Source organism: Vibrio sp. Vb1554 (genome assembly GCF_033344235.1).
This window is the reverse complement of record NZ_JAWPOJ010000005.1, coordinates 115343-173013: the sequence shown is the minus strand read 5'-3', so window position 1 is coordinate 173013 and position 57671 is coordinate 115343. Positions and strand designations below refer to the sequence as shown.

Annotated in this window: 54 protein-coding genes (1 of these 54 cut by a window edge); 28 read left to right on the top strand and 26 right to left on the bottom strand. The window is 44.3% G+C overall.

The genetic code is table 11. From position 1 onward, the window contains the following. Window positions 1-20 precede the first annotated feature (20 nt). Window positions 21-251: a glutaredoxin family protein gene (locus R8N28_RS06750; RefSeq protein WP_005377871.1), complete on the top strand. Its 231-nt coding sequence runs from the start codon at window positions 21-23 to the stop codon at window positions 249-251. A gap of 27 nt (window positions 252-278) precedes the next feature. Here the strand turns inward: R8N28_RS06750 and R8N28_RS06745 are convergent, their stop codons facing one another. Continuing rightward, on the bottom strand, window positions 279-1148 hold the full coding sequence (locus tag R8N28_RS06745) for a LysR family transcriptional regulator (protein WP_017820887.1): 870 nt from the start codon (window positions 1146-1148) through the stop codon (window positions 279-281). A gap of 106 nt (window positions 1149-1254) precedes the next feature. Here R8N28_RS06745 and R8N28_RS06740 point away from each other — a divergent pair, with 106 nt between their 5' ends. The 3 genes from R8N28_RS06740 (at window position 1255) to R8N28_RS06730 (ending at window position 3826) form a co-directional block, all read left to right on the top strand. Then, entirely contained in the window at window positions 1255-2478 is a 1224-nt protein-coding gene (locus tag R8N28_RS06740) for an MFS transporter (protein WP_065274414.1), read from the top strand. Window positions 2479-2568: 90 nt separating this feature from the next. Then, window positions 2569-3141 carry a DUF1415 domain-containing protein gene (locus tag R8N28_RS06735; RefSeq protein WP_005377874.1) on the top strand — a complete coding sequence of 191 codons (573 nt, stop codon included), beginning with the start codon at window positions 2569-2571 and terminating at the stop codon, window positions 3139-3141. 109 nt (window positions 3142-3250) lie between these two features. Further along, entirely contained in the window at window positions 3251-3826 is a 576-nt protein-coding gene (locus R8N28_RS06730) for a nucleoside triphosphate pyrophosphohydrolase family protein (protein ID WP_005377875.1), read from the top strand. A gap of 69 nt (window positions 3827-3895) precedes the next feature. Here R8N28_RS06730 and btuD read toward each other — a convergent pair whose 3' ends face one another. The 8 genes from btuD to cobT all read right to left on the bottom strand — a co-directional run bounded on the left by btuD (window position 3896) and on the right by cobT (window position 11964). Next, entirely contained in the window at window positions 3896-4663 is a 768-nt protein-coding gene (gene btuD / locus R8N28_RS06725) for a vitamin B12 ABC transporter ATP-binding protein BtuD (RefSeq protein ID WP_082240145.1), read from the bottom strand. Further along, on the bottom strand, window positions 4650-5645 hold the full coding sequence (gene btuC, locus R8N28_RS06720) for a vitamin B12 ABC transporter permease BtuC (RefSeq protein ID WP_005377877.1): 996 nt from the start codon (window positions 5643-5645) through the stop codon (window positions 4650-4652). Before btuC ends, btuD begins: the two co-directional genes overlap by 14 nt. 82 nt (window positions 5646-5727) lie before the next feature. Continuing rightward, complete coding sequence (locus R8N28_RS06715) at window positions 5728-6759, bottom strand: succinylglutamate desuccinylase (protein ID WP_065274412.1); 1032 nt, start codon at window positions 6757-6759, stop codon at window positions 5728-5730. Between the two features lie 274 nt (window positions 6760-7033). Further along, window positions 7034-8830 (bottom strand): M3 family oligoendopeptidase, encoded by a 1797-nt coding sequence (locus R8N28_RS06710; RefSeq protein WP_054729866.1) that lies wholly within the window; start codon window positions 8828-8830, stop codon window positions 7034-7036. A gap of 128 nt (window positions 8831-8958) precedes the next feature. Further along, entirely contained in the window at window positions 8959-9573 is a 615-nt protein-coding gene (gene cobC / locus R8N28_RS06705; protein ID WP_005389801.1) for an alpha-ribazole phosphatase, read from the bottom strand. A gap of 11 nt (window positions 9574-9584) precedes the next feature. Further along, on the bottom strand, window positions 9585-10118 hold the full coding sequence (gene cobU, locus R8N28_RS06700) for a bifunctional adenosylcobinamide kinase/adenosylcobinamide-phosphate guanylyltransferase (RefSeq protein WP_065274411.1): 534 nt from the start codon (window positions 10116-10118) through the stop codon (window positions 9585-9587). Continuing rightward, on the bottom strand, window positions 10115-10921 hold the full coding sequence (locus R8N28_RS06695; protein WP_065274410.1) for an adenosylcobinamide-GDP ribazoletransferase: 807 nt from the start codon (window positions 10919-10921) through the stop codon (window positions 10115-10117). The genes cobU and R8N28_RS06695 overlap by 4 nt, the downstream gene beginning before the upstream one ends. Then, complete coding sequence (gene cobT / locus R8N28_RS06690) at window positions 10921-11964, bottom strand: nicotinate-nucleotide--dimethylbenzimidazole phosphoribosyltransferase (RefSeq protein WP_065274409.1); 1044 nt, start codon at window positions 11962-11964, stop codon at window positions 10921-10923. Before cobT ends, R8N28_RS06695 begins: the two co-directional genes overlap by 1 nt. Window positions 11965-12213: 249 nt before the next feature. Between cobT and R8N28_RS06685 the strand changes: the two genes are divergently transcribed. The 7 genes from R8N28_RS06685 (at window position 12214) to purT (ending at window position 19803) form a co-directional block, all read left to right on the top strand. After that, window positions 12214-12903, top strand: coding sequence for an NAD(P)H-binding protein (locus R8N28_RS06685; RefSeq protein WP_065274408.1), 690 nt, complete (start codon window positions 12214-12216; stop codon window positions 12901-12903). A 200-nt stretch (window positions 12904-13103) separates the two neighbouring features. Then, on the top strand, window positions 13104-14477 hold the full coding sequence (locus R8N28_RS06680; RefSeq protein WP_005377885.1) for an L-cystine transporter: 1374 nt from the start codon (window positions 13104-13106) through the stop codon (window positions 14475-14477). Window positions 14478-14634: 157 nt separating this feature from the next. Continuing rightward, window positions 14635-16056: an exodeoxyribonuclease I gene (gene sbcB / locus R8N28_RS06675; RefSeq protein ID WP_053306939.1), complete on the top strand. Its 1422-nt coding sequence runs from the start codon at window positions 14635-14637 to the stop codon at window positions 16054-16056. Between the two features lie 55 nt (window positions 16057-16111). Then, window positions 16112-16486: a CidA/LrgA family protein gene (locus tag R8N28_RS06670; RefSeq protein WP_005397786.1), complete on the top strand. Its 375-nt coding sequence runs from the start codon at window positions 16112-16114 to the stop codon at window positions 16484-16486. A gap of 1 nt (window position 16487) precedes the next feature. Next, the gene (locus tag R8N28_RS06665) at window positions 16488-17165 is read left to right on the top strand and encodes an LrgB family protein (protein WP_005377888.1); all 678 of its coding nucleotides are present in this window, start codon (window positions 16488-16490) and stop codon (window positions 17163-17165) included. Between the two features lie 431 nt (window positions 17166-17596). Further along, window positions 17597-18484, top strand: a complete 888-nt coding sequence (cdd, locus tag R8N28_RS06660) for a cytidine deaminase (RefSeq protein WP_005377892.1) — start codon at window positions 17597-17599, stop codon at window positions 18482-18484. A 143-nt stretch (window positions 18485-18627) separates the two neighbouring features. Further along, window positions 18628-19803, top strand: a complete 1176-nt coding sequence (purT, locus tag R8N28_RS06655; protein ID WP_033905149.1) for a formate-dependent phosphoribosylglycinamide formyltransferase — start codon at window positions 18628-18630, stop codon at window positions 19801-19803. 72 nt (window positions 19804-19875) lie between these two features. On the opposite strand, the gene R8N28_RS06650 is transcribed toward purT, so the two are convergent. After that, window positions 19876-20526 (bottom strand): thiopurine S-methyltransferase, encoded by a 651-nt coding sequence (locus tag R8N28_RS06650; protein ID WP_021707633.1) that lies wholly within the window; start codon window positions 20524-20526, stop codon window positions 19876-19878. Window positions 20527-20841: 315 nt separating this feature from the next. On the opposite strand from R8N28_RS06650, the gene R8N28_RS06645 reads away from it, so the two are divergent. After that, the gene (locus R8N28_RS06645; RefSeq protein WP_005377897.1) at window positions 20842-21621 is read left to right on the top strand and encodes a phosphoribosylglycinamide formyltransferase; all 780 of its coding nucleotides are present in this window, start codon (window positions 20842-20844) and stop codon (window positions 21619-21621) included. A 121-nt stretch (window positions 21622-21742) separates the two neighbouring features. Here the strand turns inward: R8N28_RS06645 and ihfA are convergent, their stop codons facing one another. Next, a complete protein-coding gene (ihfA, locus tag R8N28_RS06640) occupies window positions 21743-22039 on the bottom strand; it encodes an integration host factor subunit alpha (protein ID WP_005377899.1) in 297 nt (98 codons plus the stop codon). Window positions 22040-22573: 534 nt separating this feature from the next. On the opposite strand from ihfA, the gene R8N28_RS06635 reads away from it, so the two are divergent. Beyond that, window positions 22574-23455, top strand: coding sequence for an AEC family transporter (locus R8N28_RS06635; protein ID WP_005377901.1), 882 nt, complete (start codon window positions 22574-22576; stop codon window positions 23453-23455). 213 nt (window positions 23456-23668) lie between these two features. Here the strand turns inward: R8N28_RS06635 and pheT are convergent, their stop codons facing one another. From pheT to R8N28_RS06605, 6 genes are all read right to left on the bottom strand, one after another. After that, entirely contained in the window at window positions 23669-26074 is a 2406-nt protein-coding gene (pheT, locus tag R8N28_RS06630) for a phenylalanine--tRNA ligase subunit beta (RefSeq protein ID WP_318183337.1), read from the bottom strand. Between the two features lie 18 nt (window positions 26075-26092). Beyond that, entirely contained in the window at window positions 26093-27076 is a 984-nt protein-coding gene (gene pheS / locus R8N28_RS06625; protein ID WP_005385470.1) for a phenylalanine--tRNA ligase subunit alpha, read from the bottom strand. Window positions 27077-27267: 191 nt separating this feature from the next. Then, window positions 27268-28443, bottom strand: a complete 1176-nt coding sequence (locus R8N28_RS06620) for a hypothetical protein (RefSeq protein ID WP_054574059.1) — start codon at window positions 28441-28443, stop codon at window positions 27268-27270. A 10-nt stretch (window positions 28444-28453) separates the two neighbouring features. After that, window positions 28454-29245 (bottom strand): outer membrane lipoprotein-sorting protein, encoded by a 792-nt coding sequence (locus R8N28_RS06615; protein ID WP_025766823.1) that lies wholly within the window; start codon window positions 29243-29245, stop codon window positions 28454-28456. Between the two features lie 18 nt (window positions 29246-29263). Next, window positions 29264-31642 (bottom strand): efflux RND transporter permease subunit, encoded by a 2379-nt coding sequence (locus tag R8N28_RS06610; protein ID WP_054574058.1) that lies wholly within the window; start codon window positions 31640-31642, stop codon window positions 29264-29266. 249 nt (window positions 31643-31891) lie between these two features. Then, complete coding sequence (locus tag R8N28_RS06605) at window positions 31892-32680, bottom strand: TetR/AcrR family transcriptional regulator (RefSeq protein ID WP_005377913.1); 789 nt, start codon at window positions 32678-32680, stop codon at window positions 31892-31894. 270 nt (window positions 32681-32950) lie between these two features. Between R8N28_RS06605 and R8N28_RS06600 the strand changes: the two genes are divergently transcribed. Continuing rightward, window positions 32951-33136, top strand: coding sequence for a hypothetical protein (locus R8N28_RS06600; protein WP_005377915.1), 186 nt, complete (start codon window positions 32951-32953; stop codon window positions 33134-33136). On the opposite strand, the gene R8N28_RS06595 is transcribed toward R8N28_RS06600, so the two are convergent. The 6 genes from R8N28_RS06595 to thrS all read right to left on the bottom strand — a co-directional run bounded on the left by R8N28_RS06595 (window position 33129) and on the right by thrS (window position 38005). Further along, a complete protein-coding gene (locus tag R8N28_RS06595; protein ID WP_005377917.1) occupies window positions 33129-33938 on the bottom strand; it encodes a helix-turn-helix domain-containing protein in 810 nt (269 codons plus the stop codon). The two genes, R8N28_RS06600 and R8N28_RS06595, sit on opposite strands and share 8 nt — an antisense overlap. 366 nt (window positions 33939-34304) lie before the next feature. Continuing rightward, the gene (locus R8N28_RS06590; protein ID WP_033905144.1) at window positions 34305-34622 is read right to left on the bottom strand and encodes a heavy metal-binding domain-containing protein; all 318 of its coding nucleotides are present in this window, start codon (window positions 34620-34622) and stop codon (window positions 34305-34307) included. Window positions 34623-34811: 189 nt separating this feature from the next. Then, entirely contained in the window at window positions 34812-35165 is a 354-nt protein-coding gene (gene rplT / locus R8N28_RS06585) for a 50S ribosomal protein L20 (RefSeq protein ID WP_004727974.1), read from the bottom strand. Window positions 35166-35205: 40 nt separating this feature from the next. Further along, window positions 35206-35400 (bottom strand): 50S ribosomal protein L35, encoded by a 195-nt coding sequence (gene rpmI, locus R8N28_RS06580; RefSeq protein WP_005377932.1) that lies wholly within the window; start codon window positions 35398-35400, stop codon window positions 35206-35208. Between the two features lie 121 nt (window positions 35401-35521). Beyond that, on the bottom strand, window positions 35522-36073 hold the full coding sequence (gene infC / locus R8N28_RS06575; RefSeq protein WP_080276913.1) for a translation initiation factor IF-3: 552 nt from the start codon (window positions 36071-36073) through the stop codon (window positions 35522-35524). 3 nt (window positions 36074-36076) lie between these two features. Further along, the gene (thrS, locus tag R8N28_RS06570) at window positions 36077-38005 is read right to left on the bottom strand and encodes a threonine--tRNA ligase (protein ID WP_005395892.1); all 1929 of its coding nucleotides are present in this window, start codon (window positions 38003-38005) and stop codon (window positions 36077-36079) included. Between the two features lie 403 nt (window positions 38006-38408). Between thrS and R8N28_RS06565 the strand changes: the two genes are divergently transcribed. Beyond that, on the top strand, window positions 38409-39386 hold the full coding sequence (locus R8N28_RS06565; protein WP_054576442.1) for a DUF3187 family protein: 978 nt from the start codon (window positions 38409-38411) through the stop codon (window positions 39384-39386). 6 nt (window positions 39387-39392) lie between these two features. Here the strand turns inward: R8N28_RS06565 and R8N28_RS06560 are convergent, their stop codons facing one another. Continuing rightward, window positions 39393-40136, bottom strand: a complete 744-nt coding sequence (locus tag R8N28_RS06560; protein ID WP_065274406.1) for a sporulation protein — start codon at window positions 40134-40136, stop codon at window positions 39393-39395. 248 nt (window positions 40137-40384) lie between these two features. Here R8N28_RS06560 and hutC point away from each other — a divergent pair, with 248 nt between their 5' ends. From hutC to R8N28_RS06530, 6 genes are all read left to right on the top strand, one after another. Next, window positions 40385-41092 carry a histidine utilization repressor gene (gene hutC / locus R8N28_RS06555; RefSeq protein WP_005385493.1) on the top strand — a complete coding sequence of 236 codons (708 nt, stop codon included), beginning with the start codon at window positions 40385-40387 and terminating at the stop codon, window positions 41090-41092. A 129-nt stretch (window positions 41093-41221) separates the two neighbouring features. Further along, window positions 41222-42472 (top strand): imidazolonepropionase, encoded by a 1251-nt coding sequence (hutI, locus tag R8N28_RS06550; RefSeq protein ID WP_017634852.1) that lies wholly within the window; start codon window positions 41222-41224, stop codon window positions 42470-42472. A gap of 1 nt (window position 42473) precedes the next feature. After that, window positions 42474-43484: a formimidoylglutamase gene (gene hutG, locus R8N28_RS06545; protein ID WP_033905138.1), complete on the top strand. Its 1011-nt coding sequence runs from the start codon at window positions 42474-42476 to the stop codon at window positions 43482-43484. A gap of 73 nt (window positions 43485-43557) precedes the next feature. Then, window positions 43558-45255, top strand: a complete 1698-nt coding sequence (gene hutU, locus R8N28_RS06540; RefSeq protein ID WP_065275068.1) for a urocanate hydratase — start codon at window positions 43558-43560, stop codon at window positions 45253-45255. An 11-nt stretch (window positions 45256-45266) separates the two neighbouring features. Beyond that, entirely contained in the window at window positions 45267-46802 is a 1536-nt protein-coding gene (gene hutH, locus R8N28_RS06535; protein ID WP_065274405.1) for a histidine ammonia-lyase, read from the top strand. Between the two features lie 335 nt (window positions 46803-47137). After that, window positions 47138-47863: a DUF3581 domain-containing protein gene (locus tag R8N28_RS06530; protein ID WP_017821813.1), complete on the top strand. Its 726-nt coding sequence runs from the start codon at window positions 47138-47140 to the stop codon at window positions 47861-47863. A 110-nt stretch (window positions 47864-47973) separates the two neighbouring features. On the opposite strand, the gene R8N28_RS06525 is transcribed toward R8N28_RS06530, so the two are convergent. Together R8N28_RS06525 and R8N28_RS06520 are read right to left on the bottom strand one after the other, a co-directional pair. Beyond that, entirely contained in the window at window positions 47974-48435 is a 462-nt protein-coding gene (locus R8N28_RS06525; RefSeq protein ID WP_005377951.1) for a methyltransferase family protein, read from the bottom strand. Between the two features lie 73 nt (window positions 48436-48508). Next, window positions 48509-51544 (bottom strand): FAD-binding and (Fe-S)-binding domain-containing protein, encoded by a 3036-nt coding sequence (locus R8N28_RS06520; RefSeq protein ID WP_065274404.1) that lies wholly within the window; start codon window positions 51542-51544, stop codon window positions 48509-48511. Window positions 51545-51805: 261 nt separating this feature from the next. Between R8N28_RS06520 and R8N28_RS06515 the strand changes: the two genes are divergently transcribed. The 7 genes from R8N28_RS06515 to R8N28_RS06485 all read left to right on the top strand — a co-directional run. Beyond that, window positions 51806-52486 carry a DUF3334 family protein gene (locus tag R8N28_RS06515; RefSeq protein ID WP_005388843.1) on the top strand — a complete coding sequence of 227 codons (681 nt, stop codon included), beginning with the start codon at window positions 51806-51808 and terminating at the stop codon, window positions 52484-52486. Window positions 52487-52694: 208 nt separating this feature from the next. After that, window positions 52695-53390 carry a DUF2786 domain-containing protein gene (locus tag R8N28_RS06510; protein ID WP_005377954.1) on the top strand — a complete coding sequence of 232 codons (696 nt, stop codon included), beginning with the start codon at window positions 52695-52697 and terminating at the stop codon, window positions 53388-53390. Between the two features lie 217 nt (window positions 53391-53607). Continuing rightward, complete coding sequence (locus R8N28_RS06505; protein ID WP_005377956.1) at window positions 53608-54267, top strand: OmpA family protein; 660 nt, start codon at window positions 53608-53610, stop codon at window positions 54265-54267. 76 nt (window positions 54268-54343) lie between these two features. Beyond that, window positions 54344-55318, top strand: a complete 975-nt coding sequence (locus R8N28_RS06500; RefSeq protein ID WP_017634859.1) for a molecular chaperone DnaJ — start codon at window positions 54344-54346, stop codon at window positions 55316-55318. Between the two features lie 177 nt (window positions 55319-55495). Continuing rightward, window positions 55496-55678: a hypothetical protein gene (locus R8N28_RS06495; protein WP_005377960.1), complete on the top strand. Its 183-nt coding sequence runs from the start codon at window positions 55496-55498 to the stop codon at window positions 55676-55678. 411 nt (window positions 55679-56089) lie between these two features. After that, window positions 56090-56482 (top strand): SulA-like leucine-rich domain-containing protein, encoded by a 393-nt coding sequence (locus R8N28_RS06490; protein WP_017820828.1) that lies wholly within the window; start codon window positions 56090-56092, stop codon window positions 56480-56482. A 203-nt stretch (window positions 56483-56685) separates the two neighbouring features. After that, a protein-coding gene (locus tag R8N28_RS06485; protein WP_065274403.1) for a phosphoribosylaminoimidazolesuccinocarboxamide synthase crosses the window boundary here: on the top strand, window positions 56686-57671 show its 5' portion. The gene runs 118 nt beyond the window's last position; only the first 986 of its 1104 coding nucleotides appear in the window; it begins with the start codon at window positions 56686-56688; its stop codon lies beyond the right edge, outside the window.

The following is a 57671-nucleotide window of genomic DNA, read 5'->3' as shown; positions in this document are numbered from 1 at the left end:
TGATAATGGAGAGAAACTCAATGAAACGTGTCGTCCTTTACGTCAAAGACAAATGCCCTCACTGCAAAGATGCTCAACGTTATCTGGATTCGAAAAATATTAACTATCGTTTGTGCAATGCAAAGATGCAACGCGGTCGCAAAGAACTTGATGCGCTTGGTGCTCGTTCAGTGCCAGTTTTAAAAATTGGTGATCGGGTAATGATTGGCTGGAACCCAAAGAACTTCGAGAAGATGTACAAAGGCGACTAGTGCTCGGACGATGAATCTGCGCTGCGTTTAAACGTAGCGCTTGATAAAGTCGATAAACGTTCGATCTGCTATTGATAAGTACCCCTGCTTGCGCCAAGCAAGTGCCAGATCCAGCGTCACTGGTGGTTCAAACGGTAAGCCAACAACGCCCGACTCATGTTGAGTCACCAATTCCAGTAACGCGGTAATCGCAAACTCTTGTTTTACAATACTCAAAATCAAAGGCAGTAAGTTGGTCTCGAATGATGACTTCATGGTAAACCCATGCTCCTCACTCACCTGATCCAAAAATTCGCGGTGAAAATAGCCATGCTGAAACATAACCAAATCGTGTTCAAAGAACTCATCAAAAGTAAGAGCGTGTCGCTGGGCTAACTCATGCTCAGGTGAAACAACTGCGACCATTTGGCTAGTAAATAAATGATCAGTTTCTAGGTCATCAGGCACGTTATCACAACTGATCACACCGATATCGAGTTGACCATTAAGCAGCATACGACGAATCGATTGAGTCCCAGCTTCGACCAAGGTCAATTTTAATTCCGGGAACTGGCTTTTAAACGCCATCACAATTCGTGGAAAGAAATAACTGCCCATCATTGATGGCGTCCCGAGTCGTACTTCGCCTTTCGCTAAACCTTTCAACTCATCAATCGCGAGCTGCGCGTCGTGCAACTGTTGAATCACCCGCTTGGCATGTATAAGTAGCGTTTCGCCCTCTTTCGTTAAGCTGATTTTTTTATCATCACGGCGAAATAGGGTAACGCCCAAAGACTGCTCAAACTTTTTGATAGAAATGCTTAATGCGGGCTGGGCAATATGTAGGGCTTTCGCCGCATGGGTAATGTTTCCGTGTTCAGCGACCGCCAGAAAATGTTTAAGTTGTTTCGATTCCATTAGATCAAAAATATATGGTGTCCATATTTTTAATATATTTTTTTAATTTATAACGAACTGATAGATTGATCACAGTCTCTCCATTTGCTCACATTAGGCAGGATTCATGGTCAGTTTTGGCACACCGGAATACAAACGCATTACGCTCTCGCTAGCGCTTGGTTCCTTTTTGGTTTTTTCAAATTTATACCTACTACAGCCAATGCTGCCCACTTTTGCCCAAATTTTTACGATCTCAGAAACGCAAGTGAACTGGTTATTTGCGGCCTCAACACTCGCTCTCTCTTTTAGCCTCGTTCCAATGGCTGTGTTATCAGAATCAGTGGGACGAAAGCCAGTCATGATGGCTGGTCTGTTTTCGATTCCTACCCTTTCCGCTTTGATGCTGTTTGGTGACTCATTTCTGTTTTTGGTGGTATGTCGAGCACTGATCGGTGTCGCGCTCGCAGCTTTTGCTGCGGTCGCCGTGGCTTACATGGCAGAAGAGCTCGACAAGCACGCTTTCTCGATGGCAATTGGAACGTACATTGCGGCTAACTCATTAGGCGGTATTGCAGGGCGTATTAGCGGCGGCTTATTGGCGGACAATTTCAGTGTTGATGTCGCCATTGAAGTTATGATAGTGTTCACTCTTCTTGGTGTCATTGGCGTTCACTATTTATTACCAACACAGCGCAACTTCACCCCGTCATCAAGCAGCTTGCGCCATCAAAATCGTGCGCTTATTGGTCATTTTAAAAACCAACGCGTGTGGTTCGCGATGCTGATAGGAGGACTCAACTTTGCTTTGTTCGTCAACCTTTACTCCGTCATGGGTTTCCGTCTGGTGAGTGAACCTCACAATGTGCCCGTCGGGTTGGCCTCACTGATCTTTATTTGTTACTTGGGAGGGACTTTCTCCTCTCGTTGCGCAGGCCACTGGAGTAAACGTTATTCATCAATCCTCGGTATGTTCTTAGGCGCGATAGTAAGCATGACGGGGATGTGGATTGCGGCGGTTGAAAGCTTGACTGCAATGCTATTTGGGTTGTTGCTGATAAGTTTTGGTGCCTTCTTTACTCATACCCTCGCCTACGGTTGGGTCGGTCAGAACGCCACTCGCGCCAAAGCCACCGCGACAGCGCTCTACTTAGTACACTACTACGTAGGCGGTAGCTTAGGAGGATTCTTACTTCTTTATTGTTGGCAGCATGATGGTTGGTCGAGTGTTCTTATGGGGGGAAGCGCCGTCTACCTAGCGATGTTTGCTGCGATTGCGTATTTGAAACACATTGCCGAAAGAAAGCACACTGACCAAACACCTGACGCTGCGAGTTTAAAGAGTAGCTAAGGTACGCTCACTTGCGTAATACCTCTCTGGTTACTTGGATAACCAACTCTGCTATGCTTGCGCTACTTTAATAAAAAACCAGAAAGTCGTATGTCAACGCGTTCAACACAAAACACAGATATCGAAGCGATCACTCAACAGGTCGATCAATGGCTCAACGATGTAGTAATCGGTCTCAACCTTTGTCCGTTTGCTGCCAAGCCGCAACGTAATAAACAAATCAAAATCTTTGTTAGTGAAGCGACTCAAGAAGAAACGCTTCTTGAAGATATTTTATTGCAACTGATTGAGCTGAGTAACACAGAGCCCGAACAACTTGAGACCACGTTGGTTGTGGTTCCCAACATGCTACAAGATTTCTGGGACTACAACTTTTGCATAGATTGGGTTGAAGGATTAATTAAGCAGCAAAACTGGGAAGGTATTTTCCAAGTAGCGACTTTCCATCCTGATTACTGTTTTGGCGGCGCAAAGCCTGAAGACGACGAAAACCTGACCAATCGTTCTCCTTACCCGATCTTCCATTTGATTCGCGAAGAGAGTATGGAAAAGGTACTAAAACACTATCCTGATCCTGAATCCATTCCCGATACAAACATCGCTCGTGTTTCCTCCCTCTCAGAGGAAGAACGTAAAAAGCTGTTCCCTTACCTATTTCGTTAAGCACCACCATTCCCAAAGGCAGATTTATCACCAGTTAGATGCAATGCCCTTGGGGTTCAAAGTGCGGTTTGGTATCATTGCCGCTTCAATCGATTCAATGGAAATTAGAATGCAACTGTCAAAGCTAACCCAAGAGATTTTTGATCACTTATACCGTGATATCACCGAGTTCCGTAGTACGTTCGACTTACCAGTCGCAGACGCTGCAAGCCTTGATACGCAAGCAGACACACTACACACCTCTTTGGCGATCGAAGAGCTAACAGAGCTAGCAGAAGCAGATTGTAAAACTGAGCAAGCAGATGCCATCGTAGACAGCGTGTATGTATTAATGGGCCGTCTCGTTCATCTTGGCCACAGCAAAGTAGAAGACAACCTAGCGATCAGCTACTTAATTGATCTTCTATTAAACGTTGCAGTAAACCGTGGTATTGAATTTATTCCTTGCTGGGATGAAGTGCACTCAAGCAACATGAGCAAAGTATGCCGTAACGAGCAAGAGTACTCAGAAACAGAAGCATTCTACGCAGAACAAGGCATCAAGTTGATGGCGGTGCAGAAAGGTGAATACATCATCGCGAAATGCGCCGAAGATTTCGTATCGGAAGGTAAAACCATTCGTAAAGGCAAAGTACTCAAATCTGTTTACTACCGCCCAGCAGATCTAAAACCGCTAACTCAGTAAGCGTTGAGTTTGGCTTTCTCGATTAAAAAAACGACCTCAAGTAGGTCGTTTTTTTATTGTCCCTAAATACTAATCAAAGATTAAATAAGGTTGCTCATCTACGATGACCTTTTTGACTTGAGTATTGAACACTTCCCCGAGAGCTTCTTCCGTTAGCACAGTATCGGCACTTCCTGATGAGTGCAGCACACCGTTGTTAAGCAGCAATACTTTATCTGCGTGCTTTAATGTGCGATTGAGATCGTGATTAGCAACCAATACTCCAATTCCCTGCGCCGCCATAGCGTTAATCAATTGATAGAGCAGACCCTCTTGCGCAATATCTAACGGTGCTGCTGGCTCATCCAAAATTAAAAACTGCGAAAAAGGATTAATGGTACGCCACACCTGCAAACATACACCTGCTAATCGGACACGCTGCCACTCACCACCGGATAATGTTTGAATACTGCGATGAAGCTTATCTTGCAGTTGTACCAGCTCCACCACCATATTCACGGCATCACGCACTTTGATATCCGCAATCTCAGCACCACTTGGCAGAGATAAAGCGAGATACTGAAACACATCAACATTAAACGCTGGGCGCGATTGCTGACACAAATAACCTCGAACATGAGCTTGCTCTGACAACGGTAAAGTAAGCAAGTTTTTGTTGCCAACGTACACTTCACCACTCATACCCTCTCGGTGACTTAACGTACCAGAAATCGCAGCCAATAAAGTGCTCTTACCGGAACCATTAGGCCCAACTACATGTACGATTTCGCCAGCTTTGCATTCAAAAGAAAGAGGCAATAATCGACTACCAACCGACATATGTTTAACGTGCATCATGACTCTTCACCAGCATCCAGATGAAAATAGGTGCGCCAATCGATGTTGTCATGACACCTAAAGGTAACTCTGCGGAGTCCAATAACAGTCTTGCGCCGATGTCAGCAAATACAAGCAACGCAGCACCAGATATTGCAGAAAGTGGCAATAAATAACGGTTTTCCGTACCAAAAGCCAAACGCAACAAGTGCGGCACCACCAAACCAACAAAACTGATGATGCCACCCAAAGCGACTGAACTACCCACCAAAACAGAAATGGCGAGGATCAGTTTCCAACGCATTTGATGCACATCGACACCCAATTGGGTCGCATGAATCTCACCCAGCATCAATCTATCAAGCGATTTGCCTTTACAACATAACCAGATGAGCACCGGTAACATCACCAAGGTAACGGTATGTTGATACCAACTCGCACCGCCAATACTGCCCATTAACCAATACATCAGTTGGCGTAAGCTAAGATCATCACTAAAGTAAAAAGCCCACGTCACAATCGCGCTCGATAAAATACCCAATGCGACCCCAACCAAAAGCAATCGAGCCGTCGTCAGGTGCATTGCCCTTGCTATCGCCACCAAAACAAACGTGAAGACCATCGAGCCTGCAATCGCTGCCAACATAAAAACAATCGGGGTAGGAAGAACAGGTGACGCGAACATGATTAAGACCATTGCTAAGCTTGCACCACCAGATATACCGAGCACGCCAGGTTCAGCCAACACGTTCCCAAGCAACACTTGTAACGTCGCGCCAGATACCGCTAACGCAGCACCAATAATTGCCGCAGACACTAACCTCGGTAAACGCAAGTCCACCAATAACTTCTGTTCAAATGCAGATAAGGATTGAAAAGGAGAAAGGAAAATTTCTCCGACCATCAAGTGAATGGCAGAGAGTACAGCGAGCACGATCGACATAACCATCAGGTTACGTTGCCAGCGTCGTTCCTTGTTCAGGATAAGTTGTTGAAAATCCATAGCGGCCGATAAAAACAAACGAGGCTTAACCTTACAGTTAAGCCTCGGTAAATTGCAATTAACTTCTCAAAGCAATGTTGGATTAATCGTAAACCAACTCACCCTCTTCAAAACGGGTTTTCACTTCACAAACCATCAGAGCTGCACGTTGACCTATTGCGACGTGGCGGTTCGGGAAGACAATCGCTTCGTTTTCATTCTTCGCCATTAATGGTTTGTCGCCATCATGACCAAACACTTCGCCGTGAACAAATGAGGTGAAGTTTTCAACATTGTCGTCGAACATAAAGTCAAAGTCTTCGTTCAAACGAACGATTGTGCGACTTACGCGATACTTAATGCATGGTTTTGGTAAGTGTTCTGGCTTCGTTTCCGCAATCAAATTACGTAAAGACAAATCAAACGCGGTCAGTTTATCGAGGTCATTTTCACCGATACGAGCCACACGGCCAAGCTCCATTGTGAGAGCCTGCGCACCAAAGTTCTCGGCACTGTACCAGCTAAACGTGCTCGATGGTGAGTTTGACAGGAGCACTGCTTCAATGTGTGCACTGTCCAAGAAATCGATCAATGCTTTGCTGCGCACAGGATGACGAGTCTTAGGACTTACTGCAAACGTATAGTGCTTCGAGCCTCTAATCGCGCAGTGTAAATCAAGGTGCCAGCGTGTTGTCGGGTCGGTATCCTGATAAAAATCTCGAACAAGCAGCTTAAGCGTATCGGCGATAACAAGCTCTTTTGTCTGTTTGTGTTCTTTTTCGTCAAACAGACGGTTGAGGTTTTCTTCAAGGAATCGCGTGTGCGCCAGAGTGGACTCTGGGTGAGCGATAATGAACAGACAACGGGTATCGACCGTCTGGAACCCAGATTCTATGTCTTGAATAATGGAATCCACCAGCTCCATCGGTGCGGTTTCATCTCCGTGAACCCCACAAGATATGATGATGTTCTTCGTATCCTGAGTATAATAATTCGCAGGGATTACTTCTAATACACCACGCTGATAGAGTTTAAGTTTTACACCGTTAGAAAGCACCTGCTCCGCTGGTGCAACATCAATATGAACATCTAACGTGTCAGTTAAAAACGATTGGCGAAAGAGAGACTTCGTCATGCGTTACTCCTTAATAGCACGGCGGATATGTTAATAAATTGTACAAAGGATTTTTGTTGCTGCGATCTCACTTATGAGTAGAAATCACTATTTCCCTCGAAAATCCGATGCCTTTTCGCGCCAGGCACTCAAATCAAGCATTGAGGCGTTTAATTTTCAAACAATTACAAAGTGTTAGGGCTGTGAACTTTACCACAGCCCTGATTAAGATCATTATGATTTGATCAAATTTTTGTAGCTATAAAGCAGATTATGCATCAACACTGCGAAAAACTTAGCCGCGCTGTGCGAGCAAACGCTCAAACTCATCGACTTTTTCACGCACTAGCTCAACACTCTGCTGCCAAAACGTTGGCTGGGTTAAATCCATCGATAGGTGCTTTTCGACGACATCTTCCGCCATCATGCAGCCTGTATCGCGCAGCAAATTGATGTAATCGGTGTAAAACGCTTCGCCTTTGTTTTCTCGCTGTGCATAGATACCCTTGCTAAACAAGAAACCAAATAGGTATGGGTAGTTATAAAAGCTCACGCTATCAATAGAAAAGTGCAGCTTGCTTGCCCAGAAGTACGGATCCGGTTCGCTCATTACGTCGCCATACCATTCTTTCCAAGTTTCTGACATCAACTCACAGAATTCATCTGCGGTTAACTCTCCATCCTGGCGGCGTTCATAGAACGATTTTTCAAACTCGTAGCGAACCGGAATGTTGATCATTAAAGCTAGCGCAGATGACAACTCTTCCCACAACATCTCGAGCTTTTCATCAACGCTCTCCGCTTTCGAAATCAAATGATCACGAACGATGTTTTCTGCAAAGATAGAGGCGGTTTCTGCTAACGTCATTGGGTAGTAAGTTTGGCAAAGTGGCAAATCACGAATAACCCAGTTATGGAACGCATGGCCAAGTTCATGTGCCAGAGTCATAAGGTCTGACCGACTGCCACTCCAAGTCATAAACACAAGTGGTGTTCGCGTTGCTGGCAGTTTGGTGCAGTATGCGCCAAGACGCTTGTTAGCATTTGGCGCGGCATCAATCCAACCATTTTGTACCATCAAACGGACAAACTCCGACATCTCAGGGTTTACTGTTTCAAATGCTTCACAAATAACATCAATCGCTTCATCAAAGTCGTAAACCTTCGCTTCACCGCTCAAAGCAGGCATAGCCGCCAGATGATTCCAAGGTTTCATCTCATCCAGACCATGTACTTGCGCCATCAATAAACCCGCTTTCTGACCAATAGCTCGACTGTCTTTGGCTACGGTCATCATCGCATTTAAAGTTTCAGCTTGGATTCGGCTACCATGCAAACTCGGCTCTAGGAAGTGAACTTCACGCTTCGTAGAACGCTTTTTGTTTTCAGTTAAGCGCCATCCTGCTAACGCATTCAAAATCGCAGCGAATGATTCTTGGTGCGTTTGCATTGCATCTTGTACGCCTCGCCACGCGGCTTCTTGACGCTCGAATTCAGAACCATAAAGAATGCTTGCCGCTTGAGAAAACCCAAGCTCTTCACTATTACCATCTGTGTACTCAAGCTTCACTTTCAATGAGCCAGTCAGGTTATCGTATAGGTTACCCCAAGCCGATTTGCCATCCACACTCATCGCAGCCAGTAACTGTTCTTCTGCGTTGCTAAGACGAGTATCCGCCAACTTTCTAGAATTCAAGATAGAAAAAGCTTGCCCACTGATATCAGGATTCTCATGGTCTAACACGCGCAAGATAAACTCTTCGTCGGCATGCGTTAGTGTCAAATCAAAGGGACTGAACGCTTGGGAAAGCTCCGAAAAGATGCGGGTCATTTTACCAAGTAACGATTTCGCTTCGGCGTTTGTTGCATCAACAGAAGCATAACAACTCGCAAAATTTGCAACTGTACCCGCTAAACGACTCGCGGCTTCATTGGTCAAAATCGCATTTTGCATGATCTCTACGTTGCCACAATCTGCTGATTGTTTATTCAAAAGATCAATACATTGTTCCACAAGAGCAATATCGTCTTGAATTCGTGGGTCAGAAAGGTCGTTATAAACGATGGACAAATCCCAACTCGGCGTTGTCATTTCTATATTTCCTTTTTATGTAACTGAGTCAATTTTCGCTTCCTGCACCTAGCAGATGGGCTTCTACTGACATCTTCCGTGACTATGCCCGTAAGCAATATCGTTCTGGGCATTTTAATATTTATAAATTAACGAGTTAAAAGAGGTACGCCAATCGAACGCACCGAGGCGTAAATTTGCTCATCTATGGTAACTGTTACATGCGTGACAGAAGCGTTTCCTATCGACAACGTCGAATACCACTTTGGGTTACGCCAATCTAACTCCAATACATGAGCAAGAATCATACGAATGACGCCACCATGCGTGACGATAAGTAGATTGTCATTGATATCGTTGATGATTTGAGACCAAACGCGACATATGCGCTCAGAAAATGTGCTTAAGCTCTCAGCATTCGGCAACGTATGTTGTGCTGGCGATTGCCAAAAAGCATCTAGCTTTTTCCACTGCTCAGTGAGCATATCAAAAGGCATACCATCAAAATCACCAAATGCCATCTCTTGTAAAGACTCATCCGTCATTACTGGTAATAATTGCTGTTCAGCAATGATGTTTGCCAGTTCTTGACAGCGTGAAAGCGGAGAAGAAATTATTCCACCCACACCTCGTCCACTCTCGGCCCAAGCCCGAGCAATACTCTCTTGATCAGCAGGCGTAACTTTTACATCTGTTTGGCCATGGAGTCCTGGTGGAGCGTCTACTTTTCCATGACGCACAAGATAGATATTGAGTGTTTTCATTTTGTTCCATCCTACTCTTTAAGAACCAACGGCAAACCAGCAGCAACAAAGGTAACGCGATGGCAAACACTGGCTAGTTTTTGATTCATCCGTCCTGCATTATCCACAAAATAACGACTAACCGCCCCCAAAGGTACAATGCCCATTCCAACCTCGTTAGAGACGAATATTAACGTCGCATCTGAGCCACGTACCACCTGTATAAGCTTTTCAATTTCTGCTTCTAGCTTCTCATTGGAACATTCATCACCTAACTCAAATATCCAATTGTTGAGCCACAAGGTTAAACAGTCGATCAATACAACATCGGTGATAGCGAAATTTGTCAGTAACTCAGATAAATGAAGGGGGCATTCATGCTCTTGCCACTCGCCCCCGCGTTGCTTTTGATGATGCGCTATTCGCTCTCGCATTTCTTGGTCAAATGGCAGCGCGGTTGCAACATAGTGTAATGATCGATGAGAAGCGACCGATAATTGCTTAGCTGTTTTTTCTGCCAAATGCGACTTCCCAGAGCGCGCGCCACCGAGTATCAATTGCTTCATGAGGAGTGATACAACCCAATCATAGTGAGATAAATAAGCAGTTCCGACAACTGTTGCGCTGCGCCAAGGCAATCCCCCGTAAAGCCGCCAATTCTCTTGGTTAACCAACGTTTGAACATCAAACGAAATACCACGAGAACAAGCGATATCAAGATCGCATCCGCGATACCAAGCACAAGCAATGTTACGCCACCAGTAAACAACAAAATGGAGACTTCTAGAGAAGACTGGCGACTTGCTAGCGGTTTACTTTTCGACGTATCACTGTCACTGACATAAGGCATGTCATAAATAAGCGTCGCTGCTAGTGCTCGGCTTGCGGTGTAAGCGACGACAATGACCAACCAAAAGTGCGGCAAGTTAGCCAGTTCACTCCAAAAAACATACTTAGCCAATAACGCCATAATGAGAGTGGCGGCACCATAAGTGCCAATACGACTGTCTTTCATAATAGAGAGGCGTCGCTCTACGGTCATGCCACCGCCAATGCCATCCGCCATATCGGTCAAGCCGTCTTCGTGAAAAGCCCCAGTTAACAATAAGCTAAACACCATCGTTAATACTATGGCAACCGACTCTGGGAAAAAAATTGAGGTGAGCGAGAATACCAAAGCGCAAAGTGCTCCAAGCACGAGACCAACTAACGCGAAGTAACGGCCTGCCTGATTCATGCGTTCTTCACTGTAAGGCAACGCTTGGCGCACGGGTAAGCGGCTAAAAAAACTGGTAGCTAATAGAAATAACTCCCACTGGTATCTTAACGATGACGGCGTGACTTTCTCAGAATTATCAGGGACTGACACTATACTGTAACTCCTGCACTCTCGAAGCTCGCCATTTTGTTGTAAAACTGAGCGGCAGCTTTTAACAGAGGCAAGGCAAGAGCGGCTCCTGTTCCCTCCCCTAGCCGTAAACCAAGGTCGAGCAGAGGTTCTGCTTTAAGATGTTCCAATACAAATTTATGTCCATTTTCTTCAGAGCGATGGGCAAACAACATGTATTCACGCGTTTCTTCGTCTAACAACGTCGCAATATAAGCCGCTACCGATACGATAAACCCATCCACTAAAACTGGAGTTTTAAGCCGCTTGGCTTCTAAAAAAGCGCCCACCATTTGTACGATTTCAAAGCCCCCAACCTGTGCGAGAATCGCTTTGGTATCAAGACCTCGACATCGGTTTACCCCCTGTGCTACCAGTTTATATTTGCGGCTCAACTGCTGTTGATTGATTCCGGTGCCAACGCCAACACAATAATCAATATCTAATGAGCTCAGCGCCGATAACAGTGCTGAGGCCGAACTGGTATTACCGATGCCCATCTCGCCGAACATTAAGAGGTTTGAACCATGCAAAATGGTATGCTCAGCAATCTTCGCACCATATTCTAAACCTAACGCCACTTGTTCTGGGGACATCGCAGATTGTTTAGAAAAATTAGCCGTACCGTTACCCAACCGTTGTTCAACCAAGTTGGGATGGGATTTAAATTCTGGAACCAGCACATCAATAGGAGCCAACATGCCGCAATCTATTACTTTGAGTTGAATGCCATCAATGTCGCAAAAACAGTTGATGGCTGCGCCGCCAGCGAGAAAGTTAGCCACCATTTGCTGAGTGACTTCGCTTGGCGCAATGCTCACACCCTCCTCTGCAACGCCGTGATCTCCAGCAAATACCAGCATGCTCGGTTTGCAGATAGCGATGGAATCAACTGGCTGAGGTTTATCCTGACTTTGAATAAGAGCTAACTGCAGTGCCACCTTTTCCAATAAGCCTAAAGAACCGACGGGTTTGGTTTTGTTATCTATGCGTGCTTGTATCTCCGCAGCAAAAGAGTCATCCATTTTTTACGTTCCTTTGATGTTGTCTGGGTGAGAGGTGTTCTGTTGTTCAAGAGGTCTTGTTCAGCGACAGTTTTTGCGCGCCCCACTATTGTATACACTTGCATCCAATTGGGGCAGCGCTAATCAAGTTTATCTCAGGATAGTCTGCCGAGTTCGCAGAGCGTCTCACCTTTCTTGCACGATATTATAAGTAACTCGTTGAAATCCGCTACAATAGCTTAGACTATGTTCCCATATAGGAGAAAAGATATGGATAACAACACCTGCGCAATCATCGCCGGTGCAACTGGCTTAATAGGCTCAAAAGTCATTGCAAACCTCATAAATCAATCAGGTGTTGGAACATTATATTATCTTTCTCGCCGCCCACTCGATGGCGTCCTAGATGTGGACAACAAGCTTATTCCTCTCATTGATGCAGACCTTTCTATCCACCAATGGGATGAGAACCAACCAACACCAACCATCGGCTTTATCTGTTTAGGCACGACCCTTAAGCAAGCGGGCAGTAAGGATAATTTGCGTAGAGTAGATGTTGATCTGGTGTGCAAAGTCGCCCAACAAATGAAAACAATCGGAGTCAAACGCCTTGCGGTTGTTTCTAGCCTCGGTGCAAATAGTAAATCGCCATCCCATTACTTAGCTTGTAAAGGACAAATGGAACAACGAATCGAAGCTATGGATTTTGAGGAAATCGTATTTGTTCGCCCAGGCCCGCTTGTTGGTCAACGTCAAAACCCAAGAATGGACGAGAAGTTAGTACAAACTCTGTTTAAGGTAATTCGCCCACTTATGCTTGGCAAACTGTCCAACTTTTTACCTATTCGAGCAGAAGATGTCGCCAAAGCGATGGTTTATCAACTTTTCAGTTATCAAGAAGACTCGGTGGTTTACTTACAAAGGAAAGAAATGCGTGACTTACTGCATCACTACGAATAACCATTTTGTACAATTAACGTGCTAATTCACACTCTCACGCGACTTAGATCTCGTTTTTATATTCATTTTAGATCTAGCTAATACCCGTTTGTCATTTTTAAAGTTATATCACGAGCGTTATCTTACGCTCCATAAATAAATCCGTATAAAACCCCGTATAAAAAACAACCGCCACTTCGGCTGGTTGATAAGGTCAAATTATGAATTTTGCAGTGATAGCCTCTCTAGCCGTCTTTGTTGGAATATTGTTCTTTCTATTTAATCAACAACAAAAGAAACACACTCTTTCACGTCTCGTTTTGATCGGTCTTGTTACCGGTTCTCTTTTTGGTCTTGCTTTGCAACTCATTCACGGTGAAGGCAACAGCGCAATTGCTCAAACACTTGAATGGGTAGGCATTGTAGGCAGTGGCTACGTTGGTCTACTGAAAATGGTCATCATGCCACTAGTATTGGTATCGATGATCTCTGCAGTTGTTAAGTTGGAGAAAGGTGGATCTTTAGGTAAAATTTCTGGCCTGACCATCTCTGTTCTTCTAGTAACGACTGCAATTGCTGCACTTATCGGTATTTTGGTGACAACGACATTTGGCCTGTCAGCAGAAGGGTTAACTGAAGGTGCGCGTGAAACCGCTCGTATCGCCGTTTTAGAAAGCCGTGCCGGTACAGTAAGTGACTTAACTATTCCTCAAATGCTAGTTAGCTTCATTCCAACCAACCCATTTGCTGATCTAACAGGTGCTCGCTCGACATCAATTATCGCTGTTGTGATTTTCGGCGTGTTAACTGGTATCGCCGCTCGTAAAGTGATGATGGAAAAAGCAGAGTTGGAATCACCGATTCGTACTTTCGTAGAAGCTGCTCAATCTATCGTTATGCGACTAGTGAAGATGATCATGGCCCTAACGCCATACGGCATCGCAGCACTGATGGCAAAAGTGGTAGCGACATCAAGCGCAGGCGACATCCTAAACCTACTTGGCTTTATTGTGGCGTCTTATGTTGCTATCGCACTGATGTTTGTTGTTCATGGCGTATTAGTCTCTTTTGTCGGCGTTAGCCCTGCGGAATACTTTAAGAAAATCTGGCCTGTACTGACCTTCGCGTTTACATCTCGTAGCTCAGCAGCAACAATTCCACTAAACGTAGAAGCGCAAATCACGAAGCTTAACGTACCACCAGCGATTGCAAACCTATCAGCATCGTTTGGTGCCACTATCGGCCAAAACGGCTGTGCGGGTATCTATCCTGCAATGCTTGCAGTGATGGTAGCTCCGACAATGGGCATCAACCCACTTGATCTACACTTTATCCTGTCATTGATTGCGATTATCACCATCAGCTCATTTGGTATTGCAGGTGTCGGCGGCGGTGCGACGTTTGCAGCCTTGATTGTTCTTCCTGCAATGGGCTTACCTGTGACCATCGCGGCACTGCTTATCTCTATTGAACCACTGATTGACATGGCACGTACCGCACTAAACGTTTCAGGCTCAATGACTGCGGGTACAATTGCTAGCCGAGTGCTGAAGTCACCAGAAAGTGAAGCAACATTGGAAGAAACACGAGCATAGAACTCAAATTCCTTCCAAAGCGATAAAACATAAAATATCAAGCCGATGGTTCGCCATCGGCTTTTTTCATTTTCAAAAATTCAACTTGCATCTTTCGTTGCTAGTCAAGGCGTTGAATGGTCTAATACTGTCATCGGTTTTGTAAACGGTAAGCAGAATGCACCAAGATAATCAGCCCACTTTTTTCTTCTTTGATTATGAGACATGGGGAACCAACCCCGCGAAAGATCGCCCAAGCCAGTTTGCTGGTGTTCGTACAGATGAAAACTTTAATATCATCGGCGAGCCTTTAGTCATGTACTGTCAACCACCGGCTGATTATCTTCCGTCTCCTGAAGCTGCGCTTATTACTGGTATTACTCCGCAAAAAACGGTTCAAGAAGGCCTTTCTGAGCCAGAGTTTATCGCTAAGATTCACACTGAACTCGCGAGACCAAATACCACCAGTTTAGGCTACAACAGCATTCGCTTTGATGACGAAGTGACCCGTTATACTTGTTATCGCAACTTTATCGATCCATACGCATGGAGTTGGCAAAACGGTAACTCACGTTGGGATTTACTCGATGTACTACGCGCGTGCCATGCCCTTCGCCCAGAAGGCGTAGAATGGCCAGAAAACGAAGATGGCTTCACTAGCTTTAAATTAGAACACTTGTCTGTGGCTAACGGCATAGAACATAGTAACGCGCACGATGCCATGGCAGATGTGATTGCGACTATCGAAATGGCAAAGAAAGTAAAAGCAGCGCAACCAAAATTGTTTGATTACTTTTTTTCTATGCGCCAAAAGCGCAAGCTCAATGATTTAGTCGACATCGTCAACATGACACCGTTGATGCACGTTTCAGGCATGCTAGGGCGCGAATGTCAGTACACTAGCTGGATTGTGCCTGTTGCTTGGCATCCAACCAATAATAACGCTGTTATCACCATCGATTTAGCGAAAGACCCTCAACCTATTCTTGAGCTATCCGCAGAAGAGCTGCACGAAAGACTCTACACTAAGCGCGAAGATCTTGGTGAATTGCTACCAGTGCCAGTTAAACTAGTTCATTTGAACAAATGCCCTATTCTCGCCCCTGCAAAAACGTTAACGGCGGAAAACGCAGAAAACATCGGCATTGATCGTCAGAAGTGTCTCGATAATTTGGCACTACTTCGCCAGCACCCTGAGATTCGAGAAAAACTAATCGGCTTGTTCTCTATCGAACGTCAATTTGAAAAAAGCGATGATGTGGACACTCAACTTTACGACGGATTCTTCTCTCCGGCCGATCGCGCAGCCATGGATATCATTCGAGAAACCGACCCGAACAATCTTGCCGCATTGGACATTGAATTTGATGACAAGCGCATTAAACCTCTATTGTTCCGCTATCGTGCGCGTAACTTCCCAGGCACATTAGACGAGCAAGAACAAAGACGCTGGGCATTACACTGTCGAGAAGTGTTTGAAAGCCAAATTGAAGAGTACATGCTGAATTTAGAAAACTTAGTTCACGAACATGAAAGTGACGAAAAGAAGATTGCGATATTAAAATCCGTGTACCGTTATGTAGAGAGCTTAGCTTCTTAACTCCTCCTAATACAAGCGCACCTTATGGTGTGCTTGTTGTTTATATACTGTCAAAATGATTAAAGAACGATTCTTACAACTGATCCAACTGCTCATTTCAATCTTCCTCATCATGGGGGCACTTGGCATCGGAATTACCATTCAAAAGTTCACTGGCGTTTCCGTCCCAGGAAGTGTCATCGGTATGCTCGTACTGTTTTTCTCTATGACTCTTGGGCTTGTAAAGGTCGATTGGGTCAAACCGGGCGCCACGCTATTTATCCGCTACATGATTTTGTTGTTCGTTCCTATTAGCGTGGGATTAATGCAACATTTCGATATGCTACTCGCTAATGCCCTCCCTATCATTGCTAGCGCAGTTGGAGGCTCACTCATTGTACTAGTCAGCCTCGCTTGGCTGCTGGACTACTTGCTAAAGGAGAAGCACTGATATGTGGTTAGTTGTTACCATTGCGGTTTTTCTTGTCGCGCGCCAAATCGCAATCAAAGTGAATAATCCTCTAGCAAATCCTTTGCTGATCAGTATTGCAGTGCTCATTCCTTTGCTTACTTACTTAAATGTACCGTTTGAAACGTATTATGCGGATAACGAAGGGATCAGTTTTTTACTTCAACCAGCCGTAGTTGCTCTGGCTTACCCGCTATATGAACAACTACCACAGATTAAAGCAAACTGGCGAATCATCACTTTTGCTTGCACAGTAGGCAGTGTGATGTCGATGATGACAACCACCTTGATCGCAGTCGCTTTCAAAGCAGATATCAGTTTAATCGCAAGTCTAGTGGGTAAATCCGTCACTACGCCAATAGCAATGGAAATTTCGAGTCACCTCGGTGGTGAAGCTGCCGTTGCGGCGATCTTGGTTCTGATTGTTGGTTTATTGGGCGCGATTTTGGCATACCCAATTTACAACTTAATTGGAATTAAACACCCGATTGCACGTGGTCTGACAATGGGTACAGTCTCTCATGCCTTAGGCACCGCTACTTGTGCAGAGAAACAGCCCATAGATGCCGCGTTCTCATCACTCGCATTGGTTTTATGTGGGATCATAACTTCTATTTTGGCTCCAAGTTTTTTTGCTTTGGCGGTCTGGCTATATCAATAGTTAAGCGCTCTCGGTCTGCCCTCCTTCCGGCAGGCCGTAGCCTTTACGTTTCTTACTTATCCCTTTTCAAAACCCTATCTTATCTATCAAACTCACCCAGTAATATCGTGAAGGGACTTGACTGAGATATACATTCATAGCATTAGCATTCTAGCTGCTACCACTCGCTCTAGATTACGTAAGTATAAAGTAGCATAGCGGTAAAAGTCGCGTTGGTAACATACTCCTGCTCCTTGGTCATATGAATATATACTGATATGGTTAATTGTGAGACGGAGATAACGCTTCACACCTGTGCAATCGAATACATGTGTGAGCTCACTCTAATTATGTAACAGAATTATCAATTGCATTATTTATCGTGATCTAACGCACGGAACATTTCTATCTTTCACATAGAATAACTGTCCATGCAATAACAAGGATTCAACATGAAAAGTCGCATTGAACAGGCGCTAGCAGGCGCTCCAGAAGCACTTTCCAAACAACTTGCTCCTATCATCCAAGCTGATGATTTTGATGCTACGCTTTCAGTTCAACAATTTGAGCAGTTGCTTTCAGCTACCGGTCTATCAGACAAAGAGCTTCGTGTTGCGCTACTTCCTTTTGCCGCAGCGTACTCCTATGCTCCCCTTTCTGACTTTTATGTCGGCGCTATCGTTCGTGGTCTTTCAGGTCGCCTTTACTTCGGTGCCAACATGGAATTCTTTGGTGTACAGTTGGGTCAAACGGTTCACGCAGAGCAGTCTGCGATTAGCCATGCTTGGATGAAAGGCGAACGTGGTGTTAAGGATATCACTATCAACTTCAGCCCATGTGGTCACTGCCGCCAGTTCATGAATGAGTTATCTACCGCAAACGAGCTTAAAATCCAGCTCCCAGAACGTGAAGAAAAGTCACTTCATGAATACCTGCCTGAAGCCTTTGGACCAAACGATCTCGGTATCGAGTCCGGCTTAATGGCAGAAGTTAAACACCAATTCTCATGTGATGATGAAGACGCACTCATCCAAAGTGCAGTTGAAGCGATGAACATGAGCCACTCTCCATACACCAACAACTTGAGTGGTTTAGCATTAGAGATGACTAGCGGCCGTGTATTCCAAGGCGCTTATGCAGAAAATGCAGCGTTTAATCCTAGCTTGCCACCGCTACAAGTTGCGCTAATCCAAGTTTTACTTGCGGGTGAAACCTTTGACAGCATCAAAGCCGCTGCATTGGTAGAAAACTCTGAAGGTAAGATCAGTCACTTAGCCGATACGCAATCAACGTTGGAAGCGTTGAATCCAGATATTCCGCTTAGTTTTGTCAACGTATAAACGACAAATTCAACAAAAAGCTCTACAACATGTAGAGCTTTTTTATTACCTAAAAACCAAAAGCAAACGTTTGCTTTGTCATAAAACTTCAGTATGATCTCCTGCAATTTCTGTCTCATCACTCTATTTTGTAAGGGAACACTATGTTTGGCACTGCAACTAGCGCAAATGCTACCCGTGTATTACTTTTAGGCTCTGGCGAACTCGGTAAAGAAGTCGCCATTGAATGCCAGAGACTTGGTTTAGAAGTGATTGCTTGTGATCGCTATGCCAATGCTCCAGCGATGCAAGTCGCTCACCGTAGTTATGTTATCGACATGTTAGATGGGAACGCCTTAGAAGAAGTTATTACGAAGGAACAACCTACTTACGTCGTACCAGAAATTGAAGCCATCGCAACCGGCAAACTGGTAGAGCTTGAAGAAAAAGGACTGAATGTTGTTCCAACCGCTAAGGCAACCAGGCTAACAATGAATCGTGAAGGTATCCGACGTTTGGCAGCAGAAGAACTGGAATTGACGACTTCACCTTATCGTTTTGCAGATAACTTTGAAGACTTCAAAGCCGCGGTTGAGCATGTGGGTATTCCGTGCGTGGTGAAGCCTGTGATGAGCTCTTCAGGTAAAGGGCAAAGTGTTATCAAGACCGAAGACGACGTTACACAAGCATGGGATTACGCTCAGGAAGGCGGGCGTACGGGTGCAGGTCGCGTTATCGTGGAAGGTTTTATCGACTTCGATTACGAAATCACTTTATTGACCATCAGAGCCGTTGACGGTGTGCATTTCTGTGCTCCAATTGGTCATCGTCAGGAAGATGGCGACTACCGCGAATCATGGCAACCGCAAACTATGTCAGAAAACGCAGTAAAAGCAGCTGAATACACGGCTGAGAAAGTGGTAAACGCGCTCGGTGGCTACGGCATCTTTGGTGTAGAGCTGTTTGTCAAAGGCGATAAAGTCATTTTCAATGAGGTCTCTCCTCGCCCTCACGATACGGGTATGGTTACAATGATTTCGCAGGAAATGTCTGAGTTTGCTCTCCACGTGCGCGCGTTTACCGGAATGCCAATTAATAATATTGTACAATATGGCCCATCTGCGTCTGCTGTTATTCTTGGACAAGGGACTTCCACAAACATTCGCTTTGAAAACCTAAGCAAAGCTTTAGCTCAACCTCAAACACAAGTTCGTCTATTCGGTAAGCCAGAAATCGATGGTCGCCGCCGTTTAGGTGTTGTCCTTACGCGACGAAAAACCACCGAAGAAGCCGTTCAAGATGCTGTTGAAAGTGCTTCAAAAGTGAATATCATTTATTAAATACGAACCACTCATACAAAAATAGCGCAGCTCAAATTGCTGCGCTATTTCGTGTTCCAAACCGAAGAGAGCCTATTCACTCTCGATTAAGTACACTTCTTCAGAGAAGCGACTTAAGCCTTTTTTCGCAATTTTAGGATGATTCTCGTCAGCTTCATCTACGTTCAAACAAGTAACTTTGTAACCTGAAAATAACTGCTCAATCTCTTCGACCGGCACGCTAAATGGAGGCCCCGCCATCTCTTCTTGAGGATAGTTGAGTGTAACAAGCAAAATACGACCGCCTGGGTTCAAAAGTTGCTTGAGACGCTCTACATACTCCTCTCGCATATCTTGCGGTAAAGCAACCAACGCGGCGCGATCATAAATGATATCGGCTTGAGATACTGGTGCAGTGAAAAAGTCCCCAGTATAAATAGAGAGCTCATCAAATTGATAAAGCTCGTGCATGCCATTAAGAGGCGTTACCGTTGGCGTGTAAAAATGTTCAGCAAAAAAGGCACGCACAGCAATATGGCTTAGCTCAACACCTTCAACCGAATCATGCTTCATCGCTAGCCAAATCAAGTCTTCTGACTTTCCACATAAAGGAACTAACACTTTATCTTCACGCTTTGGATTAGTGTGTTTCCAATATACTGGTAATAGCGGGTTTACATCTTCCAAGTGAAATCCGATCTGATTGCTGGCCCATTTGTTATGCCAAAATTCTTGGTCTCTCATTTTACTTTCTACTTGTCGGCTGTTTTCATTTTGAGAGGTAAGACTAACGTTTTTTTTCAATTTGTCTATGCCGTTCATCTTTGGTTAATACTGCGGTGATAGGATGTAATCGGTCTCATAGGAGACGCGCCTTTATCTGATAATCAGAATAAAGAAAAGATAAATGGTGATCTAACGCACGATTCTACTTCAAGATAAAACTGAAACCTTGGAATCTTTCGTAATGGCCCCATTTATAAGTTAGTACCTGATTTGCCGAACTTAGCGACCTTTATGTTCCCTATTTTCTAAGTACAAGCAAGTTAAGGAGAGTGAATGAGCTTATTTCTTCGTACTACAGCATTGATGCTTTTGGTACTTAGCCGTGCACCGGCATTTGCCGCACTTCCAATTACCCCTGCGCCTAATGGCGAACAAAATCGTTCAACCAGCCAAAACGAAGTTTGTTCGAAACTTTTTAAACACAGCCTTAGCGGTTTATATGGCATTCAGTCAATCGACACCACACCAACTCAGCCATATTCTGACTTCGACATCCTTTACAGCAAAGCTCACCAAGCACAATTTGAACTTGAAACTATCTGTAAGAGTACCGCACTTCTTAATGACGCTCAGCCATACTTCGCAGGCGTGAAATCCAAACAACGAGCAGAAGAAAAGATAGCTTTAGAGTTAGATGGGAAAGTTGAACGTATTACTGACCTAGCACGTGCAACGATTGTAGCTGAAGACGTCGCGAGCTTAGTCTCCATTTATGAAACGTTAGAGCGTGAAACAACGATTGTGAAAGTAAAAAATCGATTCAAAAAACCTGGCCCTTCAGGATATAGAGACTTGAACTTGCTCGTTCGTTTACCAAAAACAAACCTAGTAGCCGAAGTTCAACTGCACTTGAAAGCAATCGCAGATGTAAAAAGCGGTCCCGAACACGACCTATACGAAAAAATCCAGAAACTAGAACGTCAAGCGATGTTGGAAAAACGTGAGCTAAGCGAAATAGAGCTTGCCTCTATTCGCAACATGCGTACACAGTCTAAGAACTTGTACCAACAAGCATGGCAACCATACTTAACAACGCATCTAGAAGCGGCGTAACCGATATCATTAAGCGTCTCTCATAAACAGAAAAACCACCGCATGGCGGTGGTTTTCATTTGTATGCACACGAATTTTACGCAAAAAAAGACCACGCCTTAGCGTGATCCATTTATTCGGCTTACTGTACTTTCTTCAGGTTTTCTACACGAGCTTTTAACTTCTGACCCGGGCGAAAAGTCACTACACGTCGAGCAGTAATTGGAATATCTTCACCAGTTTTCGGGTTACGACCAGGTCGTTCATTCTTGTCACGAAGATCAAAGTTACCAAAACCTGACAGTTTTACCTGTTCGCCACTTTCCAGTGCCTTACGAATCTCTTCAAAGAACACTTCCACCGTTTCCTTGGCGTCCCGCTTACTAAATCCTAATTTATCAAACAGGTTTTCTGCCAGTTCGGCTTTTGTGAGCGCCATAAAACTTTCCTCAAAGCTATGTTAAACAATGCTACGTTAGTGTAGCGCCAGAGCAGTTTTACCCTACCAATTCAACAACATATCGGGGTTACATCAGGAAGTGTATGACAAGCTTATGATTTTCGCCAACTTTTTTCTTGGCGAACAAAAGGAATAGCACTACGTAAATTATTGTTAAACGCCAGAAATTTGATATTTTTGTTTTTGTTTCATCTTTATCAGGAAAAATATCCAGATTATAAAACTAAAAGTAGTTTAAATATCAACATTAAACACTATTTAATAAAAATATCAGATATTGGTTATTTAACAGACACTTGACATAGAACTTGTCGTAAATTCAGTGATTTGTATGTAACTCGATACGTAACAATTAGATTAAAAGGTATGACCACCTGTACTTTGCAACTGTGCTTTGAAAGCTTGATTAAACCCACGCTTCTCGCTGTTTAACGATGACGCCATATATAAAGATTGATAATGTGGAAGTTCGTGTATTTCCTCATTAGCTTCTTACACTGCTTCTAGGCGACCATGATTAATCAAATCATAAATATTCTTTTCCCTGTTTTTGCTCTTGTCGGAGTTGGCTATTTGGTCGGTCGTTACATCAAGCCTGACTTTCGCCCAATAAACCGCATTAATATTGAGGTGTTTACGCCAGCACTGGTATTTTCGTCACTCGTTAGCATGCCGCTCGATTCAAATCAGGGGCCGCTTCTTTTGGCGGCAATTGTCGCGGTTTTAATTCCCGCACTACTCATGATCCCGGTATGTCGATGGACGTCACTCTCGTTTAAAACCTGGGCGCCACCACATATGTTTCGCAATAGCGGAAATCTAGCTATTCCTTTGTTTACCTATACGTTTGGAGAAATTGCGCTGTCGTCAGCAGTGCTTTTATTTGTCGTGTCAGCATGCTTGCATATCAGCTTAGGCGTAATGCTGCTTAGTCATGGCAACCCTTTTAAGCAAATAGTCAAGATGCCAATCTTTTTAGCAGCGTCGCTGGCTCTGTTTCTCAACGTGTCAAATGTGGGTGCATGGGCGCCTTTATACGAAGCCACGGCTCTACTTGGGCAAGCGGCCGTACCCGTGATGCTTTTATCTCTGGGGGCACAAATGTGTCATTTAAGGTTGGACGGTTTAAAGATTGGTGTGTTGTGTACCGTGCAGTCACTGGCAACTGGTGCTGTCGCTTTTGCACTTATTTATTGGTTAATTCCCCTTCCAACGATGCAATTGCAAATGATGGTGCTCTTCACAATGCTGCCGCCAGCCGTCATGAATTACCTATTTGCGGAAAGGCTGAATATAGAACCCATGAAAGTGGCGTCAATGGTACTATTTGGCAACTTTTTCAGCATTCTTACGCTACCTCTTCTGCTTAGCTATACCCTCTCACTCGCTGCCTAACCGCCAACAAGCTATCGTTAGCGTGTATTAGCTGAAAAACAATACGTTCCTAATCTCGGGTAAGGGCCATCCCTAGTTTGGTCTAGTATTTTAAAGTAATGAGGGATGGTGCGAGCAGTAAGGAACTTGAACAACGATAAGGTAATCCTAAAAATAAAAAACCCTGCCAAACTGGCAGGGTTTTCATTTCTTAAGAAGATACGTTACGCGAGATTAGTCACGCAGAGACGCACCAAACTTCTCAGAAACGTGAGCAACGATAGCGTCAACCGCACCAGCGATATCTGCATCTTCAAGCGTACGCTCAAGTGACTGTAGAGTCAGAGCGATTGCTAGGCTCTTCTTACCATCTTCAACGCCTTTACCTACGTAAACGTCGAACAGTTTCGCATCTTTAAGGAACTCGCCACCTTGCTCTAGACAAGCGTTAACAATGTCACCAGATGCAACAGCTTCATCCACTACTACCGCGATATCACGACGGTTTGAAGGGAATTTAGAAAGTGCTACCGCTTCTGGGATCACTTTGCTGTTGATTGCAGACCATTCGATTTCGAATACGATAGTACGACCGTTTAGACCGAACTTACGCTCAAGCTCAGGGTGAACTGTACCGATCACGCCCACTTCTTTGCCGTCTACGATGATTGCCGCAGATTGACCTGGGTGAAGTGCTGGGTTAGCTTTTTTGCTTTCAGGTGACAGTGCAGCGAAAGAGTACGCTTTTTCGTTCGCAGATAGCTCTAGAATCGCTTCTAGATCGCCCTTAAGGTCGAAGAAATCAACAGTGTTGGTTTCGATATCCCAGTGCTCTTCACCACGAGTACCAGCAATAACACCTGCAAGCATAGGCTCTTGACGCATGCCGTTTTCTGCAGATTCACATGGGATGAAACGTAGGCCATATTCGAATAGACGAGCGCGTGGCTGTTGACGCTTCTGGTTGTGAACAACCGTGTTCAACAGACCTTGGATAAGACCAAGACGCATTGCTGACATGTCTGCAGAAATTGGGTTTGGAAGTACGAGAGGCTCAACACCAGGTACAACTAGCTTTTGCTGCTCAGGCTCAACGAAGCTGTATGTGATTGCTTCGTGATAACCACGGTCAACAAGAAGATCACGAACGCGTTTCAGTGGAAGATCCGCTTCAACGTGGTTGTGCATCTTAAGTGCTGCTGCTGGGTTTTGGTTAGGAATGTTGTCGTAACCGTAGATACGGCCAACTTCTTCAATCAGGTCTTGCTCGATAGCGATATCGAAACGCCATGTTGGCGCTACTGCCACCCAACCTTCTTCAGAAGCTTCAACAGTCAAACCTAGGCGCTCTAGGATTTCTACTACGTCAGCATCAGCGATGTGGTGACCTAGTAGGTTGTCTAGTTTAGTACGACGTAGAGCAACTTTGTTTGGCTTAGGTAGGTCTGCTTCAGACTCTACTGCAACAACAGGTGCTACTTCACCACCACAGATCTCAACTAGAAGCTGAGTTGCACGCTCCATTGCGCTTACTTGTAGTGCGTAATCCACACCACGCTCGAAACGCATTGAAGAATCAGTGTGCAGACCGTAGCTACGAGCGCGACCACGGATGTGGTCAGGTGCAAAGAATGCACACTCTAGTAAAACGTCTTTAGTCTCAGTTGTTACACCTGACTCTTCACCACCAAAGATACCTGCGATTGCAAGTGCTTTGTTGTGGTCCGCTACTACTAGTGTATCTGCGTTTAGTTCTGCTTCGCTGCCGTCAAGAAGTGTTAGCTTCTCACCTTGCTCAGCCATACGAACTACGATGCCACCTTCGATCTTCGCTAGATCGAATGCGTGCATTGGTTGGCCTTGCTCTAGAAGAACGTAGTTAGTGATATCTACCACAGGGTCGATAGAGCGAATACCACAACGACGCAGTTTCTCTTGCATCCATAGTGGCGTTTCAGCTTGAACGTTTACGTTCTTAACTACACGACCTAGGTAACGTGGACACGCAGCTGGCGCTTTCACTTCGATAGACACTTTATCGTCGATTGAAGGGGCAACTGCTTCTACTAATGGCTCTGTCACGTCAGCACGGTTTAGTACGCCAACTTCACGAGCTAGACCACGAATGCTGAAACAGTCAGCGCGGTTTGCTGTTAGGTCTACGTCTACTGTTACGTCGTCTAGACCTAGGAATTCACGGAAATCAGTACCGATTACTGCGTCTTCTGCTAGTTCCATGATGCCGTCTGACTCAACGTCGATACCTAGTTCAGTGAACGAACAAAGCATGCCGTGAGATGGCTGGCCACGTAGTTTCGCTTTTTTGATTTTGAAATCACCTGGAAGAACAGCACCAACTGTTGCGACTGCTACTTTCAGACCTTGGCGACAGTTAGGTGCGCCACAAACAATGTCTAGAAGCTCTTCTTCACCCACGTCAACTTTAGTTACGCGCAGTTTGTCTGCATCTGGGTGTTGGCCACATTCAACAACGTGACCGACTTTAACGCCAGTAAAAGAACCAGCAACAGGAAGAACGTCGTCTACCTCTAGGCCGGCCATTGTAATTTGGTGAGTTAGCTCGTCAGTAGTAACCGCAGGGTTTACCCACTCACGAAGCCATGATTCGCTGAATTTCATGTTGATGAACCCTCTGGATTACTTGAACTGTTTTAGGAAACGAAGATCGTTCTCGAAGAACGCACGTAGGTCGTTCACGCCGTAACGAAGCATTGTTAGACGCTCAACACCCATACCGAATGCGAAACCAGAGTATTTTTCAGGATCGATACCTACGCTACGTAGCACGTTCGGGTGAACCATACCGCAGCCTAGTACTTCTAACCATTTACCGTTTTTGCCTTTCACGTCTACTTCAGCTGAAGGCTCAGTGAATGGGAAGTAAGATGGACGGAAACGTACTTCTACTTCTTCTTCGAAGAAGTTACATAGGAAATCGTGCAGGATGCCTTTCAGCTGAGCAAAGTTTACGTTCTCATCAACCAGCATGCCTTCCACTTGGTGGAACATTGGCGTGTGCGTTTGGTCGTAGTCGTTACGGTATACACGGCCTGGTGCGATGAAACGGAATGGTGGTTTACCATTTTCCATCGTACGGATCTGTACGCCTGACGTATGAGTACGAAGCATCAAGTCTGGGTTGAAGAAGAAAGTATCGTGGTCAGTACGCGCTGGGTGATCAGCTGCGATGTTTAGCGCATCGAAGTTGTGGAATGCATCTTCGATCTCTGGGCCAGCCTCGGTGTTAAAACCAAGTTCGCCAAAGAACTTCTCAATACGCTCTACAGTACGAGTTACTGGGTGTAAACCACCGTTTTCAATACGACGACCTGGTAGTGTTACGTCGATTGTTTCTGCTGCTAGTTTCGCTTCAAGCTCAGCACGTTGTAGTGCATCTTTACGAGCTGCGATAGCTTGCTGAACTACGCCTTTCGCTTTGTTGATCTCTTGACCAGCTTCACGGCGTTCTTCTGGTGGTAGTTTGCCTAGGCTTTGAAGTTGAGCAGTTAGCTCACCTTTTTTACCCAGATACTGAACACGCACTTCATCAAGTGCGACTAGCGATTCGGCAGCTTCAATTGCAGTGCTCGCGCTAGCAATGATCTCTTCTAGATGTTGCATCGTTTCCTCATCTACCTGTAGGTAGTGTCCATAAGGGAGTGATTGGTTTTTTGATAGCTGTACATAGTAGCCAAACCGGGCACCAATGCCAAATTGAATTACGAAAAGAAGAGGTTATTGAATAAAAAGAGCACAAAAACGTCAAAAATGTCATCTTTAGTTAATCTGCCGTTTAGTTGTGCCCTTTTGTTTTAGAAATAGTATTGAATAGATAGCTCGATAAAATCGTCATCTCTAGCGAAGTAGAGCAAATCATTTGGTGTTTCATTTTTAAACAACCAAGCATCAATTTGCCACTTAACGTGATTCGATATTCGGCTCGATGCTTCTAACTTAGCATTGTAAACATCATCGTTATCTAAATCCTTCGTAATTCCCGTCAATACTTCCGTTCCGTCCTCATCATTGAGCGCCCAACGAATACCTGCAAACACATCATTTTGACCGATAGTTTGTGCGTTGTTCCCACGACTGTCATAGAGGTACTCACCAATAACTCCCACATCCCAAACCGTGTCAAATGCACCGACGAAGGTATACTCAAAACCCGTCACAAGACCGACATGATTATCAGCGCTATCTCGATAAACACTTTCTAGTTTCCATAACCAATCGCCAACAATTCCTTGCACATCCAGACCGACATGACTCATCAGAGCGTAGTAAGGCTTTAATTCTCCGTACTCTAAACGAAAGTAAGGATCCCGGTTTGTTCCATATAAATAGCTTAGGCCTACGTCCCAATCGCCAAGCATTTTCGAATATCGAAAAGCCACATCTACGTGCTTCTCTTCTCTGCTTGATTCATAGATAGCATCATCAGAGACAACGGGTTCGGTTCGCAAGCGGCCATCTGTACCCGCAAACGTTCGTTCCCTAAAGTAAGGTAACAACATTGCGTGGACGGTGCCCCAGTCTTTGAAAGAGGTAAAATGTAACATCGGCTGACCGAGTTTATCTTCACCATCGACGGCTTCAATGGCATCTGTTTGGTTTACTACATCAACTAAATGGGCTGATTCAGTCACTCCCCAAAAGACCTTACTAATCCCAACTCGAAGCTCATAATCATCCCAATAAGTCAGATAAAGTGCCTCTCGTATGTCACCATGACTTCGCTCATCGTCTAGACCATCCAGACGATAGAAAGGTGTGAAAGTAAAGTTTGCATCACCATTTTGCATCTCCCAGTAAAATTCTGGCTGCAAAACCAATGACGTTTGCGCTTTGCTCTGACCCTGAGAGCCCGTTTTAAAAAACTGACGATGCTCAATATTGACTTGTCCTGCAAGCTCGACGGCAGTCAGAGGCATCGAGTAAAAAAAGGCTGCTGCACTAAGCAACAACCCAGCATTTAATCGCTTCATTTTTCCTCCACTACCTCACTCGCTTCAACACATTCTTATGAAAGTCATTGTCTTGTAATCCAGTGTTAAAACGCATTTCGCTAGTCGTTAGCTCAGTACTTTTTCCTGTTTGATGGTTTGTCATCGCCATAGTATGCGCTCGCCAATATTGGTTGAGATATTGCTTGTAATCGGAAAAAGAAAGCGTTTTTAACAAAGAGCCTTTGCGGTCGTAAAACTCAACTTTAAGTGGACGATAATGCGCTTTATCTAACCATACCGTTTGCTTGGTATAACCTGAGTTCTTATCGGTCGGAATTTGCTCTACGACGAAAACATCTTGCCCGTTTATGCTGTCATCTTTTAGGTAGTTGAAACGGTATTTTTCAATCTCAAAGGAACTGAGATCCTCATACGCGAATTCACTGCCCATAAAAGGACCTGATTTGTTACGCGAGGAAATACGTTTCACACGTTTCAGTGCAGGAAGGTAAAGCCATTGGTCATCGGCACCCACCGTATGAGAATGGTTAAGAAACGCCGTGCCTTTTACATCTCTCGGTTCATCAAATATCGTGAGCCCTTTGTCACCATCGCCATCAACTTCGAGTGATTGTAAGCGCATTAAACGTGTGCTGCTTTCTCCTTGCGCGTTTCGCAGAATCATTTGCATCGTAGCAACAGAATCCCCCCACCCTTCATCACGGGCTTTGCGCTCTTGGGCAATTTCTAGTCCTTTGGCTTCATCCGCCAACACCGCATGACTCATAATAAGCGAGACAGAAAGTACTGATACTTTTAAGGCATTTTTTACTAAATTCATGTTCGATCCTTTAATTCGTTATGACTGAGTAACAGTCTTGGTTTGAGAGTCAGTTGATTTAAGCTTATTTCGGCGCTCCACCTCGTCGTAAACGCCTTTGTCAAACAACATCAGTAGAGTCGGTAGGAAGATGAAATCCACAACAAGGGCAATAAAGATGACAATGGCACTCAGCTGTCCCATATCGGCATTTAAACGGAAGCTCGACATCGCCAGAACAGAGAAACCAGCAACAAGCACGACCGTCGTAATCCAGAGTGCGCGCCCCACGGTACGAAAGGCGTAGCGAACCGCTTGCTCCGCACTGTGGCCATCTTTACGAGCGTGTTGATATTTAGAAAGAAAGTGAACGGCGTCATCGACAACAACACCAAGCGTTAATGTCACAACGACAGACAATCCCAAGTTAATCTCGCCAGAAACCAGCGCCCAAATACCAAAACCAATAAGCGCAGGAGCAATATTCGGGACAAGACTAATTAAGCCAAGCTTGAACGAACGCAAGGCAAAGATCAGTAATGCAGAGATTAAGACAAGAGTAATGGGCAAGGTTGACAGCATGCTGGCCATATTCGTTTCACCAATATGCGCAAACATCAGTGAAGGACTAGACGCAACAACATCATATTGAGGCGCGTTTTCGTTAAACCATTGGTAAATGCGATTTTCCAAATCAACAAGCTCGACGCTGCCCAAGTTCTCCACGGTGAGAACCATCTTGATCGACGACTTATCTACATTGATTTGGTTGTTCAAATCTAAACCATACGGTAGTGACATTTCATAAAGCAGCAGATATTGAGCCGCTAATTCTCTGTCTTGAGGGAGCGAGTAATAAGCCTGATCATCTCCATGCATGTTCTTGTTTAGGCGCTTATAAACATCGCTCAAGGTCGCAACATGGTCCGTTTCTGACTGCAACCTTAGCCAGTCAGTAAATTTACCCACGGAATTGAGAAAATTAGGATCGGCAATGCCCTGCGATTCGTTGGTTTTTATCGCGATACTGATGTTCGCCATGCCACTGATTCGCTCTTCCATAAAATCAGCCGCTCGGCGAAATTCATTGCTATGGCCAAAGTACTCGACGGATTCATCATTGACTTTGTTCAGCGGAATCAAGCTCGCACTCGCGACAATAACAAGCACCGACAACGGCAATAACGCATGTCGCTTTGACACCACGAAATCTCCTAAATGATCCATAAAGTGCTTTCTTTCATCAGAAGTATCCGACTTCACCGTAACCGGAAGGATATTAAGCAAGGAGGGAAGTAACGTGATGGAAAGGAAACAAGCAACCATGACGCCAAGGGCTGATAGGTTGCCGAAATCTCTCAGGATTGGAGAATCCGACATATTCATCATTAAAAAGCCGATCGCGGTGGTAATGGAGGTAATCAAGATAGGCATGAAATTGAGCGCAATACTTCGCTCAATAGAGTGGGCTTTACTAAAGCCGTTTTGCATAGACTGACGCATTGTCGCGATGATGTGTACACAGTCTGCGACGGCAAGCGTCATCACCAAGGTAGGCACATTAACGGTCGCCGTGCTTAAGAACATACCAGCCCATCCTGACAAGCCCATTGTAACCATAACCGAGCCGATAATAACGATGAGTGTCGCGATGACGCTAAGCAATGAGCGCAACATGATGGTCAGAAACACCAATATCACTAGTAACATAGTAGGCACTAATGTTGCGCTATCATCTTGGGCTGCGGTCATAAACGCGTAGTTCATTGCAATAATACCAGCCTTATGGAATTCCGTGTCTGGGTACACTTGCTGATAACGCTCAATCATTCCGTTTATGTAAGCAACCACCTCTTGTACTTCAGCAGTTTTATCTATTTCAGGGAGTTGGACCGTAATGTTTACGACCGTGACATCTCCTTTTTCAGAAATCAGTGAACTTTTCAAAACCGGCTCACTCAACGCAATACTTTTGACTTTCTCTACTCGTTGAGGTGTCAATTCATATTCGCTATACAGTAAATCTTCGACAAGAAGATCATCTTCAAACGCTTCGGTATGCTGGTAGTTGGCGAGGGAATCAACGCGGGTCGAGTATGGAACTTGCCACGCCTCGTCAGTGATCTGCTGAATAAGAGATAATGTGCTAGGAGTAAAAACAGTGCCGCTCTTTGGCGCTATAACCAAAGCAAGACTGTCAGATTTTGCAAAGGTGGTTTGAATTTCATCAAACGCAAGTAACTGCTCATTTGTTCCATCAAAGAAGATGTCGTAATCTCCTCTAAAGTAAAGATTTTTTCCTCCAATGGTTGCTATGACAATCAATAAAACGGTAGCAAGCATCACCAATACACTGTAATTCGTTGGTAGCTTACCCCACCCTGAACGGGCGTATTGTTGAACGTTGTGATGTGGCATCACACTCTCCTTTTGTGACGTTTCGTCAAATTTAAAAACTAAAAAAACAGCAAATGCTGTAAATAACCAGACAAACTCGACATGCAAACTTTAGATCGAATGAATTTGGCTACATAAGTTAGTTTTTAGTAACTTCCTATGCTTCTCGTGATCATTGGCTGAACGCCAACCTTTGAGATTTAATGACGATTCGTCACAATAGTGCGATAAAAAAGCCAACCATAACGTCAGATTGGCCTTTCCAGTTTATCAGCGATTCACTGACTCTAAATAAGCAAGCTCTTCACTAAATAACTCCTGCTCCACTCGACGCCAGGTTTTACGGTAGTCCCATTCTGTAGATAAAGGCGACCAACCTAAACCATCAAGTAACATATTCGCGTTGTGCAGTACTGAGAATGGGTCTTGAATTCGCTGAATACATCGACTGTTCGATGCATTTTGCGCCAAAGCGTTTGAACCGAAGGCAATAGACCAGTTGGCGAATACAATAGCATCTGAACCAATTGCGGGAGAAAACTTAAGATCACCACATTCTACCGCATTGTTCACTAGCGCATCAGCACCATCTATTACTTGTTCTTCCAAGTTATTCAGTTCATTCACACGTTTAGGCGAAGCCTTCTCTAGAACCCAAGGCGTCTTTGCAACAATCGCACAGGTTGATAGTACTGGCTCCATACGAGCGTAAATACGATAACCTACATGCATCGCAATGATTTTTTCTCTGGTATTGCCATTAAATTTGGCGGTACGTTCGAAAAATATTGCTTCGCTTTTCAGCGAATGAATACAAAGCGCAAGAATCACATCTTCTTTGCTGCAAAAATGATTGTAGATCGTCCCTTTAGAATAAGGGCTTGACGCTGTAAGCTTGTCCATCGTTAAGTTGGCAAAGCCTTGCTCTTGAACTAAAGACTTAGCCAATTGAATAAGCTCTATCTCACGATCAGCAATCGCCTGTTGCTTTTTTGTTAGCCCTGAAGACACACGACATCCGTCTTGCTTGCTATATTTTTTACAGCGAAAGTTAAACATAATCCTTTGATCCGTATACCAACACACTCCCAATAATTGTAACACGATTCTTTAATACAGGAACGCAACTAAAGTTGACGAACCGTCACAAATGACACTTCGTCATAATAGATCAAAAAACAAACATTTCAAGTATGAATTTATAATTAGAAGATAAATAGCCACCAATTATGCATACCCAAGTAGCTACAGGATGCTTGGTTCAACGAGAATGGTTTCTTTGTAGAGGAAGCGAGAGAGGCTTTGGGAGGAACAACGAAGGAAATCAGCATGTTAAAAATAACGAAAGTAGATGCTGAACAGGTATTATTCGAAATAAGCCCAAAACACTTTAAGTCTGAATTAAGAGCAAACACCGCTGAATGCCCTACTTACAAAGTATTTGCTGTCTTAGGCTTTTTCTTTTGCAACGCCCTTTCAGAAACTCTCTTCAAAAAAGGCTCAAAATCTATATAGATAGGCTTGGCTTATCACCTGCAGATGCGATGGCATAACGAATATCATCAATAAATCGCCCCTCTGTCTCAATAATGCCGTCAGAGAATGTGACTGGCTGATGTGGCCCAGCAAGTAGAACAATATTAGTAAAATCAGAGACATTAAAGTTCTCTGCTACAACATTTTTGGAATGAAAATCGATGACGGTCTTTGCGACTTGATCTTCCAGTAACAAAAGCTGTTCTTCGGTAATTTTCATACGCGCCAAAGCAACGCGAACACACTTATCGTGGGTAGTCGTCTGCTCTTTTATGATTTCTGTATATTTGTCGTTGAGCTTGGAGTTCTCTGCATAGCTATAATATAAAGGCCCGTGCAGCGTTATATTTTTATCTTCATCAACGTAAACGAGATCCAACAACTCTAATGCTTTTAAGTAATCAGACATGCTCTGCTCAGACAAGTCATACTTTTTCTTTAAAATAGAATAACCGTCTTTACCTCGAAGCATTCTCAATTCACGATAAAAGTCGTAAAGGTGAGGGAATTGAAAGAATACCTCATCCTGCGTACGACTAAAGTAATCCTCGTCTTCACCTTGCAATTGATTTGCGAGCTTTTGTAGTTCATCTAACGTGCAATCAACCGCTCTACAATATTCCAGCAACTTATCTAAAGCGAGATTCGTGCTTGTAAGATGTCTCTTAAAGGTAGATAGTGGCATACCCATTTTCTCAGATAGCTCTCGATATGTTAGCCCTTTTGTTTTAATCGCTTGGCGTAATGCGGCTAGCAAGTATTCGGGAGTCAGATCTCTCATCTACAATTCCTTTTGGCAATGTTACAGCTGTATAGTATTTGTAACAATTTAGAACCGCTTGGCAAGGTATAAGTTCATATTTTTATAAGAAAAACATGAATTAATATACTGAAAGTAGAATTCACACAACAAATGAAAAATTCAATATGAATTCAATTTCATTATAGATATAAAATAATATGCAAAATAAAAGTAAAGCAATCACTCTAAATTATCGTGATTAATTTTAATAGTAACGTAAAGTTGAGAATATAAATCTATTCGCTCTGCAAAAATCTAGAATAATTAACCTAAAAGGAACAGAACGGTAAATGCATAATAATTCACCGCTCTCTATTAGCATTTTTGCAATGCTATTCAAGTAGACTAGTCCGCTAGTTTCACTGCAGTACCAAATGCCAAAATTTCCGAAGAACCATCTACGATTGAGCTTGTGGTAAATCGAATCCCTACAATTGCATCGGCACCTTTAGATTCAGCGTCCGCCACCATGCGCTGTATAGCAATATCACGCGCGTCGGTCATCATTTCCGTGTAACCACGAATTTCGCCGCCAACAATGCTCTTGATACCCGCCATGAGGTCACGGCCAATATGCTTTGATTGAACAACATTACCAGTTACAACCCCTCTGATTTCAGAGATCTGCTGGCCAGGAATGCTTTCGGTCGTTGTGTAGATCATTTTTAATCCCTTATAAACGTAAAAATTTATACCCAAGCTACCTTATAACTAACATAAGATGCTAACCAATAAATTGAGAAGACTGATAAACAATACTCTAAATAGCCAAGCTAAAAGTCATTTGGGTATAAATTTTAGCAATAAAAAAGGAGAGCTAATGCTCTCCTTCTCTTAATCCTAAACTGCTAATTAAAGAGCAGCTTTCGCTTTTTCAACTAGAACTGCAAATGCAGCTTTGTCGAATACTGCGATGTCCGCAAGGATCTTACGGTCGATCTCGATAGATGCTTTCTTAAGACCGTTGATGAAACGGCTGTAAGATAGACCATTTTGACGAGATGCCGCATTGATACGTGCAATCCATAGTTGACGGAATTGACGTTTCTTAGCGCGACGGTCACGGTAAGCGTATTGACCAGCTTTAGTAACTGCTTGGAAAGCTACGCGGTAAACGCGTGAACGCGCACCGTAGTAACCTTTAGCTTGTTTTAGAACTTTCTTATGACGTGCACGAGCTTGTACACCACGTTTTACGCGAGGCATTATGCTTCTCCTAAACTAAACGATTGATAACTAAAAAGAATTAAGCGTATGGCAACATACGGATTACTGCAGCCACTTCACATTTTGGAAGGATTGCATTTGGACGTAGTTGACGCTTGTTCTTAGTAGTACGCTTAGTCAGGATGTGACGTTTTGTAGCGTGCTTGTACTTAATACCACCAGCAGTTTTCTTAAAACGCTTAGCAGCACCTTTGTTGGTTTTCATCTTAGGCATGATGAATAACTCCGCATTGAGTAGGTTTAATAAACAACGTAATTAGGGCGAACAAAACCCAGCCGTTATGCCTTTATCGAAAGGAAAGCGGCTAGGTTTTAATTACTTGATGAGCCGTTAATTACTTCTTTTTAGGGGCTAGCACCATGATCATCTGGCGACCTTCAATCTTCTTAGGGAAAGATTCAACTACAGCAATTTCTGCAGTATCTTCCTTAAGACGATTTAGAACGTCAACACCGATGTCTTGGTGTGCCATCTCTCGGCCACGGAAGCGAATTGTTACTTTCACTTTGTTGCCTTCTTCAAGGAAACGCGTCAGGTTGCGTAGTTTTACCTGATAGTCTCCAATATCAGTTCCAGGACGGAATTTTACTTCCTTGATCTGGACCTGCTTTTGCTTCTTCTTCTGCTCTTTAGCAGTTTTGCTCTTCTCGAAGAGGAACTTACCATAGTCCATCACACGACAAACAGGTGGCTCGGCGTTAGGACTGATCTCAACGAGATCCATACCAGCTTCTTCAGCAGCTGCAATGGCTTCTTGAATCGATACAACACCAACTGATTCACCGTCAGCGCCTGTTAGTCGAACTTCACGAATACCACGAATTTCACCGTTGATACGGTGCGGGTTTTGTTTTACCGGCTGTTGGCCACGTCTTCCGCCTTTAATAGCTTATTCCTCCAGATTGAGCTTACGGCTAGAGATCTCGTCTTGGATGTATGCAATAAAATCATCCACTTTAAATTTACCAAGATCTTTACCTTTACGAGTACGCACTGCAATTTCGCCAGCTTCCATTTCTTGGTCACCAACAACAAGCATATACGGTACACGCTTCAAAGTATGTTCGCGGATTTTAAAGCCAATCTTCTCATTTCTCAAGTCCGCTTTAGCTCTAATTCCACTTTTTTGTAGTTTTTGTACTATTTCTTGAACATAACCTGACTGTTTATCAGTAATGTTCATAAGAACTGCTTGTTCTGGCGCCAACCAAGTTGGGAAGAAACCAGCATATTCTTCGATAAGGATACCGATGAAGCGCTCTAGTGAACCTAGAATCGCACGGTGAATCATTACCGGTACAAGACGTTCATTGTTTTCACCTACATAAGTTGCACCTAAGCGACCTGGTAGGTTGAAGTCTAGCTGGACAGTACCACACTGCCACGCACGGTCTAGACAATCGTATAGTGTGAATTCAATCTTAGGACCGTAGAACGCACCCTCGCCTTCTTGAATTTCGTATGGGATATCCATCGATTCAAGAGACTGCTTCAATGCTTCTTCAGATTGATCCCAGATTTCATCTGAACCTACACGTTTCTCTGGACGAGTAGACAGTTTCACTACGATGTTGTCGAAACCAAATGTTTGGTACGTATCGTACACCATCTTGATACAGTTTGTTACTTCTTCTTGAATTTGGCTCTCAGTACAGAAAATGTGAGCGTCATCCTGAGTAAAGCCACGTACACGCATAATACCGTGTAGTGCACCAGATGGTTCGTTACGGTGACATGAGCCAAACTCAGCCATACGTAGCGGTAGGTCGCGGTACGATTTTAGACCTTGGTTGAAGATCTGTACGTGACCTGGACAGTTCATTGGCTTAATCGCGTATTCACGGTTCTCAGAAGAAGTTGTGAACATTGCATCAGCGTATTTGTCCCAGTGCCCAGAGCGTTCCCAAAGAACACGGTCCATCATAAGTGGACCTTTCACTTCTTGGTAACCGTACTCATCTAGCTTAGCGCGGATGAATACTTCTAGATCACGGAAGATAGACCAACCATTGTGATGCCAGAACACCATACCCGGTGCTTCTTGCTGCATGTGGAATAGGTCTAGTTGCTTACCAATCTTACGGTGATCACGCTTCGCCGCTTCTTCTAGGCGAGTTAGGTGCGCTTTCAGTGCTTTCTTGTCGTGGAAAGCCGTACCGTAGATACGTTGAAGCATTTTGTTGTCGCTGTTACCACGCCAGTAAGCACCTGCAACATTCAGCAAAGTGAAGTGTTGACAGAAGCTCATATTAGGAACGTGAGGACCACGACACATGTCGATGTATTCTTCATGGTGGTAAAGGCCTGGACGATCATCACGAGATACGTTTTCGTCTAGGATTTCAACTTTGTATGGTTCGCCACGTGATTCAAACGTATCACGCGCTTCCTGCCAGCTTACTTTTTTCTTAACCACTTCGTACTTGGTTTTCGCTAGCTCTTTCATACGCTTTTCAATCTTTTCAAGATCTTCTTGCGTTAGAGATTCGTCTAGGTCGATATCGTAGTAGAAGCCATTGTCGATGGTTGGACCGATCGCCATTTTAGCTTGAGGGTAAAGCTGCTTAAGAGCGTGACCAAGAAGGTGAGCACAAGAGTGACGAACGATTTCTAGACCGTCTACTTCATCTTTAACTGTGATGATTTCAAGGCTTGCGTCTTCTTCAATTAGATCACACGCATCAACGCGGTTACCGTTTACACGACCAGCGATAGTTGCTTTTGCAAGACCAGGACCGATCGATTGCGCAACTTCCATAGTAGAAACTGGGTTGTCAAATTGACGCTGACTGCCGTCAGGAAGAGTAATAATAGGCATGCTATGTCCTTTACAGTGGTGTTGCACACCAAGCAACACATGTTATTCAAATTAGAAGCTATTTGTAGAAAATAGTTGAGAGTCAATAAAGGCCTCTCGGTAACACGAATACCGGACCGTTATCGAAAATGGGATTGTACCTAGCTCACATTTAGAATGCAAAGCGCGATTTTGTTTTGTCATAAGAACTTAACCGCAGACCCGTCACGACAATCTGATCATGCTTTTTTAAGAGACCGCATAGCTGATGAATGGAATTGCCCCTCGATGAACTTACACAACAAATTACAATATCCCCTATTACGTGTGAACCGATACAAAGCCTAACACGCTGGGCGAGAGCTCAACGTGCGATTTAGGTATATAGTTGTTTTATAGAGTAGTTTGTATGTAGGTATTCATCATGGTCTATTTCAAATCGCGCTTTATGGTGCTTCTAAGCACCTCGATATGTTCTTTGCAAGCCTTCGCATCAAGTGACTTATATGGCCCGCTGCGTTCTTACGCACAATCCCCAATGCAAGTGGTTAGTCACACCAACATACTACGTTCAGGACACAGTCTGCCCTCTGGGTTTGTCGAAGCTTATGGTTCGGGAACCGTGGCAAGTGTTTGGGCTCATACTGATGAATACGCACTGGACTATTACCACAATCAAATCGAATTAGGCAGCAAATGGCAAGTCAGCAACCGTTGGCAGTGGGAGCTCAACTATCGATGGGTCTTTGCCGCTGACAACCATTTAGATGGACTGACGAAAAGCTTCCATAAACTTTTCGGTATCGGACAAAATGGGCGGGATAAAGTAGACAGAGATCGTTTTTACATTTCAATGCCGCAATATGATGTGCTTGAAGATGATTTCGAAGGACAAACACTGGCCAATAACCTATCTACTTACTTACAGTATCAAGTGTTCCAAAATGAACATCACGGCCTATCGATTGGCGGCAGTTTGTATTTTAACGATGTGGCTCACGGCACTTTTCAAGGTAGCAGTTTCGAGCAAGGCTTCCAATTAAACTACAGCTACTTAAGTGATGCTCATGCATTTTATTCGATGATTGGCATGACTTTTCGCTCGGATGACCGTGCCTTGCTCGATCTGCCCTATCGACATAATACGATTGCCATTGCGGGTGGGTACCGTTATGCCTTAGAAGATAACCATCACCTGATGTTGGAATATCATTGGTATCAAGGCTCAACAGAAGGGCCCACAGAGTTTGCTGATGCCTCTAATGAACTGGTATTAGGCTATCGATATCTAATGGAAAATTCAGCGCTTGAGTTTTTAGCCGTAGAGAACGCAAGAAACATGGATAACAGTACCGATATCGCTTTCACAATAGGATATCGGTACATATTTTCATCAAGTTGATGAGAGCTATAGATTTAGCGTTGGTGCAACTGCGGCTGCGACTTGAGCATCGGTTGCATTGATCGGCAACGTAAACGAGCGATATTGGTCACCAGCCAAACTGAGCGAACGGTCAATCTCTGCCAAACAATGCACGACCTGCCCTTCCAGAATAAAAGAGAGCTCAATTTCTTTTGATGAGATAAAGCCGTTGTTACGGAACTCTAGCTCTTGATAAATACCAGAGCGAGAGGCAAACGAGCCACCGCGCAAAAAGCCTTTTTCAACATCGGCTTTAACCATTGTGAAACCAGCTTGCTCGATCGCTTGAATAACCCGAGATGCTACTGGTAGTGGTTTCACTTCAATATAATCACGGTCACGCGGATCAATTGCAAAATCAATATCTAACGTCGTCTCGACCCAAACATGACATTGATTCTTAAGTGCGCTAACCGCAGTAATTGGCGTTTCATCATGCAATTTTAGCTCAAACGGAACCTGCTTTTCTTCATTAGGTCGAATCACAAAAGGGTCAACTGCTTTCAATTGATCAATAGTGAAGGTTTGGTAACTTACGCTATCATCCACTTCGACTTTCATTTCCGTGTTCAATTTAATCGTAATAGCATCAATTTGTTGTTCGACGTCTCCGCCTTTGATATGAACATGCCCTTTCAGCGTCGCTCCTTGAAACACGCTCATTTCGTCCAAAATGGTATCTACTTTTGCAGAGCCGATCCCCAGTGATGCTTTCAATTTTTTAAACATACTTTTCCTTTTTTAGCGATTTTTCTTCTAATAATCGTTTGTTTACACAATTGTTTTCTGCTGTGCAAGCAATAGACCACAAGAAAATGTTTGAATTCAATCATCAATCCAAATAATGCTCAGCAGCAAGAGTCATTCAGCTCTGCAATAGGATTGCTCGGTCACTAAGCGGTACATTCGTCGAGAAATGTTTGCAATTTGTACCTAAATTAAGCAGTATTTGTATAGTCAAATAAAGGGAGATCATTATGTCTGCACCACTCTACATTCAAATTAAACAATTTATCCTGGATAAAATTGATGCTGGAGAGTGGGTAGTTGGTCATCGCATCGCCACCGAGATTGAGCTTACCGAGCAATTTGGTGTCAGTAGAATGACAGTGAACAAAGCAATTCGGGATTTAGTAAATGAGGGCCGATTACAACGTCGCCCACGCTTAGGCACGTTCGTGTGTGATCCTGGTGAAAAGTCAGAATCTCCCCTGCTAGACATTCGAAACATTGCCGAAGAAGTCAGCGATAGAGGGCGAAAGTATGGCAGTAAAGTGCTCAAACAGATTGCCATAAAAGCAGATGACAACATTGCGACAAAACTCGGCGTTATGCTAGGCACGACAGTGTTTTACAGTGAAATTATTCACTATGAAGACCAAACGCCGATTCAACTGGAGCTCCGCTGGGTGAATAGCCAATATGCCCCGAGTTATTTAAATCAAGACTTCACACAAATCACTCCAAATCAATACCTGTCAGATAATTGCCCACTCAGCGCGATAGAACATACTGTAGAGGCAATTGTGCCTGAAAGCCGTATTAAGCAAGACTTAAAAATGCAAGCCAATGAACCTTGCCTTCTCTTGAATCGCAGAACGTGGAGCCAAGATAAGTTAGTCAGTACCGCCCTACTTTATCACCCTGGTAACAAATATAAGCTGAGCTCAAAAGTGCTCATTTAAGGACAAGATTTATCCTCTAGATCTACGTTTTGATCACATTTTAGCAACATCAATCTTGTCAGTGTTCTTATTTTGCTCTATTTATTTGTATATACATTTAATGATACAAATAAACACAGGGACACAAACATGGATTTGCTGATTGAAAACGCACGTCTAGTTACCATGCAATCGGGAGAATGCGGATACCTTCCAACGCCTCCAGCGCGCATTGGTATTCAATCTGGAAAAATCGTTGCGATCAGTACCTGTGCCATTGGTGAAGACGCACCGCAAACCGAGTCTCTGTTGTCTGCCCAACATTACCCTCAGAGTATCGATCTTCAAGGCCAGTTAGTTCTGCCAGGTTTGATCGACTGCCACACTCATCTTATTTACGCGGGCAATCGTGCCAACGAATTTGAAATGCGCTTAAACGGCGTGCCATATCAAGAAATTTCCAAACAAGGCGGCGGGATTCTCTCAACGGTACATGCGACACGCTCTGCAACCGAAGCACAACTAGTTGAGTTAGCGTTACCACGTTTAGATGGGTTACTCGCGAGTGGCGTCACTTCTGTCGAGGTGAAATCTGGCTATGGATTGACACTGAATGATGAAATAAAAATGCTCCGTGCCGCCAAAATGCTAGAGCAAGAGCGCAAAGTTAAAATCACCACTACACTTCTCGCCGCTCACGCTATTCCGCCAGAGTTTCAAGGTCGTGCAGATGATTATATTGAGCACATTTGTCAGGACATAATCCCTGTTGTCGCAAAGGAAGAATTAGCTACGAGTGTCGATGTTTTTTGTGAATCGATTGGTTTCAATCTTGAACAAACAGAAAAAGTGTTTGTAGCTGCAAAACGCCACGGCTTAAAGGTTAAAGGGCATACTGAGCAACTTTCTAATCTCGGTGGTACAGCCCTCACTGCGCAATACAACGGTCTGTCAGCGGATCACATCGAGTTTTTAGATGAGCAAGGTGTTAAAGCACTTGCTCGATCAAACACCGTCGCCACTCTATTGCCTGGCGCTTTTTATTTTCTAAGAGAGACTCAGTTACCACCGATTGAGTTATTGAGAGAGCATAACGTGCCGATGGCAATTGCTACGGACGTCAACCCAGGTACATCACCATTTTCTGATCTCACACTCATGCTGAATATGGCGTGCACGCTATTTCGCCTTACACCGCAAGAAGCACTGCGTGGTGTAACGCAACATGCAGCCAAAGCTCTGGGTTATCAAAACTCACGTGGCGAAATCAAAGTAGGGTTTGATGCGGACTTCTCTATCTGGGATATCGAAAGCCCTGCGGATTTAAGCTATCAAGTCGGAGCAAAACGTCTGGTAGGTCGTATAGTAAATGGTGAATACATTTCACACGGAGGCCAATAATATGTCTCAATTCGACCTACACTCTCCCCTATTTCATTGGCAAGGCCGTCATGATGCCGAGGACGGCAAGCTTGGTCAGCGAATTCATCACGTTGTTCAACGCCAAAAAGCAGATGAGTTGAGTGCCGTTGCGCATGGCGTCTCATTACTCGGTTTTGCTACCGACGCTGGCGTTGCGAGAAACAAAGGACGCATTGGCGCGAAAAAAGCGCCAGACTTAATCCGACGAGCACTCGCTAATTTAGCATGGCACCAAGACGCCCCACTATATGACTTAGGTACTGTGGTGTGTGAAGACGACTTACTGGAAGAGAGCCAAGCTCTATGTGCAGCAACCATTTCAAGCGCACTGCCCCATACGCCAGTCATCGTGCTGGGTGGTGGGCATGAGATTGCGTGGGCCTCGTTTTCCGGCTTAGCGGAATATTTTAAAGCGCACCATCCAGAGAAGAAGCCTAAAATCGGCATTATCAATTTCGATGCGCATTTCGATTTGCGCGCATTCGAGAGTAACCTCGCCGACATAAGACCGAGCTCTGGTACACCCTTCAACCAAATTCATCATTTTTGTCAACGTAACGATTGGGACTTTCATTACGCTTGTATTGGTGTAAGCCGCAGTAGCAACACTAAAGCGCTATTTGAAAAAGCAGATGCGTTAAATGTTTGGTATGTAGAGGACAATCAGCTCTGCTACTTAAACCACAGTTATCACTTAACTCAGCTTCAGCATTTTATTGACGACTGTGACTACCTCTATTTGACCATTGATCTAGATGTATTTCCTGCCGCAACCGCACCTGGAGTCAGCGCACCAGCTGCTCGGGGAGTGAGTTACGACACTATTGCACCCTTTTTAGATCGAATTCTTCATTACAAAAATAAGCTAATGCTGGCTGATATCGCCGAATACAACCCAAATTATGACGTCGATAGTCAAACTGCACGATTAGCTGCCCGTTTGTGTTGGGATATCGCCAACGCGATGGCAGAAAAACAGCACAAACCATAATGCATCCCAGATGCCACTGATTATTACGACCAAGCAAGTACTTGGTCATCACGAGAAACTAAAGGAGTCTGAAATGACACAGCGCCAGGGACAAGATCCACGACTTGATACAAGCAGAACAATTCGTGCACCTCACGGAGATAAACTGCGCGCAAAATCTTGGCTAACCGAAGCCCCTCTTCGTATGCTGATGAACAACCTTGATCCTGATGTTGCAGAACATCCACATTCACTGGTTGTATATGGCGGCATTGGCCGAGCAGCGCGAAACTGGGAATGTTACGACAAGATTGTTGAAGTACTTGAAAGACTCGAAGATGACCAAACGCTTTTAGTTCAATCAGGCAAGCCTGTTGGTGTTTTCCCTACTCATAAAAATGCTCCACGCGTGCTTATCGCAAACTCAAACCTTGTTCCGCATTGGGCAAACTGGGAACACTTCAACGAGCTCGATAAACAAGGCTTGATGATGTACGGCCAAATGACCGCTGGCAGCTGGATATACATTGGCTCGCAAGGTATCGTACAAGGCACATACGAAACGTTCGTATCTGTTGCAAAAAAACACTTTGACGGTGAAGCAAAGGACCGTTGGATTCTAACAGGTGGTCTCGGTGGCATGGGTGGTGCTCAACCTCTCGCTGGTACAATGGCGGGCTTCTCCATGATTGCAGTAGAGTGTGATGAGTCACGTATCGATTACCGCCTACGTACAGGCTATGTCGATAAGAAAGCGACTTCTTTAGATGAAGCGCTAGCTATCATTAAAGAGTCAGACACACCAGTATCGGTTGGTCTACTAGGTAATGCAGCAGACGTTTTCTCTGAGCTGGTAGAACGTAATATCACGCCTGATGTAGTAACAGACCAAACGTCTGCACACGACCCGCTCAATGGCTATTTACCACAAGGCTGGAGCATGTCTCACGCAGCAGAAATGCGTTTGCAAGATGAAGCAATGGTCGTAAAAGCAGCGAAAAAATCCATGGCTGTGCAAGTTCAAGCGATGTTAGAGCTGCAAAATCGCGGCGCCGCAACACTCGACTACGGTAACAACATCCGCCAGATGGCCTTGGAAGAAGGCGTAGAAAACGCATTTGATTTCCCTGGCTTCGTTCCAGCCTACATTCGTCCTCTATTCTGTGAAGGTATCGGTCCTTTCCGTTGGGCTGCTCTCTCTGGCGATCCTGAGGACATTTATAAAACCGACCAAAAAGTAAAAGAGCTAATTCCAGATAATCCGCACTTACATAACTGGCTAGATATGGCTCGCGAACGCATCCAGTTCCAAGGTTTACCTGCGCGTATTTGCTGGGTTGGTCTTAAAGATCGTGAGCGTCTTGGTCAAGCATTCAACGAAATGGTGAAAAATGGCGAACTTAAAGCGCCCGTTGTCATTGGTCGAGATCACTTAGACTCTGGCTCTGTAGCAAGCCCGAACCGTGAAACCGAAGGTATGATGGACGGTTCTGACGCCGTATCAGACTGGCCATTATTAAACGCGCTACTCAACACGGCGGGCGGCGCAACTTGGGTTTCACTGCACCACGGCGGTGGCGTAGGTATGGGCTTCTCGCAACACTCAGGTATGGTTATCTGCTGTGACGGCAGTGAAGATGCCTCACAACGTATTGCCCGCGTGCTGCATAACGACCCAGCAACTGGTGTCATGCGTCATGCTGATGCGGGATACGATATCGCTAAACAATGTGCAGCAGAGCAAGGGCTAGATTTGCCAATGCTCAACGAAGAACTGAAGAAGCTCAAGTAAGGATGAAAGAGATGTTAAATTTAACGCTAAAGCCAGGTCATATTAGCTTAAACGAACTACGCCAAGTGAGCCGTTCACCAGTCAACCTTACTTTGGTTCCTGAAGCCATTCCGGCCATTGAAGAAAGCACACAGGTCGTAGACCGAGTCATCGCGGAAGATAGAACGGTTTACGGAATTAACACTGGTTTTGGGCTATTGGCTAACACACGAATAGCACCAGAAGATTTAGAAACACTGCAACGCAGTATCGTTCTTTCTCATGCGGCAGGTATCGGTGAGTTTATGTCAGATGAAACGGTTCGTCTGATGATGGTATTAAAAATCAATAGTCTGTCTCGTGGCTTTTCTGGGATTCGCCTAAAAGTCATTAATATGCTGACCGACCTAGTCAACGCACAAGTTTACCCTTGTGTACCTAAAAAGGGCTCTGTTGGCGCATCAGGTGACTTAGCTCCTCTAGCCCATATGAGCACTGTATTACTGGGAGAAGGACAAGCTCGCCACAACGGTAATATCATTTCCGGGCAAGAAGCATTAAAAATCGCAGGTCTAGAGCCTATCACTATGGCGCCAAAAGAAGGCTTAGCGCTACTAAATGGGACTCAGGCATCCACAGCGTTCGCATTGGAAGGCCTGTTTATCGCGGAAGACCTTTTCGCGTCAGCAACCGTTTGTGGTGCAATGTCTGTTGAAGCCGCTCTCGGCAGCCGACGTCCATTCGATCCGCGCATTCACCGTGTACGTGGTCATCGCAGCCAGATGGACGCAGCACTCGCATACCGTCATTTGTTAGACACATCGAGTGAAATAGGTGATTCGCACACTAACTGTGAAAAAGTGCAAGACCCGTATTCTTTGCGCTGTCAGCCTCAAGTGATGGGCGCGTGTTTACAGCAAATCCGCAATGCGGCGGAAGTATTACAAGTAGAGGCGAATTCCGTATCAGATAATCCGTTGGTGTTTGCTGAAGATGGTGACATCATCTCTGGCGGTAACTTCCACGCGGAGCCTGTTGCAATGGCAGCCGACAACCTAGCACTTGCGATTGCCGAGATCGGCAGCTTGTCTGAACGTCGTATGGCATTACTTATCGATAGCGCGCTATCAAAACTGCCACCGTTCTTAGTCGACAATGGTGGTGTGAACTCTGGTTTCATGATTGCTCAGGTTACCTCCGCTGCGTTAGCAAGTGAAAACAAAACACTCGCTCACCCAGCGTCAGTAGACAGCTTGCCAACATCTGCAAACCAAGAAGATCACGTGTCAATGGCAACATTCGCGGCTCGCAGATTGAAAGAAATGGGCGAAAACACTCGCGGTATTCTGGCTGTCGAATACCTCTCAGCAGCACAAGGCCTAGACTTTAGAGCGCCAAACAAGTCCTCTGAGCGTATTGAGATTGCGAAACAAATGTTGCGTGAAAAAGTATCGTTCTACGATAAAGATCGCTACTTTGCTCCAGACATTGAACAGGCAAACACTCTGCTTAAGCTGGCTATCCACAACACGCTCATGCCAGAGAGCTTGTTACCCAGTGTTCAATAATTAAGTACAACTGGCATTTCACCGAATAAAAAGATGATGACTTGAAGGCTCTACGTTCTGCGTGGAGCCTTTTTATATACGATTAAACATATTGATGGCACTATTTATGAACACCTGTCTACTTTGATGGCTATACTTTACAAGATAGGCGAGCGAAAAGGTCGTTGTTTATTGTTTTAACAAATAAAAGCGTTGCTAAAGTATGCGTTTTTAACGGTTTATCCGCCGAAATAGTGTCTTATTGTTAGGATACGGTGAAGTTTTCACTGGATGGACCATTGCTACGCAGATATTCGCATATAATCCCACACAGTTTTGGTTACTACGTAAAAATTATGTTTCTAACACCTTATTTTTCAAACACTAATCACCAGTTTCAGTTCACTCGCGAACAAGCAAGCCACTTTGCAAAACGTGTCGCAGGTGACTACAACCCAATTCATGATGAAGACAACAAACGCTTTTGTGTCCCTGGGGATTTACTTTTCGCTGTGCTTCTTAGTAAAGAAGGCGTTAGCCAAAAGATGCGTTTTAACTTCTCTGGCATGGTAAACGATGGTGTAGCACTTCATATTGAAAATAAGTGTGACAAAGAAAGCGCTGTTGTTGACGAGGCAGGTAAAGAATACTTACACATGTCCCGTGAAGGTGAAACTAACCACGATCCGGCATTTATTGAGCATGTAGTGACAAATTACGTGCAATTTTCTGGTATGAACTTCCCCCACATCATGGTTCCTCTTATGGAAGAGAAGCAAATGATGATTAACTGCCAGCGTCCATTAGTTATTTATGAAAGCATGGAAGTCGAATTTTCACGCTTAGACCTTACGCATCCAGAGGTGGATTTCACTGGCGCAACATTCGACGTAGAAGGAAAACGAGGTGTAGTCACCTTAAACTTTGCGTTCAAAGAAGACGGTGAAGTCGTTGGTAAAGGTATTAAGCGCATGGTTGCAAGTGGCTTGAAGCCATATGACCAAGAAGCGGTTGACGACCTTGTACGCCGCTTTAATGAACGTAAGGATGCATTCCTAGCAAAGTTCGTTAAGGCAGCCTAGTCGACTGCCCTATCAGAAGCGCACAAAAAACGTGTTTACTAAAAGAAAGCCCAACGTCGACCGTTGGGCTTTCTTTTTATGTCTCATCCAAACAAAACTAAACGCAATGCTTAGAGCCAACGACGAACATGGTTTTTATAATCCACATACTCTTCACCAAACAATCGCTCTAAAACGCGTTCCTCAGGCTTGATTTGAAACCGATTCATATAACTGACAAATATCACGCCACAAAGCACCACACTCAAGTGCTGCCACCACAAACCAGTTGCTATGATTAGAAGCAATAATGCCGTGTACATAGGGTTGCGTGAAAAGGCAAACACACCAGTTCTTACAACAGAAGATGCCGCTTCAGGTTTTACTGGGTTCACTGTGGTTTTTACCTTGCGAAATTCATACACGCCAGCAATGCCCATGTAGCCAGACAACAAAGTTAATACACCTACTACAAATTCAACAAAGGGTACTCGAATGTTCATGCTCGGCGTCAAAACTTTAAGTCCGTACATCAAAAGTATGACTAGCAAAAACACCACAACAGGTGGGACTTTGAGTTCAAGTTTTCTCAAGATTCATATCCTTTGAAAGGGTCTAAATACGGTTTCTAAAAAGCCCAGTAAAACTGGGCTTGATTTAGTCCGATTACAACAAAGTTAACAGCGCCTGAACGGGATGCTTGGGCTTCGTTCCTTCAAAGCGTTTAACTTGGCTGCGGCAAGAATAGCCTGTAATCAAACATCTCTCGTTATCCAACTTATCTAAGCTCGGCTTCCAGCTTAAATTGTAAATGTCTTTCGACATCGACAACTTATCAACCTCATGACCAAACGTACCCGCCATACCACAACAACCAACAGGTACCGTATTCAAAACTGCACCAAAGTGAGCAAAAATAGCGCCCCACTCTTTTTCCGCATTTGGCATTTTGGTTTTCTCAGTACAGTGAGCAAACAGATACCAAGGTTCCTGCGCCTTATGCTCTCCGCTTTCAAACGCTTCTAGTCTTGGGTAAAGCCATTCGTGGGCTGTTAGTACATCGAAATTACCTCGCTTACTGCCAAGCACTTCAGCGTATTCATCTCGATAACACAGCACCAAAGCAGGATCGACGCCAACTAATGGGATATCCAAATCCGCTACCATCGCCAAGAACTTCGCTGTGTCGGCTGCTGTGTCCTTAAACTGACGTAAAAACCCTTTAATGTGTTGTGCTTTACCATTCGGCTTAAACGGCAGAAGCACCGGATTCATACCCAGCTTTTTCAATAACTTAACGAAGTCTTCAACGACATCAGCGTCGTAGTAACTAGTGAATGGGTCTTGAACAATTAAAACATGCTTGCTCTTTTCAGACGAAGACAAACCACTGAGCGCTTGCAGATCATAAGGCGTTGTCAGCGACTCTACTCGTTGTTTCAAGGTGGGTACTGATAACAACGGCGCATCGACATACCCGACCGTAGATGCCGTTAAACTTTTCACCCACGACTGCTTCAAAACACCATTTACGACACCTGGCGCTTTCGCCATCATCGGCAGCATAGTCTCAATGTTCGCAACCAGATAGTCTTTTGCAGGACGTTGGTAACGAGAGTGATAGATGTTTAAAAAGCGCGAGCGAAAGCTCGGAACATCGACTTTAATCGGACACTGACTCGCACACGCTTTACACGCCAAACAACCATTCATCGCTTCATACACTTCGTGAGAGAAGTCATACTCGTGACGACGATTGATAGAATGACGTACGCGGTCAATCATGGTTTTGATTGATGTTTTGTTTTCTAGTGTTTGCTTTTCTAAGTCAAGAATATCAATGCCTTGCTCAGTGAGCTGACGCAACCACTCGCGAACCAAACCCGCACGACCTTTCGGTGAATGACGACGATCGGCTGTTACTTTCATCGATGGACACATTGGCGAGCTAGTATCGTAGTTAAAACACAAACCGTTACCGTTACATTCCATCGCTTGTTTAAAGCTGTCACGTACTTGAACGTCAATCTGACGGTCATAGTAACCACGTTTGGTATCGGTAACTTTGACAAGCTCTGCATCACTATCCAGCGGTGTACAGATTTTGCCCGGGTTCATTTTGTTGTGTGGATCGAATGCAGCTTTCACACGTCTCAGTTCAGTAAACAACTCGTCGCCGAAAAACTCAGGGCCATATTCTGAACGGAAACCTTTGCCGTGTTCACCCCACATCAAACCACCGTATTTCGCCACCAGCTTGACCACTTCATCAGACACTTCGTGCATCAATGCTTCTTGGTGCGGGTCACACAAATCCAACGCAGGACGTACGTGAAGCACCCCAGCATCGACGTGACCAAACATGCCGTAATTCAGAGACTTGCTGTCTAACAGCTCTCGAAACTCTACAATAAAGTCCGCCAGGTTTTCTGGTGGCACACAGGTATCTTCAGCGAATGCGACCGGTTTAGCACGACCTTTTGCTGCGCCTAACAAACCCACCGCTTTTTTACGCATGTTGTAAATACGCCCAATGCTCGCTACATCATTACAAACTTGGTAGCCGATAATGCCCGCTTCTTCTGTTTCCAACATGGTATCGAGCTTGGCGGTCAACGCTGCAACCTGAGCAGCAACTTCCTCTTCGTCCTGACCTGCGTATTCCACCATATTGATGCCAAGCATCTCTTTATTTGGAACATCGGTAAGTAAATCGCTCACGGTGTGCCAAACGATATCTTGCTTCGCGAGATTAAGCACTTTTGAGTCAACGGTTTCTACAGACAGCGCTTTCGCCTCTACCATAAACGGTGCATTACGCAGTGCAGAATCAAAGCTGTTGTATTTAACGTTAACCAAAGTACGTGCTTTCGGAATTGGCGTCAGGTTAAGCTTTGCTTCGGTAATAAATGCCAATGAACCTTCCGCGCCGCACAGTACTCGTGTGATATCGAAACGGTCGTCGTCTTCATTCAAGGCATTTTTTAAATCGTAGCCCGTTAAAAATCGGTTAAGAGGAGGAAACTTATCTACGATCTGCTGGCGTTTTTCACGACATACGGATTCCGTTACTCGTAGCGCCTTGGCAGCAAACTCGCCTTCTTTTGGGTAGCCGTTGGACAGATCTGATTCTAAAACTGAGCCATCAGCAAACACCGCTTGTAGCGACAAAACATGATCGGATGTTTTCCCGTATTTCAGAGAACCTTGACCAGAAGCATCGGTGTTGACCATGCCGCCAATCGTTGCACGGTTACTGGTAGATAAGTCTGGAGAGAAGAAGTAGCCATAAGGGCGAACTGCGTCATTTAACTGGTCTTTCACTACACCAGTTTGTACACGAACCCAGCCTTCTTTCTCATTAATCTCAAGCACTTTGTTCATGTGGCGAGACATATCCACCACAATACCTTTGGTTAGCGACTGACCATTGGTCCCCGTGCCGCCACCACGAGGTGAAAAGGTAATTCGTTCGTACTTTTCTTTATTGCTCAGTTTCCCGAGGAGAGAAACATCTTCTGTCGTTTTGGGATGAACGACAGACTGAGGAAGTTGCTGGTAAACACTGTTGTCAGTGGCAACCGCTAGTCGACTTGAATATTGGCTTTCGATATCACCAGTGAATCCGGCGTGCTCAAGCTCTTTCAGAAAACTAAGAACAAGAGGATCGACATCAGTTTGCGAGTGTAATCTTGGTAACATTTGCTTCCTGCCCCTACGACGCTGATCCGATCAGCTGCGGGTTGTGTAATTATTTGCTCACTTCTCATACAAATTGGCGCTAAGCGAAAAAACACCACAAAAGAGTTAGTGAAGTAATATTCTTTGAATTTCGTCACTTTACAACATTTAAAAAGACGAGCAAATCAGAATCTCGATACAATAATTAAACTTATGCTTTATTTTTTCACGCTTGATGCCTTACATTGGGGAACGAATCGCGTTTCTAGATGAGTTTTCAGAATGAAAAAAAATAAAATTGTGACCACTGAAGATATCCTTCTCAAACTTTGCCAGTCTGTTTCTGGCGTACTTACTTCGGCGACATCTTCTCAAGTAAATTATTCAGCAATGGTGCAAAAAATCCACAAGACTAGCCTCAAACCAGATTTTGGCTGTTTTGTTCTGTTTGATGGCGGATTTACCGGGCTAGTTGTGATTAATTTTACGGCAAAAGCCGCACTGGAGATCTACACCAACTACATGCGTAATATGGGCATGCCAGAAGAAGAACTGGCAATATCTCATACTTCTGACGAGGTAGGCGATGTTCTGGGTGAACTCATGAATCAACTGGTCGGAGACTTCACTAATAAAATTCGTAAAGACCTGCAAACGAACATCACACAAAACCAACCAAAAATGCTGGCGCTGAATAAGCAAGTTATCTTACAAGTTGATACCAACCTTGACCGCCCTCAAGCGCGCAGAGTGACGTTCTCCACCGAAAACAACAATATTTTCTATCTCGAGCTAGCAATGGATAAAACTGAGTTCATCCAACTGGAAGAGTTTGAAGTTGCTGAAGACGAAAACCCAGACGACATTTTAGAGGCAACACGTAAACAGTTGGCTGAGAAAGAATCTAAATCGTCGGGATCAAACGATGATGCCGATGACTTGCTCAACCAGCTCGGGTTGTAATTCTAACGAATCTTAATGAAGAATGGCTTCTTAGACACAAGTACGGCTTCATACTGATTACGACGAACTAAAACGCCAGCCTCGCTTAATGCGAGGCTTCTTTTTATGTGCAGAAATTATCTTCAGTCCCACCTTGTATTTCGTTTTTATGTCAAAAAAGGTAATATATCTGACTTCATAAATTTTCTGCTTTCGTTACTGGTTGTCGATGGATAAACAAAAAGCTCTGAAAAAAATCGCCAAGTGCTTAGAACTGGGCAATTCCGCTAATGTTAATGAGGCTGCCAATGCTATCAAAATGGCACATCGCCTCATGCTTAAATATGGTCTCGATAAAGACGATATTGAGTTCATCAGAATGGGAAAAACACAATCTTCTCATCTGCTACCAGCGAACATCAGTTCTACCATATTGCGAGTGATTCGCGGCATTAACACAAAATTCGGTGTCGAAGCAGTATTGTTGAATCACAAAGGGCTCAAACGTGTCGAATTTATCGGTGAAGCAGATCGCGCTATTTTTGCTGCATTTGCTTTCGATATTGTTTATCGCGAGATGAACGAAAGTACCGGACAATTCCGAAACAGCTTTGCTGGCACCGGCACCTCTTCTCAGGAAGTGACTCGCCGTGTGAACTCATTTGTATCTGGCTGGGTGGAAGGCGCGATTGAAAAATTGCCAATTATTTCTCCAGATGAAGAGTCGGCCAATAAAATTAATGACTATATTGATAAAGAATTCCAAAACATTGACCGCGAAACGTTCAAGAAGCAATTGAAAGAAGCGATGAAAAACCTAACTGAAGACTACGAAGTGGGCTTAAAGAAAGGTAGAAAGGTTTCAGTTAACCGTGGAGTGGGCGGCGAACAAGCACGCAAAATGTTGGGCGATTCATCGAAATAGCCAGAATAGTAAAGGATTCACATAAGCACCCATGACTTCGATGTCTATAGGGCTTACTTTGAGAGCTTTGGCAGTATTGATAGGAATTTTCTTACAGAAACTCTTATCAATCTTACTTTCTCATAACAAATATTAATGCTTGTTTATTCATAATTCGCATCCCATTATGAGGCATGGTTTCGCCTCAGTTTTATACGGAGATTTTCCCTTGAAAAAGATGCCTATTGCACTAGCTCTAGTGCTAGCTCTTACTGGCTGTCAAGCCACTCAACGCCAAAATGCAACAACGGGTGAATACGAAACTAACTCCACCACGCAAGGCGCGCTTATTGGTGCGATCGCTGGCGCAGCAATCGGCCTAGCAACGGGTGATGATGCTAAAGAACGTCGTCAGCATGCACTCATTGGTGCAGCCGCAGGCGGAGCGACTGGCGCTGGCGTTGGTTACTACTTTGACCAACAAGAAGCGGAATTACGTCGCGCTTTGCTAAACTCTGGCGTACAAGTTCAGCGTGTTGGTGAAAATCAGCTTTTACTGCGTATGGAAAACGGTATCGGCTTCTCTTCAAGCTCTTACCAGCTTGATGCTAGTATCCATAACACTCTACGCGGTGTTGCTCGCATCCTAGTTGAGTACCCAGATACCAGTCTCGTTATTGACGGTTACACGGATAGCACAGGTAGTGAGTCATACAACCAAACGTTGTCAGAGCGCCGTGCAGAGTCCGTACGTCAATTCCTAGTATCTCAAAACGTTGCACCTGGTCGTGCAATTGCACGCGGCTACGGCGAACGTAACCCAATTTGCTCAAACCAAACTTCTGAAGGTCGTGCGTGCAACCGTCGTGTTGAAATCCAGATCTTGCCACTGAAGTAATTTGGTTGCACCATAACGGTAATAATAAAAAATTACCGGAGCAGGCCTAACCATTATCGTTAGGCCTGACATATTAATGTCTGTCAAAACGTCTGCCCTACTCTGCTTATTTAGCCTCAGCTTTTCTGGCTACTCACTTGCCTCTCAAGCTCCAAATGACCCCATCGAACAATACGAGTACGCACAACAATTATTGGCATCAAACGAAGCTGAAGCCTCACCAGAAACGCGCTACTGGCTAGAGCAATCCGCCAACCAAGGTTACCTCCCTGCACAAAAACAGCTCGCGAACGACTTTGCTAAAGGGATAAATGGCGAAAAAAATGAAACACAAGCGTTATATTGGCTAACCTCTATCGCACTCAATGACCCAACCGATCGTGGCTTTCTTCTCGCCGATTTTATTCAGCGCAATCCAGATAAGGTCACAACTTCTCAATTGACTGAAGCCTTGTATCAAATGGCTTCTCAGCATAATCCAGCAGCAGAACAAGCTTATAATCAACTGTTAGAGCAGCGCTTCAACCAACTGCGAGCTAAACAAGTCTCGCAAATAAAGTCGCTCGATAAAAAGGCTGAGCAAGCACAGGAAGAGAAAAGCACAGTTGCAAACCCCAAAGTAGAACACTCGCAGTTTTTATGGCTGATCTGGCTAGCGGCGATACTCATCATCAGCGGCTTAAGTTTTCTCGTAATCAAGAAACTTAAGCAGAATAGAAAAGCGCTTGAAGCCAAAGAGGAAAGCCAAAATCAACGAATGGCGAAAAAAATAAAAGAGCTAGAGTTTACGAACAAGCAACTGAAACGCCAGCTAGAGAAAGTATTCAAAGAGTTTAAGAAATCCAAAACCCAGGCAGAGAACCATAAGCTAAGCGTCGCGTGTGCTATGTTTGGCTACACACCACAACACATCCCTGATTTACAAGCAATCAAGCTACGCTATAGACAGCTATCAAAGCTTTATCATCCTGACACAAGAGGCAGTGAAGAAGAAATGAAGCGACTCAATCATGCCTTTAAGCTCGTCTCACAAAATGTTACAAAACAGTAAAAATAGGTCAGGATACTTTGGCTAGCATGCTTTTAGACCTATATAATCAAGCGCCGCAATCGATCTCCCTCTCAAACAAATTAACAGACATTTAACTTAAGTCGCGCTTTTATGCCATAATGCCCGGCGCAAAATAACACCTAACGACTCAAATTAATCTAGGTGGGGAGAAAATCAATGTTCACTGAAGAAGGCACCTGTGATTGGTGTAAAAAACCTAGCCTTGTAACTCGTCACGATTATTTAGATGGCAAGCACCACTACTCATGTAAAGCTTGCTACGATATGGCGAAAATCGACGTGCGCCTATTTAACCAAGGCGAATTACAAATGCGCGAACGCTTGCAACGAGCGAGCTAAGCAAGACGGAATCAACGGAACTGATTTTCAAAGGCGCCTTTTAAGGCGCTTTTTTGATCGGCCAAGCCCTATTTCCAATCTCTATCTCGTATTCCCTCCTATCTTACATAGCACGTCGCATCGGTTATCAGCCCTCTCCCACTGTATACAAACCATTGTCCGTGAAAAACACCTGTATATACAGTAGTAAACCCCTGTATGTCTCTCGTCCAACTTTCTACTCACCTCACATTTTTAAATTGATGTTAGACATATCAAAAATGAAAAACAACCACATAAATTCAATTACTTAGAATCAAATCCTTTTATTTCCTTCTCAAAAAACCGCAAATAACTTTTGAGAAACTGGTTGATCAGGTCACCAAAACAAACTACTGTATACACATACAGCATGTATAAAGGAACAGTAAGATGCAGTTACAAAGTCAATCTCATACATACTCTCGTTACAACGTATTGGCACAAGCAACTAAGCCCATGGCCGTTTCGGATCAGCTTCTATCTAAGCTGGCTGTTTTATCGCAGCAGAAACAATGGATTTTGTTTACAGCAGACTGCCCTCGTCCAGACTTTGAACAACTCACTGCTTCTAATATTTGCTGTAAAAACGTTATTCAAATGAAGCCCTCTCAACAGCTTTCAGAAGTCGAGATCGTGATAAAAGCCATCCGATCAGGTAATGCCAGTGCTGTTGTCGCATCCAATAAAATTGCACTTATGAATCAATCTATGTTGCGCGACGTGGCGCAGCGCTATCAGTGTGAAGTCTTTTTCGTCGAAGGCAGAGTTAATAAGTACCACTAATAAGTTCGACGTTATCTATCCTGCATCTCGCCTCCTTTTTAAGGGGGCTTTTTTAGTATTAAAGAAAACAGGCAAACGTTTGCTTTTTCTCTGGCGAGTTAAAATAGTTCTGGTATGATGCCCACATTCGATTTATTCAGCGCCCACATTTTGCTGAATATCTTCTCTTTCTGACGTTTGATTAAGATGATAGGAATGTCGCAATGAGCCTTGCTAATCAAGTACTTGCCGTCAATGACGACCTGCCAATTCGCACCCATAAACCCGTTCATAGTGGAAAAGTTCGTTCAGTTTACTGGTTAACTGAAGAAGACAGCACTCGACTGATCAAAGAAAAAGGATACAATGTCGCTCCAGATGCGCCTTTGGCTATCATGGTGATTAGCGACCGAATCTCTGCATTCGATTGTATTTGGCATGCTGAAGGTGGTCTTAATGGTGTCCCGGGTAAAGGGGCGGCGCTTAATGCGATTTCTAATCACTGGTTCAAACTGTTCAAAGAAAATGGCTTAGCAGATAGCCATATTCTAGACATTCCTCACCCTTTTGTTTGGATTGTACAAAAAGCCAAACCGGTAAAAATCGAAGCCATCTGCCGCAAATACATCACGGGTTCGATGTGGCGCGCTTACGCAAATGGCGAGCGCGAGTTTTGTGGAATCCAACTTCCTGAAGGGTTAGAAAAAGACAAAGCACTGCCAGAGTTGCTAATGACCCCATCCACAAAAGGCATTCTAAAAGGCATTCCCGGTGTGCCAGAAGCGGATGACGTTAATATTACTCGTCAAAATATCGTAGACAACTACGAAGCATTTAACTTCTCAAGTGCGGACGATATCGCACTCTACGAAAAACTGCTGAAAGAAGGCTTTAACGTTATCAGCCAAGCATTAGAAGCAATTGACCAAATCTTTGTCGATACCAAATTCGAATTTGGTTATGTTCATGATGCTGCTGGCAATGAAAAGCTGATTTACATGGATGAAGTGGGTACACCAGACTCATCTCGTATATGGGATGCTAAAGAGTACCAAGCAGGTCACATCGTAGAGAACTCAAAAGAAGGTTTCCGCCAGTTCCTACTTAACCACTTCCCTGACCCAGATATCTTGCTAAATAAAGAACGTATGCCAGAGCGTGAAGCACTCGCTCGTGATAATGCTTTACCCGTCGAATCTTTGATGGCGAT

What these genes read in the sequence shown, in the direction of transcription:
- R8N28_RS06750 (WP_005377871.1), top strand. Translation starts at nt 21, where the DNA reads ATGAAACGTGTCGTCCTTTACGTCAAAGACAAATGCCCTCACTGCAAA.
- R8N28_RS06745 (WP_017820887.1), bottom strand. Translation starts at nt 1,148, where the DNA reads ATGGAATCGAAACAACTTAAACATTTTCTGGCGGTCGCTGAACACGGA.
- R8N28_RS06740 (WP_065274414.1), top strand. Translation starts at nt 1,255, where the DNA reads ATGGTCAGTTTTGGCACACCGGAATACAAACGCATTACGCTCTCGCTA.
- R8N28_RS06735 (WP_005377874.1), top strand. Translation starts at nt 2,569, where the DNA reads ATGTCAACGCGTTCAACACAAAACACAGATATCGAAGCGATCACTCAA.
- R8N28_RS06730 (WP_005377875.1), top strand. Translation starts at nt 3,251, where the DNA reads ATGCAACTGTCAAAGCTAACCCAAGAGATTTTTGATCACTTATACCGT.
- btuD (WP_082240145.1), bottom strand. Translation starts at nt 4,663, where the DNA reads ATGATGCACGTTAAACATATGTCGGTTGGTAGTCGATTATTGCCTCTT.
- btuC (WP_005377877.1), bottom strand. Translation starts at nt 5,645, where the DNA reads ATGGATTTTCAACAACTTATCCTGAACAAGGAACGACGCTGGCAACGT.
- R8N28_RS06715 (WP_065274412.1), bottom strand. Translation starts at nt 6,759, where the DNA reads ATGACGAAGTCTCTCTTTCGCCAATCGTTTTTAACTGACACGTTAGAT.
- R8N28_RS06710 (WP_054729866.1), bottom strand. Translation starts at nt 8,830, where the DNA reads ATGACAACGCCGAGTTGGGATTTGTCCATCGTTTATAACGACCTTTCT.
- cobC (WP_005389801.1), bottom strand. Translation starts at nt 9,573, where the DNA reads ATGAAAACACTCAATATCTATCTTGTGCGTCATGGAAAAGTAGACGCT.
- cobU (WP_065274411.1), bottom strand. Translation starts at nt 10,118, where the DNA reads ATGAAGCAATTGATACTCGGTGGCGCGCGCTCTGGGAAGTCGCATTTG.
- cobT (WP_065274409.1), bottom strand. Translation starts at nt 11,964, where the DNA reads ATGGATGACTCTTTTGCTGCGGAGATACAAGCACGCATAGATAACAAA.
- R8N28_RS06685 (WP_065274408.1), top strand. Translation starts at nt 12,214, where the DNA reads ATGGATAACAACACCTGCGCAATCATCGCCGGTGCAACTGGCTTAATA.
- R8N28_RS06680 (WP_005377885.1), top strand. Translation starts at nt 13,104, where the DNA reads ATGAATTTTGCAGTGATAGCCTCTCTAGCCGTCTTTGTTGGAATATTG.
- sbcB (WP_053306939.1), top strand. Translation starts at nt 14,635, where the DNA reads ATGCACCAAGATAATCAGCCCACTTTTTTCTTCTTTGATTATGAGACA.
- R8N28_RS06670 (WP_005397786.1), top strand. Translation starts at nt 16,112, where the DNA reads ATGATTAAAGAACGATTCTTACAACTGATCCAACTGCTCATTTCAATC.
- R8N28_RS06665 (WP_005377888.1), top strand. Translation starts at nt 16,488, where the DNA reads ATGTGGTTAGTTGTTACCATTGCGGTTTTTCTTGTCGCGCGCCAAATC.
- cdd (WP_005377892.1), top strand. Translation starts at nt 17,597, where the DNA reads ATGAAAAGTCGCATTGAACAGGCGCTAGCAGGCGCTCCAGAAGCACTT.
- purT (WP_033905149.1), top strand. Translation starts at nt 18,628, where the DNA reads ATGTTTGGCACTGCAACTAGCGCAAATGCTACCCGTGTATTACTTTTA.
- R8N28_RS06650 (WP_021707633.1), bottom strand. Translation starts at nt 20,526, where the DNA reads ATGAGAGACCAAGAATTTTGGCATAACAAATGGGCCAGCAATCAGATC.
- R8N28_RS06645 (WP_005377897.1), top strand. Translation starts at nt 20,842, where the DNA reads ATGAGCTTATTTCTTCGTACTACAGCATTGATGCTTTTGGTACTTAGC.
- ihfA (WP_005377899.1), bottom strand. Translation starts at nt 22,039, where the DNA reads ATGGCGCTCACAAAAGCCGAACTGGCAGAAAACCTGTTTGATAAATTA.
- R8N28_RS06635 (WP_005377901.1), top strand. Translation starts at nt 22,574, where the DNA reads ATGATTAATCAAATCATAAATATTCTTTTCCCTGTTTTTGCTCTTGTC.
- pheT (WP_318183337.1), bottom strand. Translation starts at nt 26,074, where the DNA reads ATGAAATTCAGCGAATCATGGCTTCGTGAGTGGGTAAACCCTGCGGTT.
- pheS (WP_005385470.1), bottom strand. Translation starts at nt 27,076, where the DNA reads ATGCAACATCTAGAAGAGATCATTGCTAGCGCGAGCACTGCAATTGAA.
- R8N28_RS06620 (WP_054574059.1), bottom strand. Translation starts at nt 28,443, where the DNA reads ATGAAGCGATTAAATGCTGGGTTGTTGCTTAGTGCAGCAGCCTTTTTT.
- R8N28_RS06615 (WP_025766823.1), bottom strand. Translation starts at nt 29,245, where the DNA reads ATGAATTTAGTAAAAAATGCCTTAAAAGTATCAGTACTTTCTGTCTCG.
- R8N28_RS06610 (WP_054574058.1), bottom strand. Translation starts at nt 31,642, where the DNA reads ATGCCACATCACAACGTTCAACAATACGCCCGTTCAGGGTGGGGTAAG.
- R8N28_RS06605 (WP_005377913.1), bottom strand. Translation starts at nt 32,680, where the DNA reads ATGTTTAACTTTCGCTGTAAAAAATATAGCAAGCAAGACGGATGTCGT.
- R8N28_RS06600 (WP_005377915.1), top strand. Translation starts at nt 32,951, where the DNA reads ATGTTAAAAATAACGAAAGTAGATGCTGAACAGGTATTATTCGAAATA.
- R8N28_RS06595 (WP_005377917.1), bottom strand. Translation starts at nt 33,938, where the DNA reads ATGAGAGATCTGACTCCCGAATACTTGCTAGCCGCATTACGCCAAGCG.
- R8N28_RS06590 (WP_033905144.1), bottom strand. Translation starts at nt 34,622, where the DNA reads ATGATCTACACAACGACCGAAAGCATTCCTGGCCAGCAGATCTCTGAA.
- rplT (WP_004727974.1), bottom strand. Translation starts at nt 35,165, where the DNA reads ATGCCTCGCGTAAAACGTGGTGTACAAGCTCGTGCACGTCATAAGAAA.
- rpmI (WP_005377932.1), bottom strand. Translation starts at nt 35,400, where the DNA reads ATGCCTAAGATGAAAACCAACAAAGGTGCTGCTAAGCGTTTTAAGAAA.
- thrS (WP_005395892.1), bottom strand. Translation starts at nt 38,005, where the DNA reads ATGCCTATTATTACTCTTCCTGACGGCAGTCAGCGTCAATTTGACAAC.
- R8N28_RS06565 (WP_054576442.1), top strand. Translation starts at nt 38,409, where the DNA reads ATGGTCTATTTCAAATCGCGCTTTATGGTGCTTCTAAGCACCTCGATA.
- R8N28_RS06560 (WP_065274406.1), bottom strand. Translation starts at nt 40,136, where the DNA reads ATGTTTAAAAAATTGAAAGCATCACTGGGGATCGGCTCTGCAAAAGTA.
- hutC (WP_005385493.1), top strand. Translation starts at nt 40,385, where the DNA reads ATGTCTGCACCACTCTACATTCAAATTAAACAATTTATCCTGGATAAA.
- hutI (WP_017634852.1), top strand. Translation starts at nt 41,222, where the DNA reads ATGGATTTGCTGATTGAAAACGCACGTCTAGTTACCATGCAATCGGGA.
- hutG (WP_033905138.1), top strand. Translation starts at nt 42,474, where the DNA reads ATGTCTCAATTCGACCTACACTCTCCCCTATTTCATTGGCAAGGCCGT.
- hutU (WP_065275068.1), top strand. Translation starts at nt 43,558, where the DNA reads ATGACACAGCGCCAGGGACAAGATCCACGACTTGATACAAGCAGAACA.
- hutH (WP_065274405.1), top strand. Translation starts at nt 45,267, where the DNA reads ATGTTAAATTTAACGCTAAAGCCAGGTCATATTAGCTTAAACGAACTA.
- R8N28_RS06530 (WP_017821813.1), top strand. Translation starts at nt 47,138, where the DNA reads ATGTTTCTAACACCTTATTTTTCAAACACTAATCACCAGTTTCAGTTC.
- R8N28_RS06520 (WP_065274404.1), bottom strand. Translation starts at nt 51,544, where the DNA reads ATGTTACCAAGATTACACTCGCAAACTGATGTCGATCCTCTTGTTCTT.
- R8N28_RS06515 (WP_005388843.1), top strand. Translation starts at nt 51,806, where the DNA reads ATGAAAAAAAATAAAATTGTGACCACTGAAGATATCCTTCTCAAACTT.
- R8N28_RS06510 (WP_005377954.1), top strand. Translation starts at nt 52,695, where the DNA reads ATGGATAAACAAAAAGCTCTGAAAAAAATCGCCAAGTGCTTAGAACTG.
- R8N28_RS06505 (WP_005377956.1), top strand. Translation starts at nt 53,608, where the DNA reads ATGCCTATTGCACTAGCTCTAGTGCTAGCTCTTACTGGCTGTCAAGCC.
- R8N28_RS06500 (WP_017634859.1), top strand. Translation starts at nt 54,344, where the DNA reads ATGTCTGTCAAAACGTCTGCCCTACTCTGCTTATTTAGCCTCAGCTTT.
- R8N28_RS06495 (WP_005377960.1), top strand. Translation starts at nt 55,496, where the DNA reads ATGTTCACTGAAGAAGGCACCTGTGATTGGTGTAAAAAACCTAGCCTT.
- R8N28_RS06490 (WP_017820828.1), top strand. Translation starts at nt 56,090, where the DNA reads ATGCAGTTACAAAGTCAATCTCATACATACTCTCGTTACAACGTATTG.